The sequence below is a fragment of the Marinobacter sp. R17 genome, from assembly GCF_003789045.1.
GTDB lineage: Bacteria > Pseudomonadota > Gammaproteobacteria > Pseudomonadales > Oleiphilaceae > Marinobacter_A > Marinobacter_A mangrovi.
This window is the reverse complement of the sequence record NZ_RHGZ01000018.1, coordinates 1-57,671: the sequence shown is the minus strand read 5'-3', so window position 1 is coordinate 57,671 and position 57,671 is coordinate 1. Positions and strand designations below refer to the sequence as shown.

Genomic DNA, 57,671 nt, shown 5'->3' with positions numbered 1-57,671 from the left:
GCCGGTCGCTATCGTGTGGACAAGGACGGCAACGCCAAGCTGAACCTCGAAAATGAAGAGGTGATCCGCTCCATTCGCGCCCAACTCCAGAGCCTCAAGGATTTCGAACCCGACCGCAAGACTGCCTGATCGCGCATGGGCGTCCTTTACGTCGCTTTCGTGCTGGTCTGTGGTTTTATCTTCACCTCCCTGCACCTGCCCGCACGCTACCAGCAGAAACGCTCCTCCGGCTGGGAAAGCTATTTCTCCGTTGCGTTCTACGGTTTCGTCTTTGTCATCCTGGCGACGCTGATCGTCATGCTGATCGACGGCTTCGATCTGCCGTCATACGCCCTGCCCCATCTCGATACCACGCTCGGCCGACTCAATGCCCACATCGGCGACTACACCAGCCAGGCGGTGACGCCCCGGGAGCTGTTGATTGCCCTGCTCGCCTTTCTACTGGCCGGTGTCAGTGGCGGTTTCAGCAAGTGGCGCACGAAGAATCCGGGCGTTCGCCTGCGCAAACTGCGCAAGGCCTGCCTGGGCGATGAGCTGGAAGGCATTTTCCTGGACGCGCTGCGCAGCGAGCAGTGGGTGTCGCTGACGCTGGATACCCGCAAGTGCTACATCGGCATCGTGACCCACGTGCACACCGAGGCGGCGCTGCTGGATTCCATTTCGATCATCCCGACGCTCAGCGGTTACCGGAACGATGACGACCTGGAGCTCAAGCTGCTGCGGAACTACTACCACCACTACGAAGAGAAAGGGCTGCTGGAAGAAGGCGCCCAGCTGGACCGGCTGTCCGAATTCCGGATCGTGATCCCGACCAAACACATCGTGCACGTGTCGTTCTTCGACCTGAACGCCTACAAGAGTCTGCGGGAGAGCCAGGCGATTCCGACGACCGCCTGACCCAACGTTTGAACGGTCAGTTCTGCGACTGGAAGCGCTGGATAAAGGCTTCGGATTCGGCAATCGACGCTTCCATATTCTGGATCAAAGCGTCCACATCCTGTTGGATACGGCCCAACTCACCCTGCAGTGAACCGATCGCCTGGGCATTGAGATTGTGCTTGAGAAACAGCACCTGATCCTCGAAGGCTTCCAGCACCGGGTCCATGCGCTCCTCGGCCTGGTGCATGCGGGTGATCATCTGGTCGTAGTGCTGTCGGGTGTCTTTCAGTTTCTGCGCGCTGGCCCGACGCAGGGAATCACTCTGGTAGCGGTCCAGCTCGTCGTCCCACTCGTCGAACAGGGCTTCAGAAACGTCTTCGACGGCATCGATCCGGTCACGCACGTTTTCGGCGGCGTCCTGGCTGTCTTCGTAGGCGTCGCGTATCTCTTCGTACCTGGCCTTCAGTTCGGTGTCCGGCGTGTTCACCACGCTCTGGAAATGCTCAAGCGAGGAACGAAAGGTTTCCTGGGCTTCGCTCTGGGCATCCCGGGCATCGGCTACGCGATCGACCATGATGTCGCGCTTCTCGATGCCGAGTTCTTCCATGGCGTCGTAGTAGAGGGAGCTGCAGCCGCCCAGAGTGATCAGCGACAGCATCCACAATCCAACCCATCTCAATCCGAAGGGCGATCCTGCCCTGCTAACCCCAGCCATAGCTTTATTTCCTCGTTGATTACTGTGTTTCCGTAAAGGAGGCATCCGTCGAGACGCCGCCAATGGCGCCACCTTGCCCCGATCCGGCGACCAAGACAACTCGTTATCGGCGATAAAGGCCCTTGCGAAACCCGCCCAATCCGATACAAATTAGACAATACACAACAACAAGCGAGCGAGCCCAACAATGACGTTTACCAAAGACCAGATTGCTGAACTGAACCTGCTGACGCTTTTCAACCTGCACTCCACCCAGGAGGGCATCAAGGTGCATGGCCACAGCGCCGACCTGGATGCGGTGGACGCGGCGCAGCGGCTTTTCGATAAGGGCCTGACCACCCAGAAAGACGGCGGTTACCTGACGCAATTGGGCATTGAGGCCGCCGAGCACGCCCAACGGGTGCTGTCGATTCTGAAGTAAATCAGGTGGCGCGCCTCGTCGATCCGGTCACCGTTCGAGGCGCGCTACTCATATTCGGTATTCAGAGTCTGCTTGCGGGGTGCAACGGCACTAGTCGTCGTTCGGCGCGACCATGTCGACAAACTGGCGGGCTTCATCGAAGGTAGGGAAACTCTGAAGGATTTCCTGACCGACGATTTCCACGTCATAGGTCAGGCTGTCGGGAGACGGCAGTTCCTCACAGGGGCGTGCGGTCACCCGCAGGAGCCCTCGTTCCAGTAGTACATTGTTTTGCGTGACAGCCATGCAACGCGTTCCTGTTGTTATTGTTCATGCCGTGATCCATCACGCGGTTTCGTCCGTGCCGGGATTCCAGAACCCCGATGAGCAACCTATTCACCCTAACAAAATAACTCGGCAGCGAAGGTTAAAACCGTTTCTTTTTGTGACCCGCGTAGTGTTCGGGCCGGATTTGCAGGATAGCCGTAACTCGCTCTGCAAGCGCCTTTTTTTGACGTATCTATAACCGATAATCAACGCCATCGAGTTGGCCGGGAGTGTCGTCACTATTGATTTTTAGGCCAACAGTCCGTAAAACATAACGCTATCCAACCGCATTCCCGGTGCCGATATCGTGTTGGAAGTGCCCCAAAAGAGGCAAAACGACGGCATACGGGGTAAGACGGTCCAAAAAAAGAGAAGGGCAATGCAGCCGGCCGGTGATCCCGGTGACGGTAGCAGGTAAAAGCACAATGCAAAGCCTTCAGATGATGACATACCTATCATTTATTCCCACGGTGAGCCGTCCGCGCCTGCAGCCGGCAGCGCTGATTGGCCAATCTCCCGTGGCTAAGCTCGTTCTCGCCAAGGTCCTCGACGAGTAGATCTCCCCTCTTCCCAATTGCAGCGGATGCACCACACTCCCGACGGCACACGGATTGCTGTATCAAGGGGTTAGTGTACCTGCACGTTTGCGACTATCTTTTACTCAGATACCGACTGTTATCGACAGGCTCAGGAGTCATTCATGGCGGAAAATGCGCCCTTGATCTGTAAAGACATCCACAAAACCTTCAATGAGAATGAAGTGCTCAAGGGCATTTCCCTGGAAACCCGCAAAGGCGATGTGGTGTCGCTGATCGGCAGCTCCGGCTCAGGCAAGAGTACGTTTCTGCGTTGCATCAACCTGCTGGAAACGCCCACTGCCGGTGAGGTGATCGTTCACGGTGAACCAATTCGGTTCAAACAGAACCGCAAGGGCATCCGGGTGCCGGCCGATAACAAACAGGTCGAACTGATGCGCGCCAAGCTGTCCATGGTCTTCCAGGGGTTCAACCTCTGGTCCCACATGACCGTGATGGAGAACATCATCGAAGCCCCCATGCATGTGCTCAAGGTGCCCAAGAAGGAGGCCATCGAGCGCGCCGAAGCCTACCTGCACAAAGTCGGTATCTACGAACGCAAGGACTACTATCCTTCCCACATGTCCGGTGGCCAGCAGCAGCGCGCGGCCATTGCCCGGGCCCTGGCGATGGAGCCGGAAGTCATGCTGTTCGATGAACCGACTTCGGCTCTCGACCCCGAGCTGGTAGGCGAAGTTCTTCGGGTCATGCAGAGCCTGGCCGAAGAAGGCCGAACCATGATCGTGGTGACCCACGAGATGGCGTTTGCACGGGATGTGTCGAGTCAGGTCCTGTTCTTGCATCAGGGCCGGATTGAAGAACAGGGGACGCCGGAAAAAGTCTTCGACAATCCGGATTCGGAGCGTATGAAGCAGTTCCTGGCGCCCAAGTTCTGATTAACGGATCGGATCAGTCCGCGACGCCGCACCATCGGGGGTCGGGAAAGGTTCAGAAAAACAGTGATGGCAACGTCACTGGATAAAAAAAGCCAAAAGGCAAAACAATGGAGAAGCGACTCATGAAAAAGCTGATTGTTGCAGCAACCTGTGCCCTGGCCGTGATGACCGGCTCAGTGCAGGCGAAAGAATGGAAAGACATCCGCATCGCTTTCGACGTGCCGTACGAGCCGTTCGAATACAAGAAGCCGGATGGCTCCCTGACCGGTTTCGAGGTCGAGCTGGCCGAAGCCATGTGTAAAGAGCTGCAAGCCAACTGTGACTTCGTCATCCAGTCCTGGGACGGCATGATTCCGGGCCTGCTGGCGCGCAAGTTCGACGCCATCATGTCTTCCATGTCCATCACCCCGGAGCGTCAGGAAAAAGTCCTGTTCTCCAAGCCTTACTACAACACCCCGGGTGGCTGGTTCGCCAAGGATAACGTCAACACCGACCCGACCGACATGGACGCCATGAAGGGCAAGATCGTCGGCGTTCAGCGCGGCACCACCATGGACACCTACGTCACCGAGAACATGAGTGGCACGGTTGAAATCAAGCGCTACACCACCGCTGACGACATGGTCCTGGACCTGGAAGGCGAACGTCTGGACATGGTCTTCGTTGACTACCCGGTAGGCGAGCAAACCCTGCTGAACCGCGACGGTTTCCACGAAATCGGCCAGCCGGTGAAGCTGGGTGAAGGCGTTGGCGTGGCCATGCGCAAGCGTGACCAGGATCTGGCCGACCAGATCAACAAGGCGCTGGAGAAGCTGAAAAATGATGGCACCTACGACACCATCATGAAGAAATACTTCACTTACGACGTCAAGATGTAAACCCCGGCACGGCCCCCGGCATCCCGCCGGCGGCCTGTCCTCAACACGGACCTATCCATGCTTGATCTGCACGGCTACGGCCCTTCAATCATGAAAGGCGCGGTGGTAACCGTTGAGCTGGCATTGCTGTCGCTCCTGCTCGCGGTCGTCCTTGGTTTGATTGGCGCCTCGTCAAAGCTTTCCGGTAACCGCGGGCTCTACGCCGGCGCCACCGCCTACACGACCCTGATCCGTGGTGTTCCGGATCTGGTCATGATGCTGCTGCTTTATTACGGCGGGCAGGTTCTGGTGAACAAGCTCTCCGACTTTTTGTACTACCAGTTCGATATCGACTGGTTCCTGCAGTTCGACCCGTTTATTTCCGGCGTGCTGACGATCGGCCTGATCTTCGGTGCGTACATGACGGAAACCTTCCGTGGGGCGTTCCTCGCGGTCGACAGCGGCCAGATCGAAGCCGGCAAGGCTTACGGTTTCACCCGCTGGCACACCTTCCGTCGCATCATGTTCCCGCAGATGCTGCGCCATGCCCTGCCCGGCGTGGGCAACAACTGGCAGGTACTGCTCAAGACCACCGCACTGGTGTCCATCATCGGTCTGACCGACATGGTTCGCGTCGCCGAACAGGCCAGTAAGGCCGAACACGCACCGTTCAAATATTTCGTGCCGGTGGCCGTGGTTTATCTCCTCCTCACAGCCGGATCCGAATTGTTCATCCGCTGGGTCAACAGCCGCGTTAGCGTCGGCGTCGTGAAGGGAGACTGAAGCCATGCCTGATTTTATTATTCAATGGCTGAACACCCACGATGTGTTCACCGCCACCACCATGCTGCACTACTGGGATGGTCTGGTGACGACCGTGCAGTTGGTGTTCCTCTCGCTGCTGATCGGCCTGATTCTCTCCGTGCCGCTGGCGATCCTGCGCACCGTGCGCAATCCGTTCGTTTCCGGCCCGGTGTGGCTGTACACCTATATTTTCCGGGGCACACCGCTGCTGATCCAGCTGTACATCATCTACTACGGCATTGCCCAGATCGAAGGCATCCAGGAAACCTTCTGGTGGACGATCTTCAAGGATCCGTTCTACCCGGCCCTGCTGGCTTTCGTGCTCAATACCGCGGCCTACACCACGGAAATCATCCGCGGCGCCCTCGAGGCGACCCCGCATGGTGAAGTGGAAGCGGCCAAGGCCTATGGCATGTCCTGGTTCATGCGCACCCGTCGGATCATCCTGCCCAGCGCGGCCCGCCGTGCCCTGCAGGCCTATTCCAACGAGGTGATCTTCATGCTGCACGCCAGCGCCATCGCCAGCGTGGTGACCATTGTCGACCTGACCGGCGCGGCCCGGGATATCTATTCCCGTTTCTACGCCCCGTTCGACGCTTTCATCGCCGTCGCGCTGATGTACATGGCCCTGACGTTCACCATCATCTTCGTCTTCCGCCAGCTGGAAAAGCGAATGCTGCGACACCTCAAACCGCTGAGCTGAGTACGCCCTCATGTCAGTGCGCAACACCCTGTTCGACGGCGAGCCGGACTGGCTCGCCCACACCCTTTCCCGGGCCGGCCAGACGTCAGCCCCCGTGACCACCCGCCTGCCGGACGGTGCCGAAATCCGGCGTCTGGACACCGGTATTCTGGAGCTGGTCCCGGCTGCGGCGGATGACCGCCGGCTGATCATCTCCGCCGGCGTTCACGGCAACGAAACCGCCCCGATCGAAGTGGTCAATGGTCTGCTGAATGAGCTGATCAGCGGCCACTGGACCATCGGGCGCCGGACGTTGCTGATCCTGGGGAACCCACTGTCGATGGTCGCCGGTGACCGGTTTGTGGACCACAACATGAACCGGCTGTTCAGCGGCGCCCATGCCAAGGCACCCTACGCGGGGTCGCCCGAGGCGGAGCGCGCTGCCCTGCTCGAACAGACCTGCCTGGACTTCGTGGGTGATGCGGACACCGTTACCCACTACGACCTGCACACGGCGATTCGCCCCTCACTGCGGGAGAAGTTCGCGCTCTACCCGTTTGTGGAAGGCCGCAAGGTGCCGCAGGACCAGTGCGATTTCCTGCTGGAAGCGGACGTGCATACCCTGCTGCTGCAGCACAAGTCGGGTACGACCTTCTCGTCCTTTTCGTCCAGCTATCTGGGTGCCGAGAGCTTCACCATCGAGCTGGGCAAGGTCCGGCCGTTTGGCCAGAACGACCTGCTGCGCTTCAAAGGCATCGAAAGCGCCCTGCGCCGCCTGTTCCGGGACGAACCCGCGCCCACACCGCCAAACGCCGACGAGCTGGCCGTGTTCGAAGTGGTGTATGAGATCCTGAATACCGGGGACGATTTCCAGTTCCACGTACCGGACGACATCGCCAACTTTACGCCGTACCAGCCGGGTACCGTCATCTGGGAGGATGGCGTGACCCGGTACAAGGTGGGTGACGTGCCAGAGGCGATCATCTTCCCGAATCGGAATGTGCCTGTGGGGCAGCGGGTTGGGTTGTTGGTGCGGGAGAAGTCCTGACTTCAGTCTGCCGATACCTTCTGGGGCCTGTCGGCCCCATCGAGGCGAAAGCGTCGGCTACATTGCCCCTATAACTCGAGCGTGTAGCAGACGCTTCAGCTTCTGAGGCGCCGCAGGCGCCCCGGACTCAACACCGAGCCTCCTGAAGCCTCACCATTGGACGCCAGCCCGTAGGTTGGGCTGACGCAGGAAGCCCAACAACCCAGTCTTGCAACCAATTTCTCCCATTCCAAAGGAGCCCGAACTACTGTTTGAGAGCCTATGCATCAAGCAGATTCCGCGATAGCGCAAACATCCGGCGCATGCGCATTGCTGGGCTTCCTGCGTCAGCCCAACCTACGCCTCAGCGCTATCCCGGAATTCTCGCCTCTTCCATCTCCACCACCGGCCCACGAATCACCTTCACACACAGCGCCGGCACCACCAGCAACGTCAGCACCGTGGAGGCCAACAGGCCGGAGATGATCGCCCAGGCCATCGGCGGCCAGAGCGTGGAGCTGGAGAACGCCAACGGCAGCAAACCCGCTACCGTCGTCGCGGTGGTGAGCAGGATCGGCCGGGTGCGCTGCTCCACCGCCAGCCTTACCGCATCGCGAATCGGCTGCCCGGCCTCCAGTTGCCGGTCCATCACATCCAGCAGCACGATGGCGTTGTTCACCACAATCCCCACCAGCGCGATCACGCCCAACAACGACTGGAAGCCGAACGGCGAACCGGACAGCACCAGCCCCGGGAAAATACCCACGGTCGCCAGTGGCACCGTCAGCAGGATGATCCCCACCCGCTTGAACGAGTTGAACTGCAGCAGCAGGAAGAACAGCAGCAACAGCACACCGATCGGCGCGGTGGTCAGGATGGCGCTGTTGGCGTCCTTGGAGCCCTCGGCGTCGCCACCGTACTCCATCCGCGTGCCCGGTGGCAGCGGATGGGTTTTCAGGTAGTCTTCCAGTCCACCCAATGCCTGACTGAAGCTGTAACCGTTTTCGAGATTGGCCGTAACGGTATTCACCCGAACGCCATTGCGCAGGTAGCGCGCTGCCGGCTCCCAGGTGGTGTTGACGGTGGCTACGGCGGACAACGGCACCGCCTTGCCCTGGGCCGTGTAAACGTTGATCGACAGCAGGCGGGTCAGGGACAGGTCGGTGCCCTCGCGGGAGCGCAATACCAGCGGGATAGGATCGTCCTCCTGCCGATACTGCTCGGCCACCATGCCGAAGCTCTGCCCATAGAGGCTGCGCGCCACATCGGCCCGCGAAATGCCATAACGGGCGGCCACCGCGTCGTCCACATTGATGCGCACGCTGGGCACACCGGGATCGAGATCGTGGCGGACATCCACCGCGCCAGGCGCTTGTCTCAGACCGGCATAGACGGTTTCCACAGCCTGAGCGCGCACGCTGTCATCCGGGTGAGACAGGCGAACCTCCACCGGCGCCACGCGGGGCGGCCCCTGCCCCAGAATCCCGACCGTCAGATCGGCTTCCGGCAACGCCTCGGCGGCGTATTCCCGAATCCAGTGCACCAGTCCGGTGGTTTGCGCCAGCGTTTCTGTCTTGACCACCAGGCGCCCGCGATTCGGCGCCTGGGGCGCGCGCCGTAGATTGTAGTAGAAGCTCGGACCGGTAAAGCCCACAAAGCGATGCACGTTGACCGTCTCCGGGCGGCTGCGAATCGCCCGCTCCAGATCGGCGGCGACCCTGGCGGTTTTACCTTGATCCGTGCCTTCGGGCATGTACAGCTCCACGATCACCCGCGGCCGGTCCGCATTGGGGAAGAACTGCTGCTTGAGAAATGGCGTCAGCGCCACGCTCGCGGCGACCATCAGGACACCCCCTAAAACCAGCCAACCCGGCGCCCGGGACACCAGTCCGCCGAGCACGCGGGCCAGCCCCGCCAGCCGATCCGCCCTGACCTGTTTCCGCGGCTTGAGAAAACGCGCCGCCAACAGGGGCACGGCCGAAATCGCCAGCAGGTAGCTGACCGACAGGGTCAGCATGATCATGACCGGAATGCCGCGAGTGAAATCCGCCGTCCCGCCCTTGGACAACAGCAACGGCGCGAACGCCGCCAGTGTGGTGCCGGTGGAGGCACCGAGTGGCCCCGCCAGTTCTTTCACCGAGCGAACGAGCGCCTCCATCCGGGCGACGCCCTCGTCCAGCAGCGTCTGGATGTTCTCCACAATCACGATGGCGTTGTCGATCAGGATACCCAGGGAAATCACCATCCCGATCACCGCGATCTGGTGCAGGATACCGCCACCCAGGTCATACAGCCCGATGCTGATCAGCGTAACCATCGGCAGGATGGTCGCCACCAATAACCCCATCCGCAGCCCCATGCCGGTAAAGACCACGGCGATGATGATCAGGACGGAGAACAGCAGGCTCCAGGCCAGGTTGTCGAGGCGGTCCTGGACCTTATCCGGCTGGAAGAACATTTCCTGGATGGTGTATGGCGCGAATTCCGGCTTCAATTGGGCCAGGCGCTCACGCACCCGCTCGCCAAAGCGGATGGCGTCGGTCTTGCCCTCTTCCAGCATGATGTTGACCAGCACCACCCGCTCGCCGTCATCCCAGGTTTCCGGCTGCCGGGGTTCGGCGGGGCCGCGCCAGATTTCGGCGGCGGATGCCAGCGGCACCTGGGAACCGTCCGGCAGCTCGATCGGCGTGGCACGAATGGCATCGAGATTGCCGAACTCGCTGTTCGGCAATATGGAGATCCGCTGGCCGTCCACCACGAGGAAGCCCCCGGGGATCACCTGGTTGCGCTGGGCCAGCGTGTCCAGCACCCGCGACGGCGACACGCCCAACCGATAGAGCGCGGCGTCGTCCAACGCCAGGGTAATCTGCTCGTCGGCGTCCCCTTCGAGTTCGACGCGGGACACGCCGGGAATATCCAGCAGGTTGTTCTTGAGCCTTTCCGCCTGCTCGCTCAGCTCGGTCACCGACGGCGAGCCGCCCACCGCCAGCACGATGGAGGGGATGTTGATCAGGCGATCTTCCAGGTTCATGGTGCCGACACCGTCCGGGAAATCGTGACGGGCCCGCTCCATGGCCTGGCGCACCCGATCCCAGGCAGCGTCGGTGTCGTAGATCGTGTCGTTGAGGCGGATATTGACCACCGCCACGCCGGTTCGGGCGGTGCCGGAGGCGAAGTCGACTTCCTCAACCTGGCGCAGCTCGTCCGCCAGAGGCTCCAGCACCAGACGCTCCACCGCGTCGGCGTTGGCGCCCGGATAGCTGACGGTCAGCAGCCCCGCCCGGTGCGGGAAGGACGGGTCTTCCTGCCGGGGCATGGTGTTGTAGGCGGCTATCCCCAACAGGCAGAGCATGGTCACCACCATGCCCAGCAGTCGGCGGCACCGCATCAGCCGGCCCATCATGGCAGGATCTCCAGGGCATCGCCCGGCGTCACCCGCGTCATGCCGGCGTAAACCACCTGATCGCCCGCTTTGAGCGTGCCATCAGCGAGAATCGCGTGTTCGCCCATGATCCGCCGAACCGCCACATCCACCCGTTCAGCGGTGGGCCGATCGCCATCTTCGGCTATACGAAACACGGAGGTGCCGGTGGCCGAGCGCATGACAGACAGCAGCGGCACGGACAGCAGAGCGGCATTGGGCGAAGCGATGCCGACTTCCACCGGCACGCCCGCCTCCAACTCGCCGTCCGGCAGGTTGACCATCACCGCATGCAGCTCCCCCCGCAGGCCACTGGGCTGGGCGATTTCACTGACCGTACCGGTTACGGGTGTCTGGTCCCGTCGCTGTACAGACCAGACCTGTACCGGTTCATTCAGCGTCACCTGATCCAGCAAATAGGCCGGGACCCGAACCTCCACTTCCAGCCCCTTGGGCGCAGACAGGCGCGCGACCGGCTGACCGGCGCCGACAAATTCGTCGGCTTCCACCAGCACCGCCTCAATGCGGCCATCGAACGGCGCTTTCAGCGTGCTTTCGGCGACCATCCGTTCGGCTTCTGCGAGAGATGCCCGGGCCGTGGACACGCTGGCCTTGAGCGCATCCCGCTTGGCTTCGAGCTGCTCCAGGGTTTGCTCCGAGACCACACCCCGTTCAAACAGACGCTGGGAACGTTTCCACTCCCGGCCTGCCTGGTCGAGCTGGGTCTGCAGCTCCTGCAGGCGCGCCCTGGCGGAATCCCGGGCCGGTTCCAGCCCCGGGTTGTAGAGATGCGCCAGCACCTGCCCTTGTGTCACCCGCTGCCCTAACTCCATCGGGCGCTCCCGGATCGTACCGCTCACCTGGAACGTCAGCGTCGCTCGCTGGCGCGCCTGGACAATGCCCGCAAAACGCAGCGGCTCGGCCTGGTCCGCCGTGATACTGACAGGGGCGGCACGCACGCTGACGGACGTATCCGGCGCTTCGGGCGCGCCAACCGACTCGGCACAGCCACTCAATCCGGCGGCGACCGCCGTCATCAGCAGAGCCAGGAAAGGAAGGGAGAAACGTCGGGCGGTGGTATTCATCGTGATCACCAGTGGGCTGAAGCCCGGATTCCTTCCGGGCGAATGTTGAACGGGGTATCCATTAAATTTGCAATCGGTCATGACCTGAACGATCTTTTAAGACATCATGTCATTCTTTGACACTTTGTCAACGACTAGAATATGAATAAAGTCCCTGCATGGATCAGCGCGGTATGACACCGCTCCAGGCAGTCAGAGAGGATCCGGTTTTATGAGTGACCTGCAGGCAAGGCGGGAACGGGAAAAACAGCAGCGACAGGACGCCATCCTGGACGCGGCGGAAACCATGTTTGCCGAGAAAGGCTACGAACGGACGTCCATGGACGAAATTGCCCGCACCGCGAGCCTGAGCCGGGCCCTGCTCTACGTCTATTTCAAGGACAAGGCCGCTATTCAGCGCGGCATTATGCTGCGAGCGGCCGAACGGCTACGGGTGCGGTTCCGGGCAGCTCTGGAGGCCGGTGAAACGGGCCTCGATAAGATCCGCGAAATGGGTACCTCCTATTACCGTTTCTGGCAGGAAGAGCCCAACTATTTCGATGCCCTCACCCGGGCCACCACCGCCATGCAGGATGCCGACGCCGACGAGACGGAACAGATGGTGGGCTGCGAGATGCAGACCATGTCATTGATGGTGGAAGCCCTGAACGCCGGGATCGAAGATGGCAGTATCGATGCCGCCCAGGTGAGTGATTGCTTCCAGACCGCGCTCTACCTGCGTGGCGCCCTGCACGGGGTGATCATGATGTGCCAACAGGAAATGAGCGAAGATGGGCCGCTGGCGACATACCCCAGCGATTCGCTGGTGCGGCATACGATGGAGATGTTGGTGCGGTCGATCAGGGCTTGATGGTGAAGGGAGATCTGGCGCCTTCGGAGGCATCCCCCTCTCCCCAACCCTCTCCCTCCAGGGGAGAGGGAGCATCTCGAGTTGCCGGTTTGCACAGCCCGTTCCCCTCTCCCCTGGAGGGAGAGGGGCTAGGGGAGAGGGGGGAGAAGCCAAGAAAAGGCCTCTCAGGCTATAACCTCAAGCTGAATCACCGCTGGAAATCGTAAATCGATCCCAACCCCAGAATCCCGGTCAGTTCATCCAACGCGTGACGACACTCGTCCAGCAGCATCGGATCGGCCAGGTCGTCCTGAGTCAGCTCGTCCCGGTAGTGCCCTTCCACCCACGTGGTCAGGCGTTCGTACAGGGCGTCGTTCATCAGCACGCCGTCGTGCATGGCCTTGAGTTCGTCGTCGGTCAGCACCACCCGCAGACGCAAGCAGGCGGGACCGCCGCCATTGCGCATGGACTGCTTCACGTCGAACACTTCCACCGCCTTGATGGGGCCACCCTGGGCCACCAGCTTGTCGAGGTAGCGGCTGACGGACTCGATCTCACGACACTCGCCCGGCACCGCCAGCAGCATGGAGCCGTCTTTCTGGGTCAGCAACTGGCTGTTGAACAGGTAGGAACTGACCGCGTCGGCCATGGGCACCTCGTCGGTGCTCACTTTTACCGCCTGCAGTTCAGCCCCTTTCAGGCGCGCCTGCACGTCGGCCAGGACCTGGGCTTCGTTCAGGAAGGCCATGTCGTGGTAGAACAGCACGTTGCCGTTGCCTACCGCAATCACGTCGTTGTGGAACACGCCGGCATCAATCGCATCCGGATTTTGCTGGGCGAACACCGCGCGCGCGTCGCTCAGGCCGTGCAGCCGGGCAATAGCGCGGGACGCTTCCAGGGTCTGACGAGCTGGGAAACGCTTGGGTGCCGGCGCCGACTCGTCAAACGCCTGCTGGCCGTAGACAAACAACTCCACGCCGGGATCGCCATAGGCGCCACACAGACGCGTGTGGTTAGCCGCGCCTTCGTCACCGAACTGGCTGATCGAGGGCAGTGCCGGGTGGTGGGCGAAGTAGGCTTCGTCCGAGAACATCGACTTCAGTGCCCGACCGGTCACCTCATGCTCGATGGAGCGATGGAACTTCGCGCCCAGGTTCGCCGGGGTAAAGTGTACCCGGTGGTCGTGGGTGTCGGCGCTCGGGGATACCGTCGCCGCGTTTGCTGTCCACATGCAGGAGGCGGACGACACGGCCGCCAGGATCACCGGATTTTCCTTCGCTGCCTGGGACAGGATCTCGCCGTCGCTGCCGGTGAAGCCGAGCTTGCGCAGGGTCGGAATGTGCGGCCGCTCGTGCGGCGGCAGGATGCCCTGCACGAAGCCGCGATCCGCCAGGGCTTTCATCTTCGCCAGGCCCTGCAGCGCCGCTTCCTTTGGATTGGACACGGCACTGACGTTGGATTTGGAGGCCACATTCCCCCAGGACAGGCCCGCATAGTTGTGGGTCGGTCCAACCAGACCGTCAAAATTGGCTTCAGTGGCGTGTTGGGTCATGAAAACCTCACAAAAATCGTCTTGTTTACTCTGTGCCAGTCAGGCTGAACGGAGTCGTTCTCAATGTAGCCGACACTTCAGTATCGTAGGTTGGGCTGACGCAGGAAGCCCAACAAGCCGGGTTTGCAGACAACGTCATCAAATGGCCGTCAACCCGGCTTTTTTGCGAACCCATGCTCCAAGCATACCCGAGATGACGGAGACGTCCGGTACTCGCTTATTGTTGGGCTTCCTGCGTCAGCCCAACCTACGGCCCTGGTGAAGGGCCGGGGCGCAGAGCGGGGCTAGGGGAGGCTCCAGCGGTTGCCCATGACGGCAACAAACACCTCTTTGGCGAGGCTATCGCCTCGTTCCCCTCTCTCCAAACCTCTCTCCCTCAAGGGGAGAGAGGCTTCAAAGCGCAGACTTCTGCAAACTCTATAAAGCGTCGGCTACACGCCCGAGTCGTCTTACTCGAAGCTCAGGCCCGGGGCCAGGGACTCCGGCATGGTGTTCTTCTCGGACTCGAGCGACGCCATCGGCCACGCACAGTAATCCGCCGCGTAGTAGGCGCTCGGGCGATGGTTGCCGCTGGCGCCCACACCACCGAACGGGGCCGCACTGCTGGCGCCGGTCAGCGGCCGGTTCCAGTTGACGATACCGGCGCGGACTTCCTCGGTGAGGCGCTCATACAGGGCGCGGTCGTCGGTCAGGATGCCGGCAGAGAGGCCATAGCTGGTGTCGTTGGCGATCTCCAGCGCTTCATCGAAGCTGCTGTAGCGGATCACAGTCAGCAGCGGACCAAAGTGCTCTTCGTCCACGCGGTCTTTAATGTCAGTGACGTCAACGATGCCCGGCGACAGCAGCGCGGTGCCCTCTTCCAGGCGACGCATTTCCAGCAGCGACTTGCCGCCTTTCTCGATCAGGCTGGCCTGGGCGTTGAGCAAGCCGTCGGCCGCCGCAACAGACACCAGGGCGCCCATGAACGGCTGCGGATCGGCGTCGAAACGACCGACCTGGATCTTGCTGGCCACCTCGACCACGCGATCGACAAAGCGATCACCCGCCGTACCCTTCGGCACCAGCAGACGACGCGCGCAGGTGCAGCGCTGGCCAGCCGACAGGAACGCGGACTGGATGGCGTTGTGAACGGCGCCGTCCAGGTCGTCGATGCCCTGCACGATCAGCGGGTTGTTGCCGCCCATTTCCAGCGCCAGGATTTTCTCCGGCTGGCCGCCGAACTGCTTGTGCAGCAGGTGACCGACGTTGGAGCTGCCGGTGAAGAACAGGCCGTCGATGCACGGGTGGCTGGCCAACGCGATACCGGTGTCCTTCTCGCCCTGCAGCAGGTTGATCACGCCGTCCGGTAGGCCGGCTTTCTGCCACAGGCGCAGGGTCAGCTCGGCCACGGCCGGGGCGATTTCGCTCGGTTTGAAGATGGCCGTGTTGCCCGCCAGCAGGGCCGGAACAATGTGACCGTTCGGCAGGTGACCCGGGAAATTGTAGGGGCCAAACACCGCGACCACACCGTGCGGACGGTGGCGCAGGACCGCCTGACCACCCGGCACGTCATTGGCGCTGTAGCCGGTACGATCCTCGTAGGCCTTCTTGGAGATAGCGATCTTGCCGATCATGGCGCCCACTTCGGTGCGGGACTCCCACAGCGGCTTACCGGTTTCCAGGCCGATGGTGTGGGCCAGCTCTTCCTTGTTGGCTTCCAGCTCCTTGCCGAACGCTTCGACAATGGCCAGACGCTCTTCAAAGGTCTTGCGGCGCCAGGCCGGGAAAGCGGCACGGGCAGCGCGTACGGCGGCGTCGACGTCCTCGACATCGGCGCTGTGGCCTTCCCACACCGCGTCGCCGGTCACCGGCTGGACGGATTCCAGGGCCGGGCCGTGGCCGGTCAGCCATTTGCCATCGATGAGGACTTCTCCAGTCAATTTAACAGTCATAACAAACTCCTGAATTCGGTTACTTGGCGGTGCGGTTTTCTTTGAGCGGTGACAGGCGCACCAGATCGCCGGACGAGACCTGCAGGGCATCCGCCACTTCGGCGGGCATGCTCACGGTATCCGGCTTGATGCAGCTCTTCGGCAGTGTGGTGACCCGGAAATCCCGGAACGAGCGGTTCGAGACCATCACCCGTTCTTCCGGCGGCACGTCCAGGTTGACCGGCTGCCGAGACACCAGCACGTGGCGCTTCACGCTCTCACGCACGGTACGCACGTTGTGGATAAACGCTTCCACCACCGGACCGCCGTCGAAGATGTCGCACAGCCCGTTGAAGTTGAAGCCTTCGGCCTGCAGCATCCGCAGGGCCGGTTTGGTGTTGTCGTGGACCTCACCGATGACGGCCCGCGCCGGTTCCGGCAGCAGGGGCACGTAGATCGGGTACTTGGGCATCAGCTCGGCGATGAACGACTTGTTGCCCATGCCGGACAGGAAGTCGGCCTCGCTGAAGTCCATGTCGAAGAAGCGGCGACCCAGCGCGTCCCAAAGCGGACTGCGGCCGTTCTCGTCGGACACGCCGCGCATCTCGGCGAAGACTTTCTCCGAGAAGAACTCACGGAAGTCCGCCATGTACAGGAAACGGCAGCGGGACAGCAGCAGGCCGTTGCCGCCCTGACGGTGGGTGTCCGACAGCAGCAGCGAACAGATCTCGCTGGTGTCGGTCATGTCGTTGGTCAGGTGCAGGGTCGGCGTGCGGACGTGGACGCCCAGCTCCCGTGAGGCGTTCACGGTGGTGCTCAGACGGTAGTTGTACCAGACCTCATCCAGCCCGACCCGGGCCTCGATACCGCTGATACCGACGCACTTCTTCTGCTCGGTGTCTTCCAGGGCAAACAGGTACATGCCCGCTTCCGGGGCGCACCGTTCGTTGAAGGTGTCTTCGGCCCGCGCGATCTTGCGGGACAGGAGATCACGGTTCGGCGGCAGGGAGGTCAGCCCTTTGCCGGCGCCTTCCGCCATATCGTGCAGGTCTTCCAGGTCACCCTGATTGAGGGGGCGAATCAGCAACATAACAATCTCCTCTCCTTACAGGGCCACCAGGACCAGGTCGTCGCCGTCGCTGACACCCAGCTGATCGGCGATGGTGGTATTCAGGCGCACCACGTCGCCCAGGCCGTCGCTGACGTTGGTCAGGGAACAGCGGAAGCTTTCACTGTCGCCGTTGGCTACGAGGTAACGCACACCCCGGCTGCCCTCACCCCGGCGCGCGGTCTTGTTGCGGCGGCGGGTGATGGAGGTCAGCTCGTCAGTCCGGGCTTCCAGCACCGGGCCACCGTCGAAGATGTCGATGTGCTGGCTCACGCGGAACCCTTCCCGCTCCAGCAACTGACAGGTCCGTGCGGCGGCCTCGTGCGGCTCGCTGATGGCGGCCTGGGCCGCATCGGACAGCAGCGTCACGTAGATCGGGTTGGGCGGCATCAGCTCGGCGATGAACGTCTTGGTCTTCACGCCGGAGTAGTAATCCGCCGTGGCGAAATCCATGTGGAAAAAGTGACGCCCCAGGCTGTCCCAGAACGGCGCGTCGCCTTCCTCGGTCTGGACGCCCTGGATTTCCACCACCACGTCGTCGGAAAAGCGCTCGCGATGACGATCGATGAACAGCAGGCGCGAGCGGGACAGCAACTCGAAGGCTTCGGTATCGCGCAGCTCCGGATCGATGGTGAACGAGCACAGCAGCGTCTTGCCGGTGAGCTCGTGGGTCGGATACAGCACGGCCACGCGCTTGGCCACATCCAGTTCGTGGGAGGCGTGGATCAGCTCATCGCGGCGGTAGTTGTAGAACGGCTGGCTGTTGCCGGCGCGGGCATCGATACCGGCGGTACCGTGGATGCGGCCGGTGTCGGAGTCCTCCAGCACGAACAGGAAACGCTCGCGATCCGCCAGCGCGGGATCACCGGCCAGGGAGCGCTGCGAATGATCAATTTTCTCGCTCAGCTTGTCCCGGGATTGGGGCAGCGTCGAGACCCGGGCACCGTGAGCCGTTGCCAGCTTTTCGATACCGGCCAGGTCTTCGTGGCGAGCAGGACGGACAATCCACATGAGAGGTAACTCCTGTGATGTGCCCGGAGGCGGGCTCCTTTTGGGAGCCCGCCACCGGATTCATTAACCGGCGATTTTGGCGACAGCGCGTTCGAAGCGGACCAGTGCCTCGTCGATGTCGGACTCGGGGATGATCAGCGAAGGCGCCAGACGGACCACGTTGGCACCAGCCACCAGTACCATGACGCCTTCATCCAGGCCGGCATTGAGGAATTCCTTGGCCTTGCCCTTCCATTCTTCGGTGAGTACACCGCCGAGCAACAGGCCAGCGCCACGCACCTGTTCGAACACGCCGTATTGTTGGCCGATCTTTTCCATGCCTTCGCGCAGGCGCTTGGAGCGTGCTTCGACGCCCTTGAGCACGTCCGGCTGGCTGACGATGTCGATGACGCGCTGGGCGACCGCACACGCCAGCGGGTTACCGCCGTAGGTGCTGCCATGGGTACCGACACCGAGGCTTTCGGCGATCTTGGCGGTGGTCAGCATGGCGCCGATCGGAAAGCCGCCGCCGAGGGATTTGGCGGTGGAGAGGATGTCCGGGGTCACGCCGTACATCTGGTAAGCATAGAGGTGGCCGGTACGACCAACGCCTGTCTGGACTTCATCGAACACCAGCAGCGCGTTGTGTTTGTCACACAGCTCGCGCAGGCCTTCCAGGAAGGACTGCTCGCCCGGCAGGATGCCGCCCTCGCCCTGAATCGGCTCGACCACGATGGCGCAGGTCTTGTCGGAGATCAGCTTCTCGACGCTGGCCAGATCGTTGAAGTCGGCGTGGTGGATGCCCTTCGGCGCCGGCTCGAAGCCTTCCAGGTACTTGGGCTGACCGCCGACGCTGACGGTAAACAGGGTGCGGCCATGGAAGCTGTTCTTGAACGAGATGATTTCGTTCTTCTCGCCACCGAAGTGCTGCCACGCGTAGCGACGGGCCAGCTTGAAGGCCGCTTCGTTGGCTTCACCACCGGAATTGGCGAAGAACACGCGCTCGGCGAAGGTCAGGTCGCACAGGGTCTTGGCCAGGTGGATGGCCGGCTCGTTGGTCATGACGTTGGACAGGTGCCAGATCTTCTCGGCCTGGCTGGTCAGTGCACCCAGCAGGCCCGGGTGGGCGTGGCCCAGGGACGTCACGGCGATGCCGCCGGCCAGGTCCACGTATTCCTTACCTTCCTGATCCCAGACTCGCGATCCTTCGCCACGAACGGGGATGATCTTGCCCGGCGCGTAGTTGGGGACCATCACGTCATCAAACATTTCTCGGGTAATGGAAGGTGTTGTCATAGGAGCCTCGTTGTTGGGTGTTGGCAGAAACTGGCAACGAGTCTAGACGGGCGCCACCCATGTCGCTTTCAGGAATGCGACCCGGCCGTTACAGGATTGCGACCTGACAAATAACGATGAGTTCGCAGAAAAATGTAGCCGACGCTTTAGCGTCGGAGGGCCCGCCAGGGCCCCGGCGACTTGCAACACGGTCTAACCGAAGCCAACAAGCTTTGGAGTTAACGTCAGAGATCAGAGTCTCTGGTAGGTTGGGCTGACGCAGAAAGCCCAACAAGCCGGGCTTGCGGCCAATCCTATCCAAGGGTCACCAAACCGGTTTTTGAGAACCCATGCTCCAAGCCTGTCCCACGGTAACGGGAACGTCCGGTGCCCGCTTCGCTTATTGTTGGGCTTCCTGCGTCAGCCCAACCTACTGGACTCGGAGAATTCGCTGTTGAATGAAGCCCGGACTCAGACCTCGCGATCTTCTGACGGCGTTAATCCGAAGGCATTACGGTAGGTGGTGCTGAAATGCGCCCCTGAGGAAAAGCCGCAGGACAACGCAATATCCGTCAGGCTCAATGCACTGTTACGGACGAGTTCACGGGCACGATCCAGCCGGATCTTGAGGTAATAGCGGGACGGGACGGTGTCGAGATACTTGCGGAACAACCGCTCCAACTGGCGCCGGGACAGGTTCACGTGACCGGCGATGTCGTCACCGGACAGCGGTTCCTCGATGTTGGCGAACATCAGGTCGACGGCCTCGGCCAGGGCCGGCTGTTCGGCGCGGGTGGCCTGATCGAGTTCGGCGCCACCACCAAGCTCCGGCTCCCCGACCCGTTCGCGGACAAACCACTGGGCCAGCGCCTCGGCCACATCACGGCCCAATTCGCGACCGATGGTCCAGATCATCAAATCCTGTGCTGCCGTAGCGCCGCGACAGGTCAGGCGATTGCGATCGACGCAGAACACGTCTTCGGTCTGGCGAATGGCCGGAAAACGCTCGCGCAGCTGTGATGTGGGCAAACCATGCAGCGCCGCACGATAGCCATCCAGCAAACCCGCTTCCGCCAGTAAAAGACCGCCGCTGGCAAGGCCGCCCATCATCGAGACGCCGTCGGCGTGATGATTCAGTTGCTCGACGAAATCGTCGGGCAATTCGCGCGGCGGCGCATGCCCGCCCACCAGCAGCAGCCAGTCCAGAGGTGGATCGCAACGATCAAGGGGGGTCTGGGGAATCGGCAGGCCGGAACCGAAAGCGGCGCCCAGGCCCAAATGCTCGATGGAGAAACACGTCTCGCCCAGCAGACGGTTGGCCGCCTGCATCGGTTCGACCGCGGCCGCGTAGGTCAGTGCGGAGGCACCCGGCAGCAACAACAATCCAACACGCAGCGACAAGCAGTTCTCTCCCGGCAGACAGGTTTATTCGGACAGTCAGCCGTCCGGTATCAGGATATCCGGCGTGCTCACTGCAGGCAGCTCGACAATGCGACGGGATCGACCGTCCCGCCCCATCAGGGCTTTCACCACCAGTTTATAGGAATCCAGGTCGAAGGTGACACTCTGACCGCCCAGGGAGAGATCCTGGAGATCGCTTTCATCGTGCAGCGTGGCGATGTGCATCCAGTTGTAGATGACAAGGATATCGGTGCGATCCCGCTCCCGGTTGTGTTCGACCACACCGACCGGACCCTGCCAGGGCCAGGTGGTCAAACGCAGGTTGTGGAAGCCGATCTGCATGCGCAGGTTGTAGCGGGTGACGTCCTCATCGTCTTCGCATGCCCCCTTGCAACGGCCCAGCGTGCGCTGGAAACAGGGCCCCTCACCTTCCGGCTCCAGCCCCAGCAATTTGTTGCAGAGGTCGTTCTTGGCGGCGATGCCTTTCAGGGCCCGTTCGGCGTCCCGGATGCTGCGGAACAGTCCGAAGTAATCCCCCAGTCGGTGCGGCTCGATTTCACGCGCCAGCCGGGCCTGCAGATAGCCAGCATCATTGTGAGTCAGTTCGATGCTGACCAGTGTCTTGGCGGCCCGGGAGCGCCGGTTGTAGAGCGGGTTGAGGGTCTTGATCTGGTGCAATTCCAGCAACAGCGCCCCGAGTTCGCCGGCGGTTTCCGTCCAGTCCACCCGACGCAGACTCTGGGACATGCGCACGCCCCGGTGGGAATTGTGGTCGCCGGAAAAATGCGAGGCCACACGCTGCAGGATATTGGTGCTTTTGCCCACATACAGCAGCACGTCGTTTTCGCCGTAGAAGCGGTAGACGCCCGGCGCCTGGGGCAGGGTTTCCAGGATATCCGGCGGCAAATGCGACGGCACGCTGGGACGGCGCAGCAGGTGCCTGACAGCGGCTTCCACCTGCTCCGCGCCCTTGTCCTGCAACGAGGCTTCGAAAAACGCCTGCATTGCGGTCACATCGCCCATGGCCCGGTGACGCTGCACATCGGGCAACCCATGCCGGGCAATAAGGGCATCCATGTTGTGGCGCCGGAATTCCGGATACAGCCGGCGGGACAGCTTGACCGTACAAAGGACGCGAGACGAGAACGCCTGCCCGAGTCGACGGAATTCGGCCTTGATAAAGCCGTAATCGAAGCGGGCGTTGTGCGCCACAAACACCGTGTCTTTCAGTTTTTCCCGCAGGGTATCGGCGATCTCCGCGAAGCGCGGGGCGTCGGCCACCATGTCATTATTGATGCCCGTAAGCCGTTCAATAAAAGAGGAAATTCGCGTTTCCGGATTCAGCAGGGTCTGCCATTCATCCACCACCTCGCCGTTGCGCCAGAAGCGGATGCCAATCTCGGTGATCCGGTCGTGCATGGCGTTACCGCCGGTGGTCTCCAGATCGAGAAAGGCGAAGGTGGCGGAATCGAGGAAGGCGACGGTCTCAGACATGTTTATCCTTTACGTGAACAAAGCCTCACTGGACCGCGATTAAAAAGGAGTTTCCCGGGAATTAGACCTTGGTATAAATAATGACCAACCTGTTTGAATTGTCACCAAACCGTAACTACTTTGAAGAAGACGCAACACAACAATAACGCATGGAGAACACTTCAATGAACCGCAACAAAATAACAATCGCAGTTCAGGCAACAACGGCGGCGATGGTACTGGGGCTCGCCTCCCAGGCCAGCGCTATCGAACTCAATCCAGGGTCAATCGATGCCGAGCTGTACGGTTACGCCCGCATGAACGCTGTTTACGACATCGATGAGGATATCGGGATATCCACCCAGGCCGGTTCCTTCGACAAGGTGAACACCGGTGCTGCCGAAGATGACGAAATCACGGGTCATTTCGATGCGGATGCGGTCCAATCCCGCCTGGGTGTCAAAGTCACCTCCGAGCAAGGTGTGAAGGTTGTTGTCGAAGGCGACTTCCGTGGTAACGGCGGCGGCGACCTGCGCCTACGCCATGCGTACGGGGAATACAACGGTGTCCTTCTGGGGCAAACTTGGTCCAACTTTAATAGCTTTGTAGGCAATACTTCTGTCTTGGACTTCGACGCCCTGGCTGGTAACGCCGGTCTTCAGGGCCGGGTAACACAGGCTCGCTATACCACTGGCCCATTGTCTGTTTCTTTGGAAGATAACAATACAAGCATTCTCGACCCTGACCCAGCGGTTGATGATGATGAGATTGCTACCAAGAATAGCTTGCCAACTTTGACAGCCCGCTTTGAAAACTCGTCTGGCCCACTGTCGCTCTCTGCCGCTGCTCTACTGCACCAAGTCGAATACGATGTCGGCGTAGCGGATGATCAGGCCATCGGTTATGCGGTTTTCGGTGCAGCCAAGTTTGCCGTCACCGATACCGTCAGCCTCCAAGGTGCTATTGCCTACAGCGATGGTGCTAACGCCTACCTGTATCGTTCCGGCGATAACTTCGGTGCAGCCGACGCATACGTTAAAGGCAATGGTGATCTGGAAACCATCAGCGGTTACGGCGCAACGCTTGGCATCGGTGTCGATGTTGGCCCGGGCTCAGTCAATGCTGGTTATGGCTGGGTCACTAACGACTGGGATGACGCAGAGGATGACCTCGGCACTGCCGTTGTTGGCGAAGAACACGAAACCAACAGCAACGCCATGGTCAACTACATGTGGAGTCCGGTGAAGAACGTCACCATGGGTGTTGAATACGCCTACTTCATGGTCGACAAGCAAAATGGCGACGACGGTGATGCCAGCCGCATCATGTTCGCCGGTCAGTACAACTTCTGATCCACAGCCAACCCCGAAAAGCCCCGGTCCACCGGGGCTTTTTTATGTCTGACGGTCAGACCCGCAGGATGGTGTGATAGCCCGCGATATCCACCTCGAACTTTGTCCGCTGCCGGAGATAATCGCGCAGGGTTTCCGACGATTCCGGCTCGCCGTGAACGAGTTGAATTGCCGTTCCGGGACGTAGATCACTCGCCTTCAACCACTGCTCCAGCTCGACGTAATCCGCATGGGCCGACAGGCCGTCCAGCATCTCGATACGCGCCTTGATGGGAATCCAACTGCCGTGGATTTTCACGGCTTCGGCCCCGGCCATCATCTTCGCGCCCCGTGTTCCGCCGGCCTGATAGCCGGCGAACAACACGGTCGTGCGTGGATCGCCCAGACGCTCCTTGAAGTGGTGCAAAATGCGTCCGCCGGTCGCCATGCCGCTGCCCGCAATCACCACGTGCGGGAACGCCTGGTTGGTCAGCGCTTTGGACTCGTCCACGGAGCGGGTGTAGATGGCGGCGCTGGCCATCTCATGGCATTCCTTCTCACTCAGCCGGTGCTGCTCGGGGTAGTTCCAGTAAATGCCGGACACGTCGATCGCCATCGGACTGTCCAGGTAGATGGGAATTTCCGGAATGCGCTGTTCGCGGATCAGGCGAGCCAGCATGTACTGCAGCACCTGGGCGCGCCCCACCGCAAAGGAAGGAATCAGAACGTTGCCGCCACCGCTGATGGTTTCATTAACAATCCGGGCCAGTTCGCTGTAGGGGTCGTCATCCGGATGACGGCGATTGCCGTAGGTGGACTCGAGCAACAGCAGGTCCAGTTCCGGCAACGGTGGTGGGGGGTTCATGAACAGGTCGTGAGGCCGGCCCACATCGCCGGAAACGCCGATACGTTTGCCTTCGACCTCGATGATCACGCTGGCCGATCCGAGGATGTGACCTGCCGACTGGAGGTGAAACTGGAAATCACCCACTGCGAAGGTCTCGTGGTATCCCACCGACTGGAACAACGCCATGCTGGCTTCGGCGGTGGCCCGGTCGTACAGGGGCTCGGGTTTTTCGTGGCGGCTGAGTTTGTGCCGGCCCAGGTAGTCCGCCTCCTCTTCCTGCAGGTGGCCGCTGTCCGCCAGCAGGATGGCGCAGAGCTCCCGGGACGCGTGGTGGGTAAATACGGGCCCGCGGTAGCCCGCTTTGTAAAGCACCGGAATGTAACCGGAGTGGTCCAGGTGCGCGTGGGTCAGGACGATCGCATCCAGTTTGTCGATGTCCATGGGCAGCGGCTCCCGGTTGCGTCGGCGCAGCCACTTGTAACCCTGGAACAATCCGCAATCGACCAGCACCCGGGTGCGTTCGGTCTCCATCAGGAATTTCGAGCCGGTGACCGTTTCCGCACCGCCGAGAAAGGTAATCCGCATTGTCAGGTCTCCTGTGCAGATCTCAGACACGCCTGTATCGCCGGCGCGAGCAATGGACTGACATCGATCACGTTGGTGGCATGCGGCACCGTGTTGGTCGTCACCAGTCCGGCCAGGCCGGCGCCCACCAGTTGGGCGTCCGACTCGTCCGCAAAGATGCCGTGCACCGCCGCGCACTCCACCTGTTCGATGCCGCCGGCTTCCAGGGCCTGCAGGCACTTGAGAATGGTATGGCCGCTGGATATGACGTCATCGATGATGACCGCCACACGGTCGTCGTACTGCTCCACCGGCGGCAGCGTGACCCGCACATGACGATCGCCCAGACGCTCCTTATGGCCAATCACATAAGGGTGGCCGCTGCGACGGGCGATCTCGGCCACCCAGTGCTCACTCTCCGCATCCGGCCCCACCAACAACAGATGCCGACGCTGACCCAGCCACTCGACCAACGCCGGCGCCGCCTGCACCACGCGGCTGGGTACGCTGTACAGCTGATCCAGACTGCGGAAGCGATGCAGGTGCGGCTCCACGGTGACCAGCCAGTCGATGTGGGCAGACAGGCTCCGGGCAAAAATTTTCGAGGTGATCGCTTCACCGGATTGGAAGCGGGCATCCTGGCGCATATAGCAAAGATAGGGGGCCACCAGTCCCACCGAGGCCGCTCCGAGATCCCGCAGGGTGTCCGCCAGGAAGATCAGCGACAAGTAGCGATCGTCCGGACGCGACAGGTCGGCCAACAGGATGCAGTGCCGCCCGGTTACATCCGAGTGGACGCGCACATAGCTCTCACCGTCTGGAAAATGCCGCGACTCCAGTTGTCCGACCTGGGCCCTCAATCGATCACAGAGGGGTTTTTGCAGCGGTAGCTCCTGGAACGCAAACAGCAGCGGCGTAGTCTCGGCATCGGGCGTCATGGTTGGTTCACCAGGCTGAAGATGGGTTGTTCGGAGGCGTAGTAGTCCAGGGCATAATCCCGCTCTCCGGCGCTTTCGCTGAACAGCTGGAACAGGGGCTGCCCCGCTTCAACGCGGTCGCCCAGCGCCACGCTGAGTCGCAGTCCGGCCGCTTTGCTGGCGGGCGCACCGGCCAGTTTAGCCAGCTTGGCCAGCCGGCGGTTGTCGATGGCGTTAAGCACACCGCGGCGGGCGGCCTTCTCCTCATGCGTGTAAACGGCCTGAGGCAACGTCTTGAGCCCGCCCTGGGCGGTCACGATCCGCCTGAACTGGGCCCAGGCATGGCCATCCTCAAGCAGCGCACGGGCCTGTTCTCGACCGGCCGCCAGTCCCTGACCACTGGCCATATCGAACAGGTGAGAGGCCAACTCAAGTGCCCGATCGCGCAGGTCGGCCGGCGCCTCAGGTGTTTGTTGTAATACCGCCAGCACATCCCGGGCTTCTTCCACCGGGCCAATACCCCGCCCCACCGGTCCCCGACCATCGGTCACAACACAGCGTACCGACAGGCCACAGGCCGCGCCCACTTCCACCAGCAGGGATTCCAGCCGCTCCGCTTCCGGCTGGCTGCGGACTTTGGCGGTGGGGCCAACCGGGATATCGATGAGTACATGGGTGGAACCGGCTGCAATCTTCTTGGACAGCACCGAGGCGATCAGTTGCCCTTCGCCGTCGAGTTCCAGGGCCCGTTCGATCCGGATCAGCAGATCGTCGGCGGGGCTCAGGTTCATCGAACCGCCCCAGGCCAGGCAGGCGCCGGCCTCCTCCACGACACGGCGAATGTCCGCTACACCGAGATCCACATGGGTGAGCGCGTCCATGGTATCCGCCGTGCCGGCCGGCGATGTGATGGCCCGGGAAGAGGTTTTGGGCATGACCAGCCCACCGGCGCTGCAGATCGCCACCACCAATGGCGTGGTGCGGTTGCCCGGCAGGCCGCCGATGCAGTGTTTGTCGTAAATCGCGCGGTCGTCGCCCCAGGCCAGTCGTTCGCCACTGGCCACCATGGCCCGGGTCAGGTCGGTAATTTCCGCCAGCGACAACCGGCCGCAGGCACAGACACTGAGAAAGGCGGCAATTTCGATATCGCTGTAGCGGTGGCGGGTGACGTCGTCGATGATGGCGGTGATGTCGTGATCGCTGAGGGTATGACCAAACACCTTCTTGCGCACGGCGGCGAGCGATCGAATTGGCGGCGCGTGCTTGATCGTCAACGGTGTCCCCGGCCGCACCCAAAGGCGTTCCAGGGCACTGTTGGACAGCCCGATATGGCCATGCGGGATATGGCCGCCATAGACCACATTCAGCACCGCAATAATGGATCGACCGCCACAGGACACGTTCAGACGGTTGCTGGCGACGAAACCCTCGGAGCGGCACAGGTGACAGTCGTCCCGCATGTAGACCACCAGTTCCTGATGGGTATCGATCCCCATGGGGAACGCCTTCAATTCGTTCGCGTAATTCACGGCCCCTCACTCAGAACGGAAGACTGCCAACGGCGCTTTATCCCTGAACAGTAGCAGTCCGCCTGCGGGCTCCCATTGATGGAAGTCAGGTTTGCGCTGAATAGTCGAACACCCTGACGTCCACTTTAGACAGTAAAGCGGCGTGCACGCACCAACTTCACACGATGCGACTCAACATGGGGCAAGTGAACAGGGCAACAGGCGGGCGATCAAAAACCAACCGACTGATTTAGCGGACGTTGCAACACATGGCACAGCCAATGCTTTCGTAGAGGACAGAGGCGCGCGAAGTCAGGCCTCAGGACTGAATGGAACCGGATTGCACCGTTTGGAGGTGATGCCTTATGAAACAAGCTGAACACACCAGCCTGCTGTTTGAACTGACCCACCCGTTCGAAGCGGCCGTCATGGACGACCTGCACGATTACTTCGACTGGATGTACTTCGCCAACTGATTCGTATCGGGCCCGGTATACCCGGGCCCGATCACTTACTCCCCGGCCCGAAGACGCGTTCTCAATCCCCGGGTCGTCATCACCGAAATTACCTGCATCAGCGACAGTAAACCGCGATCGTGCTGACGTGGCGACTTACCGCGCCCCATACGCTCCAGTTGCCGGGTGTACCAACTCACTTCCATCAATCCCATGTTGTCGATGGCTTTGATACCCGTCTTGATGGGGCGTACGGCGCTGGTGAAATCGGCACCGGCCAGGATCAGGCGCGGGAAATCCGGCTCCACCGCCAGCGGACGCGCCAGGCCGACCAGATCGGTGGCGCCACTCTTGATCGCGGCCGCCATGCCGTCCCGGGTGCGGAAGCCGCCGGTTACCATCAAGGGCACGTCGGTCCGTTCACGCACTTTCTCGGCAAACTCCAGGAAGTAGGCTTCCCGGGCCCGGGTACTGGCCTTGGTGCCTTTGGCCATCGCCGGGTTTTCGTAGTTGCCGCCGGAGATTTCGATCAGGTCGATGCCCAGATCCGCCAGCGTCTCGATCACCATCAGCGACTCTTCTTCGGTGAAACCGCCGCGCTGGAAATCTGCCGAGTTCAACTTGATACCCACGTTGAATGTTTCCGAGGTGGCGGCCCGAATGGCTTTGTAGACTTCCACCACGAAGCGCATGCGCTTCTCGGCCGTGCCGCCCCAGTCGTCCGTGCGCTGGTTGTGGTGCGGTGACAGGAACTGGCTGATCAGATAGCCGTGGGCGCCGTGGATCTGTACCCCATCGAAACCGGCCTTCTCGGCAATGGCCGCACTGCGTCCGAACCGCTTGATGATGTCGTCAATCTCCGGGCCGGTCAGGGCCCGAGGCGTGGCGAACATACTTTGCAGTTCCTTGCGGAACGGGATCGCGCTGGGAGAGACCGGGTCGCGGTTCAGCATCTTGGGGCTCTGCTTGCCCGGATGATTCAACTGCATCCAGATGGCGTTGCCGCGCCTCTGGCCTGCGGCGGCCCAGGTCTGGAGGGCCGGCAGATCGCGCTCGTCTTCCAGCACCACGTTCTGCGGCTCGCCGGTGTGACGCCGGTCGATCATCACGTTCCCCGTAATCAGCAGGCCGGTGCCGCCTTCGGCCCAGGTGTCGTAGAGCGTGGCCAGGTCCTGGGTGACGCGGTTGTCCAGCGTCCCCATGGTTTCACTCATGGCGGACTTGGCGAAGCGATTCGGCAGGACATTGCCATTGCGCAGCGTCAGGGGCTGGCCCAGCAGATCGCTGGCGCTCATCCGGGCGCCGTCGTCGGCGCGCTTGTTCTTGAGGCCGTTCTTCATGGGATCGTGATCCTTTCATAATTCGACAATCGTCAAATTATTATACGTTTCGATAATTGTCAAACTGTAATAGAATGGCCTTTAAAGACTGCTGTCGGGACCGTTATGCCAATCAGAGAACTGCCCCATTCCGAACGCCTGGCACGTGCCTTCAAGGCACTGTCCAACCCCAACCGCCTGCGCATCTACCAGCAGATCAAGGCCGCCCGGGTCAGCCCGATGAAAGACAGCGGCTGCAAATTGGTGGATTTCATCAATTCCATGAAAGTGGGCGCGCCGACCATTTCCCATCACATCAAGGAATTGGTGAACGCCGGGCTGATTCGTGTGGAGAAGGATGGCAAGTTCGTGACCTGCTATCTGGAGGAGGACATGCAGCAGGAGTTGCGGGCGTTTCTGGATTGATCTTCTTTATTGTATTGCTTCCGGCTGCGACGCCACATCGGCTTTGATTCGGTGGAAGCGAATCAAATGGATGCCAGCCCTTCCGTTGTATTAGACGGCCGTCCCTGGCCGGCTAATACAACCGGGACATCCTTGTCCCTCCTCCAGGTCTGACATCCATTTGTTTCGCCCATAGCTCGAGTGACTGGCATCAAGCGCAAACCAGGTCGCGTTCTGCACAAATCTCAAATCGAAGCCAATGGGCGCCATCGCTGGAGCAGAGGACAGGATGTCCTCGTCGCATAAGCGGCCACGGACGGCCCTCTTAGGCGACGGAAGCGATGGCGCCCATTGGCTTCTGCCCCGAGCTCAGCAAACCCAACCCGCACGCAACAAAAAAGCAGGCCGAAGCCTGCTTTCCGCGCACCCGACATTTACAACAGCAATCGCCGGACATCCCCCAGCAACTGCCCCAGCAACGTCGTAAACCGCGCGGCATCCGCCCCATTCACGGCGCGGTGATCGTAGGACAGCGACAACGGCATCATCAGCCGCGGCTCGAAGGCCTCACCGTCCCACACCGGTTTCATCGAGGCTTTCGAGACACCTAGGATCGCCACTTCCGGGGTGCTGACGATGGGGGTAAACGCCATGCCACCGATGCCGCCCAGGCTGGTGATGGAGAAGCAGCCACCCTGCATTTCGTTGGGTTTGAGCTTCTTGTCCCGGGCCTTGGCGGCCATGTCGGAGGCTTCCTCCGCCAGCTCCCACAGGCCTTTCTTATCCACATCCCGGATCACCGGCACCATCAGCCCGTTGGGCGTATCCACCGCGATGCCGATGTGGATGTACTGCTTGCGGATCAGCTCCTTGCGCTCCATGTCCAGCGACACGTTGAACTGGGGCAGTTCCGTCAGGGCCTGGGCGCAGGCCTTGAGCATGAACGCCAGCGGCGTCATCTTGACCCCACGCTTCTCGCCTTCGGCCTTGAGGCTCTTGCGGAAGGCATCCATGTCGGTGATGTCCGCCTCGTCGTGTTGGGTCACGTGCGGCACGTTGAGCCAGTTGCGCTGCATGTTGTTGGCGGTGGCCACCTGGATGCGTGACATGGCTTCCCGCTCAATCTCACCAAACTGGCTGAAGTCCGGCAGTTTGACGCCAGGAATGCCACCACCGCCGCCGGGTGCGGCCACGCCGCCTTCCTGGGTTTTCTGCAGCTCGCCCTTCACGTAGGCCTGGACGTCATCCTTGAGGATGCGGCCCTTCGGCCCACTGCCCTTGATCCGGGCCATATCAACACCGAACTCCCGGGCCAGCTTGCGCACGGCAGGGCCAGCGTGCACCTTGCCGCTGGTCTTGGGTTCGGATTCCGTGTCGCTGCGGGCCGGTTGCTGACGTTCCGGGCTCTGCCGCGTCGCCTCTTTCTGACCTTCTGCCGGCGCCTCGTCGGCCTCCTCTTCGCCCTGGTCATCGCCGGACACGGTCATTTCCAGCAGGTCGTCACCTTCGGACAACTTGTCCCCTTCGCTGACCAGCACCTTGTCGATCTTGCCGGCGTAGGGAGAAGGAATCTCGAAGGTGGCCTTGTCAGACTCCACCGTCACCAGCGGGTCTTCCTCGGCGACCTCGTCGCCCTTGCTGACGTTCACCTCGATGACCGGGACGTCCTCCGCGCCATCCATGCTCGGCACTTTGACCGTTTCCTTACGGGAACCGCCGCCCGATGCCTTCTTGCCGGATTTCGGTGCCTTATCTTCCGCCTTTTCAGCCGGTGCATCCGATGCCTCGGCAGGCGCTTCCTCGCTGCCGGTCTCTTCGTCACTATCGGCTCCGCCGTCGTCGGAGATCGTCATCTCCAGCAGGTCGTCGCCTTCGGACAACTTGTCCCCTTCCTTGACCAGCACCTTGCCAACCTTGCCGGCGTAGGGCGACGGAATTTCGAAGGTGGCCTTGTCGGATTCCACGGTGACCAGCGGATCTTCCTCAGCGACCTCATCCCCAGCCTTCACATTGATCTCGATGACCGGCACGTCTTCCGTCCCGTCGAGATTGGGCACTTTCACCGTTTCCTTGCGGGAACCGCCGCCGGATTTTCCAGAGGATTTCCTGGCGGACGCCTTCTCGTCAGACGATGTATTTTGGGACGAGGTATCGGACGAGTCGGCCGCCTTGTCTTCCGGCTGATCGTCTTCCTCAGACGACTCGCCGCCGGCACCCTCGGCGTCAATCGTGCCGACCACATCGCCTTCCTTGATCTTGTCGCCCACCTTGACGCTGATCTTGGTGATCTTGCCGGCCACCGGCGCCGGCAGATCCACCGACGCCTTGTCCGATTCCACCGTCAGGATCGAATCCTCCTCTTCGACGGTGTCGCCCTTGCTGACGGTGATCTCGATGACTTCAACCTCATCCGCACCGCCAAGATCGGGCACCTTGATGTCCTGTTCACTCATGGCGGTCTCCTTAGCTCTTCACCGGATTGGGTTTATTGCGATCGATCCCGTACTTGCGCATCGCGTCCAAAACCTGCTCCTGTTTGATGTCTCCGTCGACCGACAGCGCGCTCAGGGCCGCCACCACCACGTGGTAACGGTCCACTTCGAAGAAGCTGCGGAGCCGTTCCCGGGTATCGCTGCGACCGAAGCCGTCGGTGCCGAGCACCTCATAGTGGGTCGGCACCCAACGGCGGATCTGGTCGGCGTAGAGTTTCATGTAGTCGGTGGACGCCACCACCGGGCCCTTCTGTTTCTCCAGGCACTTGGTGACATAGGACTGCTTGGCCTTGTCGTCCGGGTGCAGCTTGTTCCAGCGATCCACATGCTGCCCGTCGCGAGCCAGTTCGTTGAAGCTGGTGACGCTCCAGACGTCGCTGGCCACGCTGTAATCGTCCCGCAGCAGCTTGGCGGCTTCGCGCACCTCGTTGAGGATCGCGCCGCACCCCAGCAGCTGGACCCGGGGCGTTTTCTTGCGGCCTTTCGTCTCCACCGATTCCAGCTTGTACATGCCCTTGACGATGCCGTTCTCGATGCCCTTGGGCATGGCCGGCTGCAGGTAGTTCTCGTTCATGATGGTGATGTAGTAGAAGACATTTTCATTGTCCTCGTACATCCGCTTCATGCCATCGTGAACCACCACCGCCATCTCGTACGCGTAGGCCGGGTCGTAGGCCACGCAGGTGGGAATGGTCTGGGCGAGGATGTGGCTGTGACCGTCCTGGTGCTGAAGCCCCTCGCCATTGAGCGTCGTGCGCCCGGAGGTGCCGCCCATCAGGAAGCCGCGGGCCTGGATGTCGCCGGAGGCCCAGGCCAGGTCGCCCACGCGCTGGAAGCCGAACATGGAATAGAAGCTGTAGAACGGAATCAGCGGGAAATCGTTGGTGCTGTAGGAGGTGGCGCAGGCCATCCAGGCCGCCATGGAGCCGTCCTCGGTGATGCCTTCCTCGAGGATCTGGCCTTGCTTGTCCTCCTTGTAGTACATGATCTGGTCGCGATCCTGGGGCGTGTACTTCTGCCCTTCGGAAGTGTAGATCCCCAGTTGCCGGAACATGCCTTCCATGCCGAAGGTCCGCGCCTCGTCCGGCACGATCGGTACCACCCGTTTACCGACCCGCTTGTCCTTGGTCAGCGACGTCAGCAGACGCACGAAGGCCATGGTGGTGGAAATTTCCCGGTCGCCGGAGCCTTCCAGCAGGTTGCTGAAAATATCCAGCTCCGGGATCTTCAACGGCTGGCTGTCCTTGCGACGCTTGGGATAGAAGCCACCCAGCTCCTGCCGGCGCTTCTTCATGTACACCATCTCGGGACTGTCCGGCGCCGGGCGGTAGTACGGCACGTCCTTCAACTCTTCATCCTTGAGCGGAATGCCGAAGCGATCGCGGAAGGCCTTGAGTCCATTGATGTCCAGCTTCTTCAGGGAATGAGCCGTGTTCTGCGCCTCGCCAGCAGCACCGAAGCCGTAGCCCTTGATGGTGTGTGCCAGGATGACTGTGGGCTGGCCCTTGTGGTGGACCGCATCGTGATAGGCCGCATACACCTTGTAGGGATCGTGGCCGCCGCGGTTGAGCTGGCCGATGTCCTCGTCGGACAGGTCCTCGACCATTTTGGCCAGTTCCGGGTAGCGGCCGAAGAAGTTCTTGCGGGTGTAGGCCGCGCCGTTGCTCTTGAAGTTCTGCAGGTCGCCGTCGCAACACTCGTCCATGGTCCGCTGCATGATGCCGTCGGTATCACGCTCGAATAGCTGGTCCCACATGCGGCCCCAGACCACTTTGAGGACGTTCCAGTTGGCTCCACGGAAGACGCCTTCCATCTCCTGGATGATCTTGCCGTTGCCCCGTACCGGGCCATCCAGGCGCTGCAGGTTGCAGTTGATCACGAAGATCAGGTTATCCAGTTTCTCACGTCCGGCCAGGGCGATCGCACCCAGGGTTTCCGGTTCGTCGCACTCGCCGTCACCGACGAAGCACCAGACGTGGCGATCACCCATATCGACCAGCTCGCGACTGTGCAGGTACTTCATCACGTGGGCCTGGTAGATCGCCTGGATCGGCCCCAGACCCATGGACACCGTCGGGAATTGCCAATAATCCGGCATCAACCAGGGGTGGGGATAGGACGACAGCCCGTTGCCATCCACCTCTTCCCGGTACTTGTCCAGATGTTCTTCGTCAAAACGTCCTTCCAGGAAGGAGCGGGCGTAGATCCCGGGCGACGAATGTCCCTGGAAGTAGACCAGATCCGATTCCTGCTTCTCGTTCCCGGCGTTGAAGAAGTAGTTGAAACCCACGTCGTAGAGCGTGGCCGCGGAGGAAAACGAGGAGATATGGCCGCCCAGTTCGCCCGGTCGCTTGTTGGCCCGCAGGACCATCGCCAGCGCGTTCCAGCGGATCAGTGAGCGGATGCGGCGTTCCATGAACAGGTCACCCGGCATGCGCGCTTCCTGGGTGACGGGAATCGTGTTGCGGAACGGCGTAGTGATCGAATAGGGCAGCGGAGTGCCGTCTTTGCTGGCCCGTTCCGACAGGCGCTCCAGGATAAACTTGGCACGCTCGATTCCTTCATTCTCGATCAGGGAATCCAGCGCCTCCATCCATTCCTGGGTTTCGATAGGATCTTCGTCCTGATACATCCAACCCTCCTCGTAAGGCGTCAAATTGTTGGTGCAGGGAATCACTGTCCGGGTCCGAAACTGCGGCGATACGGCCGGACCCCGTGAGCGGCCGACTGCCCCTGAAAAGGCGGGAAAGCCTCGCAAAACGCTCCAATAAGCATAGAACAGGTTCGATATCTTGCAGGCCGATACCATAGACCGGCGACGTCCCCACGCAGGGACATTGACGAGCGGATTCGCTCGGGAGGCAACACGCTCCATGGGTTTGTCGCCGAACCCGGGCAACGGTTCCACAGACAAACCGATGGGGCGCTGAATGCGGCTGGAAAGTCCCACCTTGGCGCTTTGGGGCCGGCATCCACAAGGGGCCTGCGACCAATGTCTGAGCCCGCGAGGTTCTATCTTGCCTCGATAGCACACTAGTCTATACAAAGCATCCTCACTAACGCCGGGTTACTGCATGAACGCTCCTGCGATCCATCGCGTTTATCTTTTTGGCACCTGCCTGATTGACGTTTTCCATCCCCGGGCCGGCATGGCGGCCGTGCGTCTGTTGGAACGGGAGGGCATCGAGGTGGTCTTCCCGGAAGAACAGACCTGCTGCGGGCAACCGCCCTACAATTCCGGCTACGATGACGAAGCCCGGGCTGTTGCCCGCCGGGTGGTGCGCCATTTCAATGAGCCGATCCCCGTGATCGTGCCCTCCGGCTCCTGTGCCGGGATGTTGCGCCACCATTATCCCAGCCTGCTGGCCGATGGGCCGTTGGCCGAAGCCGCCCAGGATCTGGCCGCGCGCACCTACGAGCTGCATGAATTCCTGAACCGGGTGCTGCAGGTGACGTGGCAGGATCATGGCGATCCGGTGAAGATCGTCATGCACACCTCCTGCAGTGCGCGCCGTGAAATGGGCGTGCGCGAGGACGGGCTCGCCCTGCTGAAACAGCTCAAGGGCGTGGACGTCTGCGAGCCGGAAAACGCCGAAGCCTGCTGTGGGTTCGGCGGCACCTTTGCCGTGAAGATGTCGGACATTTCTGCGGCGATGGCCACGGACAAATGCAGCGCCATTCGAGCCACCGAGGCAGACCAACTCCTCAGCAGCGACTGCGGCTGCCTGCTCAACATTGACGGTATGCTGCGTAAACAGGGCGCCAATCTGCCGGCCGAGCACCTGGCCGAATTTCTCTGGAAGCGGACCGGAGGCGACACCCCATGAGCGGCTTCACCGACCACCCCGACCAGGACTTCGGCGTCCGCATCCACGATGCCCTGGGCGATGCCGAACTCCGGGAAAGCTTCCATGGCGCCATGACCTTCCTGCGGGACAAGCGCCGCGCCCAGTTTCCCGACGCCGACGCTTTGGAAACCCTGCGCGACAGCGGCGCCGCCATCCGCGACCGGGCGCTGGCCCAGTTGCCGGACCTGCTGGAACAGCTGGAGGACCGCTGCCGGCACAACGGCATCCAGGTGCACTGGGCCGAGACGGCGGGCGATGCCAACCGCATCATTACCGGATTGATCCGGGCGGTGAACGGCCAGCGCATCGTCAAAGGCAAATCCATGGCGACAGAGGAAATCGGCCTCAACACCGCGCTGGAAGACGCCGGCTTCACCTGCCTGGAATCGGATATGGGCGAGTACATCGTCCAGCAGGCCCATGAAACACCGTCCCACATCATCATGCCGGCCATCCATCGCAACAAGGCCAGCATCGCCCGCCAGTTCGCCGAGCAGATACCCGAAACGCCCTACACCGAGGATGTGGATGAACTGATCGGCACCGGCCGCCGGGTATTACGCCGGGCGTTTGCCGAGGCGGATGTGGGCATCTCCGGGGTGAACTTCGCGATCGCCGAGACCGGTACTTTGTGTCTGGTGGAGAATGAGGGCAACGGTCGCATGTCCACTACCGTGCCGGACACGCACATTGCCGTCATGGGCATCGAAAAAGTCATCGAGAAGCTGACCGACCTGCCGGACCTGATGCGCCTGTTGCCCCGCTCCGCCACCGGTCAGGCCATCACCACCTACGTCAACATGATCAGCGGACCGCGCCGGGAAGACGAATGCGACGGCCCGAGGCAGGTCCATCTGGTCCTGGTCGACAACGGCCGCAGCCGCATCTACGCCGACCGCCAGTTGCGGGCCACGCTACGCTGCATCCGTTGCGGCGCCTGCATGAATCATTGCCCGGTGTACGAGCGGCTGGGCGGTCACGCTTACGGCACAGTCTATCCCGGCCCCATCGGCCAGGTTGTGATGCCGCAGTTATTCGGACTCGACCACGCCGGCAAGCTGACCCAGGCCTGCAGCTTGAACGGCGCCTGCGGCGAAGTCTGCCCGGTACGAATTCCCCTGCCCGACCTGATTCGTCGCCTGCGCCATGAGGGCGTCAGCGCCGATCCCGCCAGCCCGGTTCGTGGGCACGGCCGCCAGCGGCGGGTCGGCGAGGCGCTGATCTGGCAAGCCTGGCAATGGATTCACACCCGGCCGGCGGTCTATCGGCTGGTGACTCGCGCGGCCACCCGCGCCCGCCGCCTGTTGCCGCCCCTGCCGCGGGCCTGGACCCGCCATCGAGCGCCGCTCGAACCGGCAGAGCGCAGCTTCCAGGAGTGGATGCGTCACCATAAGAAGGATCACCGCCCATGAAACCCCGCGATCGTATCCTGTCCCGACTCCGTCATGGGCGCGCCGCGTCGCCGGCAACGCCGTATCCGGCACCGGAGACAACCGCCGTTACGCCCTCAGCGCCGAACATCGACAGCATGGTCTCGGCCTTGGAAGCCGCCCATGCGCAGGTGTTCCGGATGGCCGAGGCCGACTGGCCGGATCATCTGGCCTCACTCGCGACCGAGCGGAACTGGCAGCAGTGGTGGGTCGGCCGCGACGAAGCCGCGGCCACCTGGCAGGCACACGGTTCGGCCCCGTCCGTGACCGTGTTTGATGACTGGGACGGCCAGAAAGCGGCCCTGTTCGATTCAGCACCCATCAGCCTCAGCCAGGCCCAGGGCGGGATCGCCGACACTGGCACCCTGATTGTGGAAAGCCGGCCCGAGGCCCCTCGCACCCTGTCCCTGGTGCCACCGGTGCATGTCGTCATCGTGCGGGAAGACAGCCTGTTTCCGGACATGCCGGCGGCCATGGTCTATTACAGCCGCCACGGCATGCCCACCAACCTGATCTTCATCTCCGGCCCGTCCAAGACGGCGGATATCCAGCAGACCATGGCGTACGGTGCCCACGGTCCGCGGGAATTGATCGTTTATCTTTGTCGTTGAATCCGCCGCCAGCGGTCTTCAAGACATCATCGGGTCGCGATGGGTTGGCCCTTCACTCCCCCGCTTTCCATTTTGACACGAAATATTTTCGTAACGCCCCGCCAGTATCCTTGCATAATTTCCACCGAAATTTCGCAAACTTACCGAGAAGTGCACGGCTAAACGACTGTCGGCACTGAAAATTTAATTAGACCTGAAAATATTGAGGCAATTCGGTATACTCCGCTTCCCGATTTGTACCGGGGCAAAAGGAGGGAGTCACAGCCAGAGGAACACCGCGTCTACCGCGCGCTCGACAGCGCGTTGCCGTCCCTTTTTTGCCTCAGCCATTTGCCAGCGGCGTCACAGAAACGCCGCCCGAGTCAACAGGAGAGAGGGAGGCCTATGAATTCAATCGTTAACGCCCCTGAAACGTTCTCTGCACGCATTCCCACCGTCGAATTCGAGGAACGTCGTTTCCAGGTCTACACCGACCGCCAACTGGACAAGATCGAAGCCATCCAGTCGCTGCCTGAAGAGACCCTGTTCGAGATGAAGGTGGTCTCCAGCGTCCTGCCTTTCCGTGTCAACGAATACGTGATCAACGAGCTGATCCAGTGGGACAAGGTGCCCAACGATCCGATCTACCAACTGGTCTTCCCCCAGCGCGAGATGCTCAAGCCCGAGCACTACGAGCGCATGGCGGACATGCATCGCAGCGGCGCCGACAAGAAGGACATCCAGGCCGTCGCCAAGGAAATCCGCGACGACCTGAACCCGCACCCGGCCGGCCAGATGCAGATGAACCTGCCCAAGCTGGACGGTGAAGTGCTCGAAGGCGTGCAGCACAAATACCGCGAAACCGTGCTGTTCTTCCCGTCCCAGGGCCAGACCTGCCACTCCTACTGCACCTTCTGTTTCCGTTGGGCCCAGTTCGTGGGTGACAAGGACCTGAAGATGGCCAGCACCGACGCGGAGAAGCTGCACGGCTACCTGCGCAACCACACCGAAGTGACCGATCTGCTGGTCACCGGCGGCGATCCGATGGTCATGAAGACCAAGAACCTGGTGCAGTACCTGGAGACGCTGCTGGAGCCGGAGTTCGATCACATCCAGACCATCCGCATCGGCACCAAGGCCCTGACCTTCTGGCCGTATCGTTTCGTGACCGACAAGGACGCGGATGAGCTGATCGACCTGTTTGCCCGCCTGGTGGAAGGCGGCAAGCACGTGGCCATCATGGCCCACTACAACCACTGGCAGGAAATCACCACCGACATCGCCGAAGAAGCGATCCGCCGCATCCGCGCCACCGGTGCTGAAATTCGCGCCCAGGGCCCGATCATCAAACACGTCAACGATGACGCCGACGCCTGGGCCAAGATGTGGAAGAAGCAGGTCAAGCTGGGCATCATCCCCTACTACATGTTCGTCGAGCGGGACACCGGCGCGAAGAACTACTTCGAGCTGCCACTGGCGCAGGCCTACGAGATCTACCGCGAGGCCATGAAGAACGTCTCCGGCCTGGGCCGCACAGCCCGCGGCCCGTCCATGAGTGCCGGCCCGGGCAAGGTGGAAATCCAGGGTATTGCCGAGATCAAGGGCGAGAAGGTGTTCGTCCTGCGCTTCCTGCAGGGCCGCAACCCGGACTGGGTGCAGCGCCCGTTCTTCGCCAAGTACAGCGATACGGCCACCTGGCTGCACGAACTGGAGCCGGCCTTTGGGGAAGAGAAGTTCTTCTTTGAGGACGAGTATGAAGCGATGCGCAAGGGGAATGGCTAAGCCGTTTCACCTGTGAGCGAGAAGCCGGGCCATGTGTCCGGCTTTTTTGTGAACGGCAGATGTGAGAAGCCAATCCAGGCACGAGCCAATGTAGCCGAAACTTCAGAGCGTGTTGCAAAAGCTCCAGGGATGTAGGCTGGGCTGACGAAGGAAGCCCAACAATAAGCGGGCACCGGATGTTCCCGTTATCGCGGGCAGGCTTGGAACATGGGTTCTTAAAAACCGGCCTCGCGAACCTTGGATTGGATGGGATTGGCCGCAAACCCGGCTTGTTGGGCTTCCTGCGTCAGCCCAACCTACAATGCTGCCTCAGTCCGAAACGACCCTGCGTTTTGCTCGAAAACCCGGTCGAAGCCAATGGGCGCCATCGCTGGAGCAGAGGACAGGATGTCCTCGTCGCATAAGCGGCCACGGACGGCCCTCTTAGGCGACGGAAGCGATGGCGCCCATTGGCTTCAGGCACCCGATCCGAGCAAGCTACCAAGCCAATCATTAAACGTTTTACCCACGACGCCCACGCTTCGGCACAAACCCTTCCGGCTTGTCCCGTAACCAGTCAACGAACGTGCGCAGGTCGTCCAACTTCATCAGCTTGTCCCGGGTGTTGTAGTGCATGCCCAGCTCGTACTCCGAGCAGGTGCCGTGGATGGCGTTGTGACAGGGACGGCAGACCCACAGGGTGCGGGTGATCATGTCGTCACGGGTGAAGAGTTTCTGGAAGCGCTTCTTGCTGTGTAGGCGGCGGGGGATCAGGTGGTGTCGCGTGAGCTTGGCGACAGGACGTTCGCAAAGCTCACAGCGATCCGGTTGCGGGGGCAGTTTCAGCATCATGGGTCACCGGCTGCGCCCCGCCCCGTCAGTGCATCAGGGTATACAGCTTGCGGCGGTAGGTCCGCACATCGGGGTTGGTGTTGCCCAGCTTGTCGAACAGCTCGACCAGTGTCGTTTTGGCCACCCCGTCCTTATAACCCGCATCGACCTGCATCAGGCGGATCAGCAGCTCCATCGCCTGGGCGTTGTTTTCCTTGATAACGTGCTGCAGGGCCAGCTGGTGCAGCGCTTCGCAACCCTTCGGATCCGCCTCCAGACGCTTCTCCAGATCCGCCACCGGCGCCAGTTGCCCGGCCTGTTCCATGAACTTCAGGCGTGCGGCCAGCTGGCGGGCATGAGGCTGCATCTTGTCTTCCGGTGCCAGGCTGTCGAGGATCTGCTGGGCGGTCTCGGTATCGCCGAGCTCCGCCTTGATCTGCGCCAGATCGATCAGCACGGCGATATCCTCCGGGTCCGACTGGTTCAGGCTGGTCAGGATTTCCAGTGCGCCATTCAGGTCGCCTTCTTCCCACAACCGGTTGGCCTTGTCGTGAGGGTTTTCCTCCGGCGCCTCGACGTGCTTATCCAGCACTTTGCGAATTTCGCTCTCCGGCAGCGCGCCGTTGAAGCCATCCACGGCCTGGCCGTTCTTGACCAGCAGGATGGTCGGCAGGCTGCGCACGCCCAGGTGGCCGGTCAGTTCCTGCTGCTCGTCGGCGTTGACCTTGGCCATCAGGAACGCCCCCTTGTATTCGTCCGCCAGCTTTTCCAGGACCGGCATAAGCTGCTTGCAGGGCGCGCACCAGTCGGCCCAGACGTCCACCAGAACCGGCGTCTGCATGGACGCCTGCATGACCTTGTCCTGGAAGTTGTCGAGGGTGGCTTCAAATACGTAGAGAGACTCGCTCATGGGTGCAAACCTTGTCCGGAAAGGAAATGTCATCAGGAAACTATATCAAACCGTAGACCTGTTATGGCGCCAATGGCCGGGAATTCAAGCGGGCCTCAACCAGCAACCTTGCGCCGCTTGAAATTCCCGGCTATGCCGTCACATACGGAAGAGACAGAGCCTCTGAATAAGGACGCCTAGTGATCATGACCGATACCCATCACGACGACGATGACACCATGGAGTACATCGGCAAGGACGAGAACCGTCAGAGCCTTGCCCTGCCCCAGCAGATGATGCCCAAGCGCATGTACCTGCTGCCGGTCCAGAACCGACCGTTCTTTCCGGCCCAGGTGCAGCCGGTGGTGGTCAACCAGGACCCCTGGCAGGAAACCCTCAAGCGCGTGAAAGAAACCGATCATCAGGTCCTGGGCCTGTGCTTCGTCGACGCCGACGAGGAAATGGCCGTTCCCGAGAGCGATGACCTGGAGATCATGGGCTGCGCCGTACGGGTCCACCAGACCCAGCGCGAAGGCGGCAAGATCCAGTTTATCGCCCAGGGGCTGCAGCGCTTCCGCATCGTCCAATGGCTGCGCCGCAAACCGCCGTACCTGGTGGAAGTCAGTTATCCACAGGAGCCGGAAGAGGAAGCAGACGAGCTCAAGGCCTACACCCTGGCCATCATCAGCGCCATCAAGGACCTGCTGCGCAGCAACCCGCTCTATGGCGAAGAAGTGAAGCAGTACCTGTCCCGCTTCGGGCCGGACGACAGCTCGCCGCTGGCCGATTTCGGCGCGTCCATGACCAGCGCCAAGGGCCCTGAGTTACAGGACGTCCTCAACACCGTGCCGCTGCTGCGGCGGATGGAGAAAGTCCTGCTGCTGATGAAAAAAGAGCAGGAAGTGGCCCGTCTGCAGGCGGAGATCAACGAAGAGGTCAACACCAAGGTCCAGAAGCACCAGCGGGAATTCTTCCTGCGCGAACAGCTGAAAGTCATCCAGCGCGAGCTGGGCATGGCCAAGGACGACAAAACCGCCGATGTGGAAAACTTCCAGGCCCGCATGGACAAACTGGATCCGCCGGAGCACGTCCAGCAACGCTTCAAGGACGAACTGCAGAAGCTGTCGGTGCTGGAACAGGGCTCGCCGGAATACGGCGTCACCCGTAACTACCTGGACTGGCTGACGCAGGTGCCCTGGGGCCAGCATTCCGAGGATCACTTCGACCTGAAACAGGCCCGCGAGGTGCTGGACCGGGACCATGACGGCCTGGAAGACGTGAAGGACCGCATCATCGAATTCCTGGCCGAAGGCGCCTATCGGCAGGAGGTTTCCGGTTCAATCATCCTGCTGGTCGGCCCGCCCGGCGTGGGCAAGACCTCGATCGGTCGTTCAGTCGCCGATGCGCTGGGACGCCAGTTCTACCGTTTCAGTCTGGGCGGCATGCGGGACGAGGCCGAGATCAAGGGCCACCGCCGCACCTACATCGGCGCCATGCCCGGCAAGCTGGTGCAGGCCCTGAAAGACAGCGGCGTCGACAATCCGGTGATCATGCTGGATGAGATCGACAAGATCGGTGCGTCCTTCCAGGGGGATCCGGCGTCGGCCCTGCTGGAAACCCTGGATCCGGAACAGAACAAGGATTTCCTGGACCACTATCTGGATGTGCGAATGGACCTGTCCAAGACGCTGTTCATCTGCACCGCCAACCAGTTGGACACCATCCCGCGGCCGCTGTTGGACCGGATGGACGTCATCCGCTTGTCCGGCTACATCGCCGAGGAAAAGCTGCTGATCGCCAAGCACCACCTGCTGCCGCGTCTGCTCAAGCGGTCCGGTCTGCTCAAGAAGCAGCTCAACATCACCGATGCAGCCATCCGTCAGGTGATCGAGGGCTATGCCCGGGAGGCCGGCGTGCGCAACCTGGAGAAGCAGCTGCACAAGATTGTCCGTAAAGGCATCGTCAAACTGCTGGAAGAGCCGGATACGCCCGTGAAGGTGGGCGTCAGCGACCTGCCGGGCTACCTCGGCCAGCCCTATTTCAAGAAGGAGAAATCCCTCAAGGGCACGGGCGTGGTCACCGGCCTGGCCTGGACGGCAATGGGCGGCGCCACCCTGAGCATCGAGGCTTCGCGCATCCATTCCAGCCAGCGTGGTTTCAAGCTGACCGGACAACTGGGCGATGTCATGCGCGAATCGGCGGAGATTGCCTACAGCTATGTGTCGTCCAACCTGAAACGCTACAAGGGTGATCCCGCGTTCTTTGACAAGTCGTTCGTCCACGTGCACGTGCCAGAGGGCGCCACGCCGAAAGACGGGCCCAGTGCCGGCGTGACCATGGCCACGGCCCTGCTGTCGATCGCCCGCAAGGAGGCGCCGCAGGCCGGTATCGCCATGACCGGGGAACTGACGCTGACCGGACAGGTCCTACCGGTTGGCGGTATCCGCGAGAAGGTCATTGCGGCCCGTCGGCAGAAGATCAACACGCTGATCCTGCCGGAAGGGAACCGGGGCGATTATGAGGAATTGCCCGGGTACCTGCAGGAAGGTCTGGAGGTCCATTTTGCGAAGCACTATGCCGATGTGTACACGGTTTGTTTTGGCAACAAACCCCGGCGTGGAGCGAGCGTGCACTGACGAAGTGCATCGGCCCGGAAGCCACGATTGACGCGGCTTACAGCATAACGGATTGCCCGTACGCGCAATCCACTATGGCTCAGAACGGGGCCGATACTTACACTTCTAACCATTGGATTTCATCGCATTCGCGTCGAATTCCTGTCATCTGAGAAGAGCCCATTAGGCGTCCAATTTGGACGCCTTTTTTTGCTCCAAAAAAAAAGGGCACCGCTCGGGATGCCCTCCCTTTGTCGCGCCGGTTTACCGCCGGCCGATAAACCGTGCCACCAGATCCCGCAGGCCATCGGAGAAACGCATCAGTTCCTCGCTGACCTTGTCGGCGGTTTCCGCGCGATCGGTGCTGCTGTCCGCCAGCTCTGCGATATTGACCACCTGCCGATTGATCTCCTCGGACACCTGGCTCTGCTGCTCAACAGCCGCGGACATCTGCAGGAAACGATCCGTAATCCGACTGATCGCCTCGACAATTTCATTCAGGGCCCGCTCGGATTCGCGCACCTTGTCCAGGCCGGAGCCGGCCACGACCTCACCGTCACGCGCCGTGCTCACGGCGGTATCAACCTGGTGGCGGAAGTCTTCGATCACGCTGTGGATCTGCGACGTGCTTTCCCGCGTACGGGCCGCCAGTGAGCGCACTTCATCCGCGACCACTGCAAAACCGCGCCCCTGCTCGCCAGCCCGGGCCGCCTCGATCGCGGCATTCAAGGCCAGCAGATTGGTCTGTTCCGCGATGTCGGAGATCAGCTTGGCCGCCTGGCCAATGCTCTCTGTGGACTGCCCCAGCGTTTCCACCGCATTGCCCACTTCGTGGACCCGTTCAACCAATACCTCAATCGCTTTCAGCGCCTGACGCGACAGCTCCATGCCCTGGGAGGCATGCTCGTTGGCCGCTTCCGCTTCCTTGGCATTGCGACCGACGTTCTCCGCCACTTCCTGGATGGACGCCGTCATCTCGTTGATCGCCGATGCGGTCTGGTCCGTTTCCGAACGCTGCCTGGCAATGTAGCCCGCGCCCTCGTTGATGGCCTTGTGGCTGGTAGAGGCGTGATTGGCCAGAATACCGGCCTGGTCCTCAATCCGAGCCAGGGCCGTGCGCAGGCGTGCCTCTTCACTGATCAACAGCATGGCCAGCTCACCGAAGCGACCGCGCTGGTCGGTGTAGGTCAATGCGATCAGCGGGTCGGCAAAGGCATCTTTCCGGAGCCCGACAAGCCCTCGCATGCGATTGTCGATCATGCCACGGAGGGTGAAGCCCGCCGCGAGATGCCCGATCACAATCACCGCGGTGGCCACCGCGGGCGACGCCCACTGCACCGCCGCCACACTCGCGATCAACGAGACCAGCAGCGGCAGGGCGACGACCAGCACGTTACGCAGGTTCGCCAGCTTGATGACGCCGGTCTTGCCCGCGTTGAGTTTCCGGTAAAGATCGGTCGAGCGGCGCTTCTGCTCCTCCGACGGCGACGTGCGTACCGACTCGTAGCCCACGATCTTGCCACCTTCACGGACCGGCGTGACGTAAGCGCTGACCCAGTAGTGGTCGCCGTTCTTGCATCGGTTCTTGACCACACCCATCCAGGCCTTGCCAGCCTTGAGTGTGTCCCACATGTGCTTGAACACCGACTGCGGCATATCCGGGTGTCGAATGATGTTGTGGGCCTGCCCCACAAGCTCATCACGGGAGAAACCGCTGATAGCCACGAATTCGTCGTTGCAGTAAGTGATCACCCCCTTGAGATTAGTGGTGGTGATCAGGCGGCCGTCCTCCGCCATTCGAACTTCGCGCTGGGTAACGGGAAGGTTACGTCTCATAGACTGATTCAATCCTTGTTGTTTGCCACTCGACACGCTTCCTTCGGTGCCTCTGTAGCAACTATAGACCCTAATTTGGAATATCCAGGTTTCCGGGGCACGCGCATCAAATCACGACACCTGTCCAGCCATTCCTGATCCAGGTCAAGAAACGCCGTAACCGTATGTAACGATTACAAAACAGCACAGGCAGGGACAAACGGGATACAAGCATTCCCGGCCGCAGGTATCGGCCAGGTGCGCTGAATATTTAGGGAGGGAAATGCATAAAAATGTGAAAGATGACCGACTTCAGCCCGCAGATTGCTTCTTACGACCCTTCCAGCCATCTTCACGATTGATCGGCCCAACATCCAGGACCGGCGAAGCGTCAATGCTGTCGGCATCCATCATGCTGGCGACGCGCTGCAGGGAGGCGACGATCATGCTCTGCTCCCATTCGTGCAGGCTCTGGAATTTCTGGATGAAGTCTTCCTGTAGCGGCTGGGGCGCTTGGGCGAGCAACTCGGCGCCGTCTTCCGTCAGGTGCGCATGGACCTTGCGCTTGTCCGTAGTGCTGCGCACCCGGTAGACCAGCTTGCGGTGTTCCAGCCGGTCCAGGATGGTGGTTACTGTTGCCTGACTCAGGCTGACCTTGTCGGCGATGGTGCCAATGGTCACCTGCCCCAGGTCGCGGATGGTCCGCATGATCAGCAATTGCGGCGCGGTCAGGCCGGCATGCTTACTGAGGCGTTTTGAGTGAAGATCGGTGGCCCGGATCACCCGACGAAGAGCGACAAGCACCTGCTCATAGTTGTTCATGACTGTATCCCACGCTACCGGCTCGGCGAGCTCGCGATTATAGTGCGCTATCTTTTTTGAGTACAAAACTTTGCTGTCAGACATCCCTACAAAAAGCTTGTTGGACGCCGGCTGTGCAGACGGATACGGAAATCGTTTGACGCCTTCCCGAGGCGGACGGACATTACGGACTGCCCGAGGCCCCCTGTGGCGGTCTACACTGTCCTGAAGTTGTCCGCATTGCGGACGCGGCGCACAGGATTTCACAGGACCAATATTTATAACTCTAACTATTCATTCGTTTAAAGTCTAATCAGCCTTGTAAGGCACCCTTTGCCCGAGTCGCGCTACTGAGGCACTATGCTCTGGCCTGGGTTCGGGTGTGTCATCTGTATTGACAGAGAAACCCCGTGCAAAACTTTATGCTTCAAAACAAACACAGGACGGTCATGACGACGCTGATTTCCCGCTTCTCTGCCCCACGCGCCTCCCGCGCGCTCCACTGGCTGCCCCCCGCCCTGACCGGGTTGTGGCTGACGATGGCTGCGGCCTCAATACACGCACAGGACATGGAGACGCCGGATACCGATACAGCCGCCGCGTCCCAGACCGGCGAGCCGACGAAAGTCACGGCAGAAGACGTCAAAGAACGCATCGACCACCTGAAAGAACCGATGTACAACCCCTTCATTGAGCGCTACCTGCTGGACCAGGTGAAAGACCTGCGGACCGAAATCCAGAGTACCCGCGCCGAGCTGATCGAAAAAGTGGTGGACAAGGAACTGACCGTCGCCGACAAAACCATGTCCTACGCCACCGACACGGTGACCTACTTCTTCTACCTGATCGCCGGGGCCACCTCTATTCTCGTCGTCATCGGCTGGAATTCCATCCGGGATATGCGCAACCAGTTGGCCAGCGTGGCAGAGAAGCGTGTGAACGAACTGGTGGTGGAATACGAGAAGCGGCTCAAGTTCATTGAGGAACAGCTGCAGCAGAAATCCGACATCATCAACCGCAACCAGGAAGAAATCGAACGCACCAACGAAGTGCATTCTCTGTGGCTCAAGGCCAGTCAGGAAACATCGCAGCAGAACAAGATTGCGGTGTATGACCAGATTCTGGATTTGCGTCCGGACGATGTCGAAGCGCTCAGCTACAAGGCCGACGCCGTGCTGGAACTGAACGAGCCGCTGTGGGCGATCAGCCTGTGCCTGCGCGCCCTGAAGCTGGCGCCGGACAACGGCCACCCCCACTACCAGTTGGCCTGCGCCTACGCCGAGATTGGCCGCTGGGAAGACGCCATCAAGAGCCTGGCCAGCGCCATCGAGATTTCCGAAGCCTACCGGGATGACGCATCGGTGGATCCCAGCTTTGCCCGGCTCAAGGATTTCGAACAGTTCAAGCAGCTGATCAACCCGGAAGAGATCGAGGAGACCGACACAACACCCCCTTCCGCCTGATGCTGGCACGATCCCTGCCTGATTAACGCACATCGCGCCCCGGACCCGGCCGATGAATTCATCATCATTCACCGGGGCGCTTTCTTGACAACGTTCAACGTGTGGTGTTTGTTAGTCTCATCGCTACGCGCGCAGAGGCTCGGCGTGGCTGAAAAAACACCAAAAATGTTCTCAGTGATCTTTAAGGCAGGACACACCAAAATGAAAACCAAATTGAACAAGCTTGTAGTCGGGGTAGGCGCTTCGCTGGCTGTGATGGCCGCAGGGACCGCGAATGCGGACATCAAGATCGGTATCGCAGGCCCGATGACCGGTCCGGTAGCCCAGTACGGCGACATGCAGTTCTCTGGCGCGCGCATGGCCATCGAGCAGATCAACGCCAACGGCGGCGTGATGGGTGAAAAACTCGTTGCCGTCGAGCAGGACGATGTGTGTGACCCGAAACAGGCGGTTACGGTCGCTAACAACATGGTCAACGACGGTGTTCGTTTCGTCGTGGGCCACCTGTGCTCCAGCTCCACCCAGCCGGCCTCCGACATTTACGAGGACGAAGGCGTCCTGATGATCACTCCGGCGTCCACCAGCCCGGCGATTACCGATCGCGGCTATGAGCTGGTCTTCCGCACCATCGGCCTGGACAGCATGCAGGGCCCGGTTGCCGGCAACTACATCGCCAGCCTGAAGCCCCAGCGCGTGGCGGTCATCCACGACAAGCAGCAGTACGGTGAAGGCATCGCCAGCGCGGTCAAGTCCACCCTGGAAGACGACGGCATCAACGTGGTGATGTACGAAGGCATCACCGCCGGCCAGAAAGACTTCTCTTCCCTGGTCACCAAGCTGAAGCAGGCCAACGTGGACTTCGTCTACTACGGCGGCTACCACCCGGAGCTGGGTCTGATCCTGCGCAAGGCGCAACAGGCTGGCCTGGACGCCCAGTTCATGGGCCCGGAAGGCGTGGGTAACAAGGACATCAACACCATCGCCGGCGACGCAGCCGAAGGCCTGCTGGTCACCCTGCCGCCGAGCTTCGACCAGAAAGCCGAGAACCAGAAGCTGGTCAAGGCGTTCCAGGACAAGGGTGAAGACCCGTCCGGTCCGTTCGTGCTGACCTCCTACGCCGCAGTTCAGCTGATTGCCGACGGCATCGAGAAAGCCGATTCCAAGGATCCGTATGAAGTGGCTGCCGCCCTGCGCGAAGGCACCTTCGACACGCCGATCGGCGAAGTTCAGTACGACCAGTCCGGCGATCTGAAGTCATTCGACTTCGTTGTCTACAAATGGCATTCAGATGGCAGCAAAACTCCGGTAAAATAATCACCGTTAAAAATCGGTAATGGACGATGAAGAAGGGAACGGCCCATAGCCACGCCCTTCTGAGGACACCTTCCCCTCACGAGGGGGAAGGTGTTTTTTTGGAACCCCGGCAAGCATTCATGGATGTAAAGCGTTTGAGCACTGTGCCACAAGCAGCTTTCTGTCCGTGTGATCGCCAGCCGGGGTTTTTCTTTATCGGAGTTTTCCCACAATGCACGACGTAATGTACTTTCTCCAGCAGCTGATCAACGGGCTGACGGTGGGAAGCGCGTATGCCCTGATCGCCATCGGTTACACGATGGTGTACGGCATCATCGGCATGATCAACTTTGCCCACGGTGAGATTTACATGATCGGCGCCTACGTGTCGCTGATCGTGATCACCGGCCTGGCCGTGACCAGCCCTGCCTGGATCCCGCTGGTCCTGCTGGTCGCCCTGATCTGTGCCATCATCGTTTCCAGCTCCATGGGCTGGGCGGTGGAGCGCATCGCCTATCGCCCTGTCCGCGGACAACACCGTCTGATCCCGCTGATCTCCGCCATCGGCATGTCCATCTTCCTGCAGAACTACGTTCACCTGGCCCAGGGCTCGCGCAACATCGGCTTTCCGCTGCTGATCGAGGGCGGCATTTCTCTGGGTGGCGGCGAAGACGGCACCTTCCAGGCCAACCTGTCGTACATGCAGCTGACGATCTTCATTGTCACGCTGATCTGTATGACCGGTCTGTCCCTGTTCATTTCCCGCTCCAAAACCGGTCGCGCCTGTCGCGCCGTGTCCCAGGATCTCAAGATGTCGAGCCTGCTGGGCATCGACACCAACCGTATCATTACCGCGACCTTCGTGATCGGCGCCTCCCTGGCGGCTGTCGCGGGGCTGCTGCTGGGCATGTATTACGGTTCGATCGATCCACTGTTCGGCTTCATTGCCGGCCTCAAGGCCTTCACCGCAGCGGTTCTGGGCGGTATCGGCAGCATTCCGGGCGCCATGTTGGGCGGCCTGGTGCTGGGGGTCGCCGAGAGTTTCACGTCGGGCTACCTGAGCAGTGAGTACAAGGACGTGGTCTCGTTCGGCCTGCTGATCCTGATCCTCCTGTTCCGGCCTACCGGCCTGCTCGGCAAACCGGAAGTGGAGAAGATTTGATGATTGCACAGAATTTCCGGCATGCGCTGTTCTGCGCATTCATAACACTGGTTATTTCCTACCCCATCCTGGGGCTGAACCTGGAGGCCCAGGGCATCAGCATCAAGCTGACCGGCGCCGAAACCCAGACCTATGTGGGAATCGCCCTGGCCGTGCTGATCGTGTTCCTGTTCCAGCTTTTCCGTCCGGCGATCCTGGGCGGGCTGGGCCGTGTAAAAGCCCTCAATCCGCTGGTGGACCGCCAGCCGATGCCGCAGGAAAAACGCATCCGGTTTGAACGCGTCGCCCTCGTCCTGATCGTGCTGGGCGCCATGTTCTGGCCGTTCATCGCCTCACGGGGCGCGGTCGACCTGGCCACACTGGTCCTGATCTACATCATCCTGGGCCTCGGCCTGAATGTGGTGGTGGGCCTGGCCGGCCTGCTGGACCTGGGCTATGTGGCCTTCTATGCGGTCGGTGCCTACACCTTTGGCCTGCTGTCCCAGTATTACGGCTTCTCCTTCTGGATGTCCCTGCCGATTGGTGCCGTGCTGGCCGCTGCGTTCGGCTTTGTGCTCGGCTTCCCGGTCCTGCGACTGCGGGGCGACTACCTGGCCATCGTGACGCTCGGATTTGGTGAAATCATCCGCATCCTGCTGAACAACCTGACGGACCTGACCAACGGCCCGGACGGCATCGGCGGCATCCCGGACCCGACCCTGTTCGGCATGGAATTCGGTCGTCGGGTGAAAGTCGAGGGCAACACCTCGTTCCACGAAGTGTTCAACATTCCCTACGACAGCACCCACAAGGTGATCTTCCTCTACCTGATCACCCTGATCCTGGCGGTGTTCACCCTGTTCATCATCCGCCGCCTGATCCGCATGCCGGTCGGGCGCTCCTGGGAAGCCTTGCGGGAAGATGAAATCGCCGCCCGTTCACTGGGTCTGAGCCGGACCGCGGTCAAGCTGTCCGCCTTCACCATCGGCGCCTTCTTCGCCGGGTTCGCCGGCACCATCTTCGCGTCCAAGCAGGGCTTTATCAGCCCCGAGTCGTTTGTGTTCCTCGAGTCCGCCATCGTGCTGGCCATCGTGGTGCTGGGCGGTATGGGCTCGCAGCTGGGGGTTATCCTGGCAGCGATAGCCGTCACCATCCTGCCGGAGCTGGCCCGTGAGTTCTCGGAATACCGGATGCTGGTGTTCGGTGCCGCCATGGTGCTGATGATGGTCTGGCGCCCGCAGGGGCTGCTGCCCATGACCCGGGTCCACATCAACCTCAAGAAACAGGAAGCGGGAGTGACTGACCATGCTTGAAGTACGCGACCTGTCGATGCGTTTCGGCGGCCTGCTGGCCGTCGATCAGGTGTCCCTGGATGTGGGCGAGCGAGAGATCGTGTCCATCATCGGTCCCAACGGCGCCGGTAAGACCACGGTGTTCAACTGCATCAGCGGTTTCTACCGGCCGACCGGCGGCAAGATCACGTTCAAGGGCCGCCCGATCCAGGGCAAGCCGGATTACAAGATCTCCCGCATGGGCATGGTGCGGACGTTCCAGCACGTCCGCCTGTTCAGCAAGATGACGGTGGTGGAAAACCTGCTGGTGGCCCAGCACCGTCACCTGAACACCAACCTTTTCTCCGGTCTGGTCAAGACGCCGGACTACCGCAAGCGCGAGGAGAAGTCCCTGGAGCGGGCCGCTTACTGGCTGGAGCGTGTGGGCCTGATGGAGATGGCCAACCGCGACGCCGGCAATCTGGCCTACGGTCAGCAGCGCCGCCTGGAAATTGCCCGCTGCATGGTGACCGAGCCAAACGTGCTGATGCTCGACGAGCCGGCCGCTGGTCTCAACCCGAACGAAACCCGGGAGCTCAACGAGCTGATTGTCAGCCTCAAGGAGGACTATTGCGTCTCCGTGCTGCTGATCGAGCACGACATGAGCCTGGTCATGGGCATTTCCGATCGCATCAACGTCATCAACCAGGGGCGTCCCCTGGCCAGTGGCACGCCGGAGGAAATCCGGTCCAACGACGATGTGATCAAAGCCTACCTGGGCGAGGAGTAAGGGAGACACCATGCTGGTACTAGAAAATATCCATACCCATTACGGCAAGATCGAGGCGCTGCACGGCGTCTCTGTCGAGATCCAGAAGGGCGAGATCGTTTCCCTGATCGGCGCCAACGGCGCAGGCAAGACCACGTTGCTGATGACCGTGTGCGGGGATCCCCAGGCCAGCTCCGGCCGGGTCCTGTTCAAGGGCGAAGACATCACCCACAAGCCGACGGCCCAGATCATGCGCTCCGGCATCGCCATCGTGCCGGAAGGGCGTCGCGTCTTTCCCGGCCTGACGGTCGAGGAAAACCTGCACATGGGTGGGTTCTTCACCTCCAAGCAGGAGATCCGCAAGAGCCAGGACCACGTGTTCGAGCTTTTCCCGCGTCTTAAGGAACGCCGCAACCAGCGCGCCGGCACCATGTCCGGCGGTGAGCAGCAGATGCTGGCCATCGGCCGGGCCCTGATGACCAAGCCGGAGATGATCATTCTCGACGAGCCGTCACTCGGCCTGGCGCCGCTGATCATCAAGCAGATCTTCGAGATCATCAGCACCCTGCGCGACGACGGCATCACCGTCTTCCTGGTCGAGCAGAACGCCAAGCAGGCGCTGAAGCTCGCCGATCGGGGCTATGTGCTGGAAACCGGACGCATCCGCCTCGAAGACAGCGGGGCCAACCTGCTGGCCAACGAGGACGTGCAAAAGGCCTACCTCGGCGGCTGACACCCTCCGAGCAGGCACAAAAAAGCCGGGCAATGCCCGGCTTTTTATTGAGCGGAAGACGCGAGAGACTCAGTCAACGCTCTTGATGGTGCCCTTGTACCCTTCTACGGTCACGTCGATTGTGCCGTAAACCAGGTAGTCCTGCTTCTTGACGGTGTAGCGCGGAGCCACAATCACGTCAGCACCTGAGGACTTGATGGCGTTGTAGGCGGCAGCGGCCTTGACCGGTGCTACCGCATCCAGAACAGACAGCGCAGAGCCGCCACCCTGACCGTACGCCACGCCATCGGCGTACTCGTTGTCACCACCAACGGTGAAGAACAGGATCTTGGTCGCGTGGGACTTGCCGGTGATTTTCTCACCCACATCGATATCGGCCTTGATATCGGTGCTTACAGTACCCGCCAGCGGTACCGGAGTGGAGCTGACGTTCATGGAGCTACAGCCGCTCAGGGCGCCGGCCAGCAACAGGCTGGATGCAATCAGTGCTTTTTTCACAACTACTCTCTCCGTGTGACATAAATGAGCCGTCTTGGCGGGGCGCACTATAAATAAGTGACCGGCATATTACAAATAATAAATTAAAAATTCTTTTTTATAGCGAAAAAGAATATATGTTATCGCCGTGTTCATTTTTTTACTTCTATTATCAGTCAATTGTGGCCGATTTAATCATTACGCCGCAGATCTGAACTATACTCGGAGCAACGGTCAGGTACGCCGCGACATACAAAGCGGAAAGAGCAGAAACGTCAGGGCCGTTAGTCAATGTTTTCAGATCGATGACATAACACGACAAGGAGTTGGACAATGAAAAAACTGATCGCAGGTGCCATGCTTCTGGGTGCATCCAGTCTTGCCTTTGCACAGCCGGGTTGTGGCGTTGGCGCCATGATCTGGAAGGGCCAGTCCGGTATTGCCCCCCACGTACTGGCCGCCACGACCAACGGAACGCTGGGTAACCAGACCTTCGGTATGACCACCGGTACCTTGGGCTGCAACACCAACGAGTCGATCCAGTCCATGGCCATGTATATGGACAGCAACGTCGACAAGGTTGCGCGTGACATGTCTCGCGGCGAAGGTGAGAACCTGGACACCCTGGCGGTACTCCTGAACATCGACAAGGCGGATCGCCCTGAATTCCGCAAGCTGATGCAGGACAACTTCGCCACCATCTTCCCGTCCTCAGACACCACCTCAGACCAGGCGGTTTCAGCCATCGTTGCCCTGATGGAATCCCATGAGGGACTGAGCAAGTACGTCGCCTAACCAAGACAGGCGCCACGGACGGTAACCGGCACCAGGGACGGTGCCTCAACCGGCTTCGGCCAACCTACCCAGAACCATCCGAGATGACATGCAACGACGTCTGATGTCGGGGCGCACTCCCCGTTTGCTGGCCGCCTTTTGCACACTATTGTGTCTGTCCAACGCCGAGGCTTCCGAACCACTGGAGCAGCTGGCGCATGATCCCGTCTGGCTGAACCTGGGGCACTACCGGCCCGACCTGCTCGGCGGCTATACCTCACAAGCCGATGACGATGCCTTTTTCCTGAGTCCGGAAGGCAAGGATTCACCGCTGGCCGAACTGAAGGCGACACTCACCGCCATCCAGGCTCCAGGTTCCGGCGATGATCACGCCCGCTGCCGCTTTCCCGCCCGGGATCAGTGGCTGCGCACGCAGCTCGATATGCCCGCACCGCCCGCCGACTGCCCGGCCTATGAAACCTGGCGCGACGAGCTGAACACCAAGACCGTCACACTGGTCTTTGCGGCCTCCTACCTGAACAGTCCATCGTCCATGTTCGGGCATACCTTCCTGCGACTGGATCCGGCCGATACCCGCGATCGCGATGCGGACCTGCTGCTGGCCAGCACCGTCTCCTACGCGGCCGATGCCTCGGCCCACGACAGCGAGATCATGTTCGCCTATCGAGGGATTTTTGGCGGCTACCCGGGCATCACCTCGGTCAAGCCCTATTACGAGAAGATCAAACTCTACTCGGACATCGAAAACCGCGACCTGTGGGAATACCGTCTGAACCTCACCCCGGAAGAAACCGACCGGCTGCTGGCCCACGCCTGGGAAATCCGGGACAAGAACTTCGACTACTACTTCTTCGACGAGAATTGCGCCTATCGGCTGCTGGCACTGATCGACGTGGCTCGCCCCGGCACACAGCTCTTGGACGAAGTCAACACTCACGCTATCCCGTCGGACACGGTCCGCTGGGTGGTGGATCATGACCTGGTGGCTTCGGTGAACTACCGGCCGTCCTCGGCCACCGTCGTTGCGCATTACCTTGAGCAGCTCTCACCGGAGGAGCGGGATCTGGCCGCCGACCTCGCCGAGGGATCCCGCACGGTGGACAGCCCGGAGGTTCAGGCCCTGCCGGATGAAGATCGGGCGCACGTGCTCGACGCCACCTACGATTACGTCCGCTACGAAGCCCATGAGGAAGAGTGGCCCCGCGACAGGGCAGCCCCGCTGTCCTACGACCTGCTCAAGGCACGCAGCCAAATCGACGATGCCGAACCGCTGAAACAGCCGCCGGAACCAGCGGTGCGCGACGACCAGGGCCACGACACCTTTCGCGCCAGCGTCGCCGGCGGTCGCCAGGGCGACCGCAACTTCGTCCAGCTGACCCTGCGCCCGGCCTACCACGACATCCTCGATCCGCCCGAAGGCTATCGTCAGGGTGCCCAGCTGCAGTTCCTGCGCCTGGATACCCGCTATTACACGGATAAAGACGAGTTGCAGCTGGAGAAATTGATCGGCGTGGAAATCCGCTCCCTGTCCGTGCGCGACCGCTTTTTCACTCCCCTGTCCTGGCAGGTAGGCTTCGGTGCCCGGCGGACCGACATCGAATCCGGCAACCGGGTGCTCGCCCCTTACCTCGACGGCGGTGCCGGCTTCGGCTGGGCCACGTCCGATCAAAGCCAGATCTACGCCATGGGGACCGGCGACCTGGAAATCGACGACGACCTGGACAAGGGCTACGACCTGGCGCCCGGAGCCGATCTGGGCTGGCTGTACCAGGGGCATCGGGTCAGCGTGACCGGCGGCGTCAAAAGCAAGGCCTGGCTGATCGGCGACGGCGACCGGGAAGACATTGCCTACGCCAGCCTCGGCTGGCACCTGGAGCGCAACATCGGCTTGAGCGCCGGCTGGGAACGCAAACACCATTTCGAAAGGTATGACACCACATGGCAGATCGGAATCAACGCCTACTTCTGAGCCTTTGCCTGTCGCTAACGCTGCTGTCGCTGGGCGGTTGTTCGAGCCTGTTCTTCTACCCGGACAGCACGGTCTACATCACCCCGGACCGGCTTGACCTGGACTACCGGGATGTCTATCTGGATACCGTCGACGGTGAACACCTGCACGGCTGGTGGCTGCCCGCAGAAGGTGAGGATCACGGCACGGTCTACTACCTGCACGGCAACGCCCAGAACATGAGCAGCCATATCCTCAACGTCGCCTGGCTGCCCCGGGAAGGCTATAACGTCTTCATGATCGACTATCGCGGCTTTGGCGAGTCGACTGGTGATCCGGATATCGAAGGCGCCCTGGCGGACACCGAGGCCGGTTTTCGCTGGCTCGTCCAGCAGCCGGACAGCGGCCCGTATTATCTGCTGGGCCAGAGCCTGGGCGGCGGATTGGGGTTGATGCTGGCCGCCGAATGGACCCGGCGCCAGGAGCAACCGCCACTGACGGCCGTGGTGCTGGACAGCACGTTCGCCGGCTTCCGCGCCATCACCCGGGAAAAACTGGACAGCTTCTGGCTCACCTGGCCGTTCCAGATCCCGCTGAGCTGGACCATCCCGGACGACTACGAGGGCGTCGACCACATCGCCGAGATCAGCCCGGTGCCGCTGATGGTGATTCACAGCATCCGCGACGGGATTATCCCCTTCCACAACGGCACAGCCCTCTACACCGCTGCCAGAGAGCCCAAGCAGTTCCTGCAGACGGACACGCCCCATGCGTCGACGTTTGTGATTCCGGCGTATCGGGATGCGGTTGAAAGCTTCTTGAAAGAAGCCGCGGCGGGGGAGATTGCCGTAAGTTCGAAGGACCCAGATCACTAACTCGACGTTCCATACGGTTACGTGGGCACCTGGCGGCGCCTCAGAAGCTGAAGCATCGGCTACACGCTCGGGGTTAACGCAGAATGTCGCCGACGCATTAGCTTCGGAGCAGCCTGCAAGGCTGCCCTCTCTTTCGGCGCCGACCAATCGCCAGACACATCGGGATAGGGGGGAGCCTTCTGGCTCCGCCCCTCCCACACCACCCGGCAAGCGGGTCCGCACCGGGCGGTTCGAGAAGTTGAGGTTTACGAGAGACGCGGCACGCCTAACCGGTCGAAGTGG

Annotated in this window: 47 protein-coding genes (1 of these 47 running past the window's edge); 25 read left to right on the top strand and 22 right to left on the bottom strand. The window is 61.2% G+C overall.

Translation table 11 applies throughout. The features are described 5' to 3' along the window. On the top strand, positions 1-129 hold the 3' portion of the coding sequence (locus EB809_RS13580; protein ID WP_123635368.1) for a hypothetical protein. It extends 60 nt beyond the left edge of the window; the window shows 129 of its 189 coding nt (coding positions 61-189); its start codon lies beyond the left edge, outside the window; the stop codon is at positions 127-129. A gap of 6 nt (positions 130-135) precedes the next feature. Further along, the gene (locus EB809_RS13575; RefSeq protein ID WP_123635367.1) at positions 136-897 is read left to right on the top strand and encodes a hypothetical protein; all 762 of its coding nucleotides are present in this window, start codon (positions 136-138) and stop codon (positions 895-897) included. 16 nt (positions 898-913) lie between these two features. Here the strand turns inward: EB809_RS13575 and EB809_RS13570 are convergent, their stop codons facing one another. Next, positions 914-1,537 carry a DUF2959 domain-containing protein gene (locus EB809_RS13570; RefSeq protein WP_223807963.1) on the bottom strand — a complete coding sequence of 208 codons (624 nt, stop codon included), beginning with the start codon at positions 1,535-1,537 and terminating at the stop codon, positions 914-916. 244 nt (positions 1,538-1,781) lie between these two features. Between EB809_RS13570 and EB809_RS13565 the strand changes: the two genes are divergently transcribed. Continuing rightward, positions 1,782-2,015, top strand: coding sequence for a TIGR02647 family protein (locus EB809_RS13565; protein ID WP_123635365.1), 234 nt, complete (start codon positions 1,782-1,784; stop codon positions 2,013-2,015). A 90-nt stretch (positions 2,016-2,105) separates the two neighbouring features. On the opposite strand, the gene EB809_RS13560 is transcribed toward EB809_RS13565, so the two are convergent. Next, positions 2,106-2,300: a hypothetical protein gene (locus EB809_RS13560; protein WP_123635364.1), complete on the bottom strand. Its 195-nt coding sequence runs from the start codon at positions 2,298-2,300 to the stop codon at positions 2,106-2,108. A 721-nt stretch (positions 2,301-3,021) separates the two neighbouring features. Between EB809_RS13560 and EB809_RS13555 the strand changes: the two genes are divergently transcribed. From EB809_RS13555 to astE, 5 genes are all read left to right on the top strand, one after another. After that, positions 3,022-3,792 (top strand): ABC transporter ATP-binding protein, encoded by a 771-nt coding sequence (locus EB809_RS13555; protein ID WP_123635363.1) that lies wholly within the window; start codon positions 3,022-3,024, stop codon positions 3,790-3,792. Between the two features lie 122 nt (positions 3,793-3,914). Continuing rightward, positions 3,915-4,670, top strand: coding sequence for a transporter substrate-binding domain-containing protein (locus tag EB809_RS13550; RefSeq protein ID WP_123635362.1), 756 nt, complete (start codon positions 3,915-3,917; stop codon positions 4,668-4,670). 57 nt (positions 4,671-4,727) lie between these two features. Beyond that, the gene (locus tag EB809_RS13545; protein WP_123635361.1) at positions 4,728-5,432 is read left to right on the top strand and encodes an ABC transporter permease; all 705 of its coding nucleotides are present in this window, start codon (positions 4,728-4,730) and stop codon (positions 5,430-5,432) included. Positions 5,433-5,436: 4 nt separating this feature from the next. After that, positions 5,437-6,156, top strand: coding sequence for an ABC transporter permease (locus EB809_RS13540; RefSeq protein WP_123635360.1), 720 nt, complete (start codon positions 5,437-5,439; stop codon positions 6,154-6,156). A 10-nt stretch (positions 6,157-6,166) separates the two neighbouring features. Next, the gene (astE, locus tag EB809_RS13535) at positions 6,167-7,183 is read left to right on the top strand and encodes a succinylglutamate desuccinylase (RefSeq protein ID WP_123635359.1); all 1,017 of its coding nucleotides are present in this window, start codon (positions 6,167-6,169) and stop codon (positions 7,181-7,183) included. Positions 7,184-7,532: 349 nt separating this feature from the next. Here the strand turns inward: astE and EB809_RS13530 are convergent, their stop codons facing one another. Together EB809_RS13530 and EB809_RS13525 are read right to left on the bottom strand one after the other, a co-directional pair. Further along, complete coding sequence (locus EB809_RS13530) at positions 7,533-10,565, bottom strand: efflux RND transporter permease subunit (RefSeq protein WP_123635358.1); 3,033 nt, start codon at positions 10,563-10,565, stop codon at positions 7,533-7,535. Then, a complete protein-coding gene (locus tag EB809_RS13525; protein ID WP_123635357.1) occupies positions 10,562-11,668 on the bottom strand; it encodes an efflux RND transporter periplasmic adaptor subunit in 1,107 nt (368 codons plus the stop codon). The genes EB809_RS13530 and EB809_RS13525 overlap by 4 nt, the downstream gene beginning before the upstream one ends. Positions 11,669-11,879: 211 nt before the next feature. Between EB809_RS13525 and EB809_RS13520 the strand changes: the two genes are divergently transcribed. After that, positions 11,880-12,518, top strand: coding sequence for a TetR/AcrR family transcriptional regulator (locus EB809_RS13520; protein WP_123635356.1), 639 nt, complete (start codon positions 11,880-11,882; stop codon positions 12,516-12,518). Positions 12,519-12,705: 187 nt separating this feature from the next. Here EB809_RS13520 and astB read toward each other — a convergent pair whose 3' ends face one another. The 7 genes from astB to EB809_RS13485 form a co-directional block, all read right to left on the bottom strand. Beyond that, complete coding sequence (astB, locus tag EB809_RS13515) at positions 12,706-14,049, bottom strand: N-succinylarginine dihydrolase (protein ID WP_123635355.1); 1,344 nt, start codon at positions 14,047-14,049, stop codon at positions 12,706-12,708. A 449-nt stretch (positions 14,050-14,498) separates the two neighbouring features. Continuing rightward, a complete protein-coding gene (gene astD / locus EB809_RS13510; protein WP_123635354.1) occupies positions 14,499-15,980 on the bottom strand; it encodes a succinylglutamate-semialdehyde dehydrogenase in 1,482 nt (493 codons plus the stop codon). 19 nt (positions 15,981-15,999) lie between these two features. Continuing rightward, the gene (gene astA / locus EB809_RS13505) at positions 16,000-17,049 is read right to left on the bottom strand and encodes an arginine N-succinyltransferase (protein ID WP_123635353.1); all 1,050 of its coding nucleotides are present in this window, start codon (positions 17,047-17,049) and stop codon (positions 16,000-16,002) included. Between the two features lie 15 nt (positions 17,050-17,064). Then, positions 17,065-18,078: an arginine N-succinyltransferase gene (locus EB809_RS13500; protein WP_123635352.1), complete on the bottom strand. Its 1,014-nt coding sequence runs from the start codon at positions 18,076-18,078 to the stop codon at positions 17,065-17,067. 63 nt (positions 18,079-18,141) lie between these two features. Then, positions 18,142-19,353 (bottom strand): aspartate aminotransferase family protein, encoded by a 1,212-nt coding sequence (locus EB809_RS13495; protein WP_123635351.1) that lies wholly within the window; start codon positions 19,351-19,353, stop codon positions 18,142-18,144. 450 nt (positions 19,354-19,803) lie between these two features. Further along, positions 19,804-20,733: a GlxA family transcriptional regulator gene (locus EB809_RS13490; RefSeq protein ID WP_123635350.1), complete on the bottom strand. Its 930-nt coding sequence runs from the start codon at positions 20,731-20,733 to the stop codon at positions 19,804-19,806. A 36-nt stretch (positions 20,734-20,769) separates the two neighbouring features. Then, the gene (locus tag EB809_RS13485) at positions 20,770-22,227 is read right to left on the bottom strand and encodes an exonuclease domain-containing protein (protein ID WP_123635349.1); all 1,458 of its coding nucleotides are present in this window, start codon (positions 22,225-22,227) and stop codon (positions 20,770-20,772) included. 164 nt (positions 22,228-22,391) lie between these two features. Here EB809_RS13485 and EB809_RS13480 point away from each other — a divergent pair, with 164 nt between their 5' ends. Then, the gene (locus EB809_RS13480) at positions 22,392-23,558 is read left to right on the top strand and encodes a DcaP family trimeric outer membrane transporter (RefSeq protein WP_123635348.1); all 1,167 of its coding nucleotides are present in this window, start codon (positions 22,392-22,394) and stop codon (positions 23,556-23,558) included. A 55-nt stretch (positions 23,559-23,613) separates the two neighbouring features. Here EB809_RS13480 and EB809_RS13475 read toward each other — a convergent pair whose 3' ends face one another. The 4 genes from EB809_RS13475 to EB809_RS13460 form a co-directional block, all read right to left on the bottom strand. Next, a complete protein-coding gene (locus EB809_RS13475) occupies positions 23,614-24,969 on the bottom strand; it encodes an MBL fold metallo-hydrolase RNA specificity domain-containing protein (protein ID WP_123635347.1) in 1,356 nt (451 codons plus the stop codon). A gap of 2 nt (positions 24,970-24,971) precedes the next feature. Then, positions 24,972-25,886 (bottom strand): ribose-phosphate diphosphokinase, encoded by a 915-nt coding sequence (locus tag EB809_RS13470; protein ID WP_123635346.1) that lies wholly within the window; start codon positions 25,884-25,886, stop codon positions 24,972-24,974. After that, positions 25,883-27,394 carry a thymidine phosphorylase family protein gene (locus EB809_RS13465; RefSeq protein WP_223807962.1) on the bottom strand — a complete coding sequence of 504 codons (1,512 nt, stop codon included), beginning with the start codon at positions 27,392-27,394 and terminating at the stop codon, positions 25,883-25,885. Before EB809_RS13465 ends, EB809_RS13470 begins: the two co-directional genes overlap by 4 nt. 490 nt (positions 27,395-27,884) lie before the next feature. Further along, the gene (locus EB809_RS13460) at positions 27,885-29,168 is read right to left on the bottom strand and encodes an NADH:flavin oxidoreductase/NADH oxidase family protein (RefSeq protein ID WP_223807961.1); all 1,284 of its coding nucleotides are present in this window, start codon (positions 29,166-29,168) and stop codon (positions 27,885-27,887) included. 105 nt (positions 29,169-29,273) lie between these two features. Between EB809_RS13460 and EB809_RS13455 the strand changes: the two genes are divergently transcribed. Further along, complete coding sequence (locus EB809_RS13455) at positions 29,274-29,573, top strand: ArsR/SmtB family transcription factor (RefSeq protein WP_123635345.1); 300 nt, start codon at positions 29,274-29,276, stop codon at positions 29,571-29,573. 413 nt (positions 29,574-29,986) lie between these two features. On the opposite strand, the gene aceF is transcribed toward EB809_RS13455, so the two are convergent. Together aceF and aceE are read right to left on the bottom strand one after the other, a co-directional pair. Continuing rightward, on the bottom strand, positions 29,987-32,005 hold the full coding sequence (aceF, locus tag EB809_RS13450) for a dihydrolipoyllysine-residue acetyltransferase (RefSeq protein WP_123635344.1): 2,019 nt from the start codon (positions 32,003-32,005) through the stop codon (positions 29,987-29,989). A gap of 10 nt (positions 32,006-32,015) precedes the next feature. Next, positions 32,016-34,676, bottom strand: a complete 2,661-nt coding sequence (gene aceE / locus EB809_RS13445; RefSeq protein WP_123635343.1) for a pyruvate dehydrogenase (acetyl-transferring), homodimeric type — start codon at positions 34,674-34,676, stop codon at positions 32,016-32,018. Between the two features lie 442 nt (positions 34,677-35,118). Here aceE and EB809_RS13440 point away from each other — a divergent pair, with 442 nt between their 5' ends. The 4 genes from EB809_RS13440 to EB809_RS13425 all read left to right on the top strand — a co-directional run bounded on the left by EB809_RS13440 (position 35,119) and on the right by EB809_RS13425 (position 39,694). Next, on the top strand, positions 35,119-35,871 hold the full coding sequence (locus EB809_RS13440; RefSeq protein WP_123635342.1) for a (Fe-S)-binding protein: 753 nt from the start codon (positions 35,119-35,121) through the stop codon (positions 35,869-35,871). Beyond that, positions 35,868-37,304 carry a LutB/LldF family L-lactate oxidation iron-sulfur protein gene (locus tag EB809_RS13435; RefSeq protein ID WP_123635341.1) on the top strand — a complete coding sequence of 479 codons (1,437 nt, stop codon included), beginning with the start codon at positions 35,868-35,870 and terminating at the stop codon, positions 37,302-37,304. The genes EB809_RS13440 and EB809_RS13435 overlap by 4 nt, the downstream gene beginning before the upstream one ends. After that, on the top strand, positions 37,301-37,933 hold the full coding sequence (locus EB809_RS13430; protein WP_123635340.1) for a lactate utilization protein C: 633 nt from the start codon (positions 37,301-37,303) through the stop codon (positions 37,931-37,933). Before EB809_RS13435 ends, EB809_RS13430 begins: the two co-directional genes overlap by 4 nt. Before the next feature lie 384 nt (positions 37,934-38,317). Then, the gene (locus EB809_RS13425; protein ID WP_123635339.1) at positions 38,318-39,694 is read left to right on the top strand and encodes a KamA family radical SAM protein; all 1,377 of its coding nucleotides are present in this window, start codon (positions 38,318-38,320) and stop codon (positions 39,692-39,694) included. Positions 39,695-40,195: 501 nt separating this feature from the next. Here the strand turns inward: EB809_RS13425 and EB809_RS13420 are convergent. Next, on the bottom strand, positions 40,196-40,522 hold the full coding sequence (locus EB809_RS13420; RefSeq protein ID WP_123635410.1) for a hypothetical protein: 327 nt from the start codon (positions 40,520-40,522) through the stop codon (positions 40,196-40,198). A gap of 28 nt (positions 40,523-40,550) precedes the next feature. Continuing rightward, a complete protein-coding gene (gene trxA, locus EB809_RS13415; RefSeq protein WP_123635338.1) occupies positions 40,551-41,414 on the bottom strand; it encodes a thioredoxin in 864 nt (287 codons plus the stop codon). 185 nt (positions 41,415-41,599) lie between these two features. Here trxA and lon point away from each other — a divergent pair, with 185 nt between their 5' ends. Further along, entirely contained in the window at positions 41,600-44,029 is a 2,430-nt protein-coding gene (gene lon / locus EB809_RS13410; RefSeq protein ID WP_123635337.1) for an endopeptidase La, read from the top strand. 243 nt (positions 44,030-44,272) lie between these two features. On the opposite strand, the gene EB809_RS13405 is transcribed toward lon, so the two are convergent. Together EB809_RS13405 and EB809_RS13400 are read right to left on the bottom strand one after the other, a co-directional pair. Then, positions 44,273-45,844 (bottom strand): PAS domain-containing methyl-accepting chemotaxis protein, encoded by a 1,572-nt coding sequence (locus tag EB809_RS13405; protein WP_123635336.1) that lies wholly within the window; start codon positions 45,842-45,844, stop codon positions 44,273-44,275. 291 nt (positions 45,845-46,135) lie between these two features. After that, on the bottom strand, positions 46,136-46,645 hold the full coding sequence (locus EB809_RS13400) for a MarR family winged helix-turn-helix transcriptional regulator (protein ID WP_123635335.1): 510 nt from the start codon (positions 46,643-46,645) through the stop codon (positions 46,136-46,138). Between the two features lie 548 nt (positions 46,646-47,193). On the opposite strand from EB809_RS13400, the gene EB809_RS13395 reads away from it, so the two are divergent. From EB809_RS13395 to EB809_RS13370, 6 genes are all read left to right on the top strand, one after another. Beyond that, positions 47,194-48,087 (top strand): TPR end-of-group domain-containing protein, encoded by an 894-nt coding sequence (locus EB809_RS13395; protein WP_223807965.1) that lies wholly within the window; start codon positions 47,194-47,196, stop codon positions 48,085-48,087. 201 nt (positions 48,088-48,288) lie between these two features. Continuing rightward, complete coding sequence (locus tag EB809_RS13390; protein ID WP_123635334.1) at positions 48,289-49,401, top strand: branched-chain amino acid ABC transporter substrate-binding protein; 1,113 nt, start codon at positions 48,289-48,291, stop codon at positions 49,399-49,401. A gap of 211 nt (positions 49,402-49,612) precedes the next feature. Further along, positions 49,613-50,542: a high-affinity branched-chain amino acid ABC transporter permease LivH gene (gene livH, locus EB809_RS13385; RefSeq protein WP_123635333.1), complete on the top strand. Its 930-nt coding sequence runs from the start codon at positions 49,613-49,615 to the stop codon at positions 50,540-50,542. After that, positions 50,542-51,834 carry a high-affinity branched-chain amino acid ABC transporter permease LivM gene (locus EB809_RS13380; protein ID WP_123635332.1) on the top strand — a complete coding sequence of 431 codons (1,293 nt, stop codon included), beginning with the start codon at positions 50,542-50,544 and terminating at the stop codon, positions 51,832-51,834. The genes livH and EB809_RS13380 overlap by 1 nt, the downstream gene beginning before the upstream one ends. Beyond that, positions 51,827-52,582: a high-affinity branched-chain amino acid ABC transporter ATP-binding protein LivG gene (livG, locus tag EB809_RS13375; RefSeq protein WP_123635331.1), complete on the top strand. Its 756-nt coding sequence runs from the start codon at positions 51,827-51,829 to the stop codon at positions 52,580-52,582. The genes EB809_RS13380 and livG overlap by 8 nt, the downstream gene beginning before the upstream one ends. A 10-nt stretch (positions 52,583-52,592) precedes the next feature. Further along, entirely contained in the window at positions 52,593-53,294 is a 702-nt protein-coding gene (locus EB809_RS13370) for an ABC transporter ATP-binding protein (protein ID WP_123635330.1), read from the top strand. A gap of 69 nt (positions 53,295-53,363) precedes the next feature. On the opposite strand, the gene EB809_RS13365 is transcribed toward EB809_RS13370, so the two are convergent. Next, the gene (locus EB809_RS13365) at positions 53,364-53,792 is read right to left on the bottom strand and encodes a hypothetical protein (protein ID WP_123635329.1); all 429 of its coding nucleotides are present in this window, start codon (positions 53,790-53,792) and stop codon (positions 53,364-53,366) included. 312 nt (positions 53,793-54,104) lie between these two features. Here EB809_RS13365 and EB809_RS13360 point away from each other — a divergent pair, with 312 nt between their 5' ends. From EB809_RS13360 to EB809_RS13350, 3 genes are all read left to right on the top strand, one after another. Beyond that, on the top strand, positions 54,105-54,566 hold the full coding sequence (locus tag EB809_RS13360) for a DUF3015 domain-containing protein (RefSeq protein ID WP_123635328.1): 462 nt from the start codon (positions 54,105-54,107) through the stop codon (positions 54,564-54,566). 88 nt (positions 54,567-54,654) lie between these two features. Continuing rightward, positions 54,655-56,535, top strand: a complete 1,881-nt coding sequence (locus EB809_RS13355) for a DUF4105 domain-containing protein (RefSeq protein WP_223807959.1) — start codon at positions 54,655-54,657, stop codon at positions 56,533-56,535. Beyond that, complete coding sequence (locus tag EB809_RS13350) at positions 56,505-57,389, top strand: alpha/beta hydrolase (protein ID WP_123635327.1); 885 nt, start codon at positions 56,505-56,507, stop codon at positions 57,387-57,389. Before EB809_RS13355 ends, EB809_RS13350 begins: the two co-directional genes overlap by 31 nt. The last annotated feature ends 282 nt before the right edge of the window (positions 57,390-57,671 follow it).

Bases quoted from the DNA above. Each gene is read 5' to 3' on its own strand.
- EB809_RS13575 (WP_123635367.1), top strand. From the start codon at position 136: ATGGGCGTCCTTTACGTCGCTTTCGTGCTGGTCTGTGGTTTTATCTTC.
- EB809_RS13570 (WP_223807963.1), bottom strand. From the start codon at position 1,537: ATGCTGTCGCTGATCACTCTGGGCGGCTGCAGCTCCCTCTACTACGAC.
- EB809_RS13565 (WP_123635365.1), top strand. From the start codon at position 1,782: ATGACGTTTACCAAAGACCAGATTGCTGAACTGAACCTGCTGACGCTT.
- EB809_RS13560 (WP_123635364.1), bottom strand. From the start codon at position 2,300: ATGGCTGTCACGCAAAACAATGTACTACTGGAACGAGGGCTCCTGCGG.
- EB809_RS13555 (WP_123635363.1), top strand. From the start codon at position 3,022: ATGGCGGAAAATGCGCCCTTGATCTGTAAAGACATCCACAAAACCTTC.
- EB809_RS13550 (WP_123635362.1), top strand. From the start codon at position 3,915: ATGAAAAAGCTGATTGTTGCAGCAACCTGTGCCCTGGCCGTGATGACC.
- EB809_RS13545 (WP_123635361.1), top strand. From the start codon at position 4,728: ATGCTTGATCTGCACGGCTACGGCCCTTCAATCATGAAAGGCGCGGTG.
- EB809_RS13540 (WP_123635360.1), top strand. From the start codon at position 5,437: ATGCCTGATTTTATTATTCAATGGCTGAACACCCACGATGTGTTCACC.
- astE (WP_123635359.1), top strand. From the start codon at position 6,167: ATGTCAGTGCGCAACACCCTGTTCGACGGCGAGCCGGACTGGCTCGCC.
- EB809_RS13530 (WP_123635358.1), bottom strand. From the start codon at position 10,565: ATGATGGGCCGGCTGATGCGGTGCCGCCGACTGCTGGGCATGGTGGTG.
- EB809_RS13525 (WP_123635357.1), bottom strand. From the start codon at position 11,668: ATGAATACCACCGCCCGACGTTTCTCCCTTCCTTTCCTGGCTCTGCTG.
- EB809_RS13520 (WP_123635356.1), top strand. From the start codon at position 11,880: ATGAGTGACCTGCAGGCAAGGCGGGAACGGGAAAAACAGCAGCGACAG.
- astB (WP_123635355.1), bottom strand. From the start codon at position 14,049: ATGACCCAACACGCCACTGAAGCCAATTTTGACGGTCTGGTTGGACCG.
- astD (WP_123635354.1), bottom strand. From the start codon at position 15,980: ATGACTGTTAAATTGACTGGAGAAGTCCTCATCGATGGCAAATGGCTG.
- astA (WP_123635353.1), bottom strand. From the start codon at position 17,049: ATGTTGCTGATTCGCCCCCTCAATCAGGGTGACCTGGAAGACCTGCAC.
- EB809_RS13500 (WP_123635352.1), bottom strand. From the start codon at position 18,078: ATGTGGATTGTCCGTCCTGCTCGCCACGAAGACCTGGCCGGTATCGAA.
- EB809_RS13495 (WP_123635351.1), bottom strand. From the start codon at position 19,353: ATGACAACACCTTCCATTACCCGAGAAATGTTTGATGACGTGATGGTC.
- EB809_RS13485 (WP_123635349.1), bottom strand. From the start codon at position 22,227: ATGTCTGAGACCGTCGCCTTCCTCGATTCCGCCACCTTCGCCTTTCTC.
- EB809_RS13480 (WP_123635348.1), top strand. From the start codon at position 22,392: ATGAACCGCAACAAAATAACAATCGCAGTTCAGGCAACAACGGCGGCG.
- EB809_RS13475 (WP_123635347.1), bottom strand. From the start codon at position 24,969: ATGCGGATTACCTTTCTCGGCGGTGCGGAAACGGTCACCGGCTCGAAA.
- EB809_RS13470 (WP_123635346.1), bottom strand. From the start codon at position 25,886: ATGACGCCCGATGCCGAGACTACGCCGCTGCTGTTTGCGTTCCAGGAG.
- EB809_RS13460 (WP_223807961.1), bottom strand. From the start codon at position 29,168: ATGAAGAACGGCCTCAAGAACAAGCGCGCCGACGACGGCGCCCGGATG.
- EB809_RS13455 (WP_123635345.1), top strand. From the start codon at position 29,274: ATGCCAATCAGAGAACTGCCCCATTCCGAACGCCTGGCACGTGCCTTC.
- aceF (WP_123635344.1), bottom strand. From the start codon at position 32,005: ATGAGTGAACAGGACATCAAGGTGCCCGATCTTGGCGGTGCGGATGAG.
- aceE (WP_123635343.1), bottom strand. From the start codon at position 34,676: ATGTATCAGGACGAAGATCCTATCGAAACCCAGGAATGGATGGAGGCG.
- EB809_RS13440 (WP_123635342.1), top strand. From the start codon at position 35,119: ATGAACGCTCCTGCGATCCATCGCGTTTATCTTTTTGGCACCTGCCTG.
- EB809_RS13435 (WP_123635341.1), top strand. From the start codon at position 35,868: ATGAGCGGCTTCACCGACCACCCCGACCAGGACTTCGGCGTCCGCATC.
- EB809_RS13430 (WP_123635340.1), top strand. From the start codon at position 37,301: ATGAAACCCCGCGATCGTATCCTGTCCCGACTCCGTCATGGGCGCGCC.
- EB809_RS13425 (WP_123635339.1), top strand. From the start codon at position 38,318: ATGAATTCAATCGTTAACGCCCCTGAAACGTTCTCTGCACGCATTCCC.
- EB809_RS13420 (WP_123635410.1), bottom strand. From the start codon at position 40,522: ATGCTGAAACTGCCCCCGCAACCGGATCGCTGTGAGCTTTGCGAACGT.
- trxA (WP_123635338.1), bottom strand. From the start codon at position 41,414: ATGAGCGAGTCTCTCTACGTATTTGAAGCCACCCTCGACAACTTCCAG.
- lon (WP_123635337.1), top strand. From the start codon at position 41,600: ATGACCGATACCCATCACGACGACGATGACACCATGGAGTACATCGGC.
- EB809_RS13405 (WP_123635336.1), bottom strand. From the start codon at position 45,844: ATGAGACGTAACCTTCCCGTTACCCAGCGCGAAGTTCGAATGGCGGAG.
- EB809_RS13400 (WP_123635335.1), bottom strand. From the start codon at position 46,645: ATGAACAACTATGAGCAGGTGCTTGTCGCTCTTCGTCGGGTGATCCGG.
- EB809_RS13395 (WP_223807965.1), top strand. From the start codon at position 47,194: ATGGAGACGCCGGATACCGATACAGCCGCCGCGTCCCAGACCGGCGAG.
- EB809_RS13390 (WP_123635334.1), top strand. From the start codon at position 48,289: ATGAAAACCAAATTGAACAAGCTTGTAGTCGGGGTAGGCGCTTCGCTG.
- livH (WP_123635333.1), top strand. From the start codon at position 49,613: ATGCACGACGTAATGTACTTTCTCCAGCAGCTGATCAACGGGCTGACG.
- EB809_RS13380 (WP_123635332.1), top strand. From the start codon at position 50,542: ATGATTGCACAGAATTTCCGGCATGCGCTGTTCTGCGCATTCATAACA.
- livG (WP_123635331.1), top strand. From the start codon at position 51,827: ATGCTTGAAGTACGCGACCTGTCGATGCGTTTCGGCGGCCTGCTGGCC.
- EB809_RS13370 (WP_123635330.1), top strand. From the start codon at position 52,593: ATGCTGGTACTAGAAAATATCCATACCCATTACGGCAAGATCGAGGCG.
- EB809_RS13360 (WP_123635328.1), top strand. From the start codon at position 54,105: ATGAAAAAACTGATCGCAGGTGCCATGCTTCTGGGTGCATCCAGTCTT.
- EB809_RS13355 (WP_223807959.1), top strand. From the start codon at position 54,655: ATGCAACGACGTCTGATGTCGGGGCGCACTCCCCGTTTGCTGGCCGCC.
- EB809_RS13350 (WP_123635327.1), top strand. From the start codon at position 56,505: ATGGCAGATCGGAATCAACGCCTACTTCTGAGCCTTTGCCTGTCGCTA.